Consider the following 56,094-nt stretch of genomic DNA (forward strand, 5'->3'; position numbering starts at 1 on the left):
TGGGCGCCGGCAACCCGGCCTACCTGCGCGAGGCCCGACCGGCCACCGAAACCGCCCCAGCGGTCGCGGCCCTGCTCGGTGCCGGCGCGAGCGTGCGCGGCATCGCCCAGACCGACGAGTTCGCGTACAGCATCGCGGGTGCCAACCCGCACTACGGAGCACCGCCCAATCCCGCGGTGCCCGGCGGTCTGCCCGGTGGCTCCTCGAGCGGACCAGCCTCCGCGGTCGCGCTCGGCCAGGCATCCATCGGTCTCGGCACTGACACGGCAGGCTCGATCCGAGTGCCGGCGTCGTACCAGGGGCTGTGGGGGCTGCGCACCACTCACGACTCGGTGCGCGACGAGGGCATCTGGCCTCTCGCGCCATCTTTCGACACCGTCGGCTGGCTGACTCGCGACGCCGCCACCCTGCGCCGCGTCGTCGAGGTCGCGCTGGGAACGATCGTCGTCGACCCGGGCGGCTTCGTCATCGACCCGACCCTGGTCGCTCTCGCCGAACCCTCGGTTCGCCTGGCGTTCACGGCCGCGATCGCGGGTTTCGAGATCGACGAGGTGTCGCTGGGCGACCCAGACGCGATGTTCGAGGCCTTCCGGGTGACTCAAGCGGCCGAAGCGTGGGATTCCGACGGCGGGTGGGTCACCGGACATCCGGATGCTGTCGGCCCCGTCACTCGCGAACGGTTCGCCTTCGCCGCCACCGTCACGCGCGAGCAGGAGGCCGAGGCCCGCGCCGCGCTCGCGATGCACCGTGAGCGGCTCGATCGCATCCTCGGAAACCGCGTGCTGCTCATCCCTTCAGCGTCATCGTCGGCTCCGTCGGTGCACGCCACGGCAGAGGAATTGGATGTCGTCCGCGGCGCGACTCTGCGGCTCACGGCGATCGCGGGGATCACCGGGAGGCCGGGGCTGTCGGTGCCGGTGTTGCAACTGCCCGAGCCGGTCGGGTTGTGCCTAGTCGGACCTCGGGGGAGTGATCTGGCACTGATCGACCTGGGCGCAGCTGGTCGGCTGAAGCTCAGGGTCGGCCCGACTGCGCGTTCACCCAGATAAAAAGATCGCTCGCATCGGTCTTGCAGGTCGCGGGATCCGGGAACGGAACGCCGAGAAACTGCAGATCAACCGACGCGGTGCTCTGCGAAGCCTTTCCTTTCCCTTCAGGAGAGTCGTCGAGCGGGATCGAGGTCGTATAGGCGATCGAGATCGGATGAGTTCCTTGCGGGTCGGGGAGGGAAAAGGTGCCGATGCCGGTGTAGTGGAAGTACCGCCCCCGCTGCACGTCGATGTTGATGATGCCCCCGCGCTGGAAGTGCACCTCGGCATCGGTATCGCTCACACTGATCGCCAAGGAGCTCGACGGATTGCCGTCGTTGTTGCAGTAAATTCCCATGACCTCGTGCCCGTCGAGTGTGCCGGTGACGAAGAAGTCGTCGTTGTCGAGATCATCGGCCAGCCAGGGGACGTTCTGGTACCGAGCGGTCCAACCGTCCGTCGTCGTCGGGGTTTCCGGCGGGAACGGGTCACCACCTCCGCCGCCACCCCCGTTGCCGTCGCCGTTGATCGTTCCGTCAGGCCCGGTGAGTCCGGTCGTCGTTGGGAAGGGGCTGGGTGAGACCGTGCAGCCCGCGAGAACGGCCGTCGCGGCAAGGAGTGCGAGAGCTGAGGTGAGGTTGACTCGAATCGACATGCTGCCCACGGTAGCGAAAGAGGGACGGGTGGTGGAATGCCTTGGCCGTGGCATCCTGATCTGATGATCCCCGGCCAGATCGATCCTCCCGCGCGGCTGCTGATGGGCCCCGGGCCGATCAACGCCGACCCGCGGGTCCTCCGTGCGATGTCAGCGCAGCTGGTCGGCCAGTATGACCCGGCGATGACCGGGTACATGGCCGAGACGCAGGAGCTGTTCCGCGGGGTATTCCAGACAAACAACGACGCCACCCTGGTCATCGATGGCACCGGCCGCGCGGGGATCGAAGCGGCCCTGGTCAGCCTGCTCGCACCGGGCGACAGAGTGCTCGTCCCCATCTTCGGACGCTTCGGCGACCTCCTCAAAGAGATCGCCGCACGCTGCGGCGCTGAGGTGCACGTCATCGAACGCGAGTGGGGCACCGTCTTCACCCCCGCCGAAATCGACGCGGCGCTGGCCGAGGTCAAGCCGAAGGTGCTCGCCATCGTGCACGGTGACACGAGCGCCACCGTCGCTCAGCCCCTCGACGACCTCGGCGGAATCGCCGACAAGCACGGCGCCCTGCTCTACGCCGACGTCACCGCGAGCCTCGGCGGAAACACCTTCCTCGCCGACGCGTGGGGGGTGGATGCCGCTACCGCCGGCTTGCAGAAGTGCCTCGCCGGCCCTGCGGGGTCGTCACCCATCACCCTCTCCGACCGGGCGGCCCAGGTCATCAACGCGCGCGAAGGTGCGGGGGCCGACATCCGCAGCAACTATTTCGACCTCGCGCAGATCCTCGATTACTGGGGGCCGAAGCGCCTCAACCACCACACCGAGGCGACGACGATGCTCTACGGCGCCCGCGAGTGCGCGCGCATCCTGGTCGAAGAGACGATGGAGAAAGCCGTCGAGCGCCACCGCATCCACGGCGCCGCGATGACCGCGGGACTCGTCGGCATGGGACTCCAGCTTTTCGGCGACCAGAGCGTGCGCATGAACAACGTGATCGGCGTCTACATCCCGGACGGTCTCGACGGCGAAGCCGCGCGCGCGACCCTGCTCGCCGACTACGGCATCGAGATCGGCACCTCGTTCGGCCCCCTGGCCGGCAAGGTGTGGCGCATCGGAGTGATGGGCTACAACGCCCGTCGGGATGCCGTGCTCACCACCCTCGCCGCCCTCGAGCAGTTGCTGCGTCGTGGCGGGGTCGCGGTGAAACAGGGCGCCGGAACGGATGCCGCCTTCGAGTCCTACGCGGCCGGGTGAGGTCGCATGATCGAGGTTCGCCCCGCGGTTCCTGACGACGCGGAACGTATCGCCGACATCCACGTCACCGGATGGCGCGAGACGTACGCCCACCTACTGCGCGCCGAATTTCTGGCTGCGCGCACCTCCGACCCCGCGCGGCACCGGGCGCGGATCGCAGGAGGCAGCCCGGTCTTCGTCGCCGAACTCGACGGCGAGGTCGTCGGGATGGCGTGCGCGGGTCCGTCGCAGGATGACGACCATCCCCGCGACCTGCAGCTCTGGTTCATCTACCAGTACGCCCGCGCCCACGGGTCGGGAACGGGGCAGGCGCTGCTCGACGCCGTGCTCGGCGACCGCCCGGCCTACCTCTGGGTCGCCGAAGGCAATCCGCGGGCGCGCGCCTTCTACGCCAGGAACGGTTTCGTGCCCGACGGCCAACGTAAGACCGAACCCAGCTGGGAGGATCTCGCAGAAATCCGGATGGTGCGCTGACTCGCCGCCCGCTGAGGCTCCATTCCCGTCCGTTTTCAGGAAGGTGTGGGGAAGGTGTCTAGAGATGTGGACCCTGATCGGCGACCCGGCCCAGTTTCTCCAGATCTTCCTGAAAAGGGAAAGCGCACGTCAGGGTTCGACGACGGTGATGCGTCGGATGTCGGGATCGGTGAAGACATCCCGTTCGTCGGTGCTGCGGGTCGAGAACTCGGTCACGATCGCGCCGTCGGGCCCGGCCTGAAACCAATGCTTCGTACCGGGCAGGATGGTGTGTTGATCCCCGGGTCGCAGCACGATCTGGTGCCAGGCGGTGTAGTGCTCCGGCCTCGGCGCGACCGCGAGCGGGTCGGGAGTCGCGGGTCCGTCGACGTAGAGCCACACCTCCCCGGCGCGCACGCGGAAGGTCTCCTCTTTGCCCAACTCTTCGTCCGCGCCGATGTGCCGATGTTCGGGGCAGGTCTGCCCAGGTCGCAACACCAACTCCTTGGCACACACGCGTTCCGTATTGACGTAGACAACAAGCTGCAGCCCGGTGCGTTCCAACTCACCCAACCCCAAGTCGGCCACCTCAATCTCACCCCGCTCGGCCGGAGTAAGCACAACGCCGGCGCGCGAAAGCGCCGCCGCCGTGTACTCGCGAGCTTCCTGGACTTCAGCGAAAGTCAGCACCTTCGCAGGTTACGCGACGGCGCAGGGTCGGCTGCGGATCGAATGCGCGGGTCGATCGGGGTAGGGGTCCCCGCTCTCTCGGCCCGCGCATTCGATCCGCAGCCGACCTGTCACAAGAAAGGATCAGTGGATGTGCGACGTCCGCTCGAGGAGTGCTTCGACCTCGTCGACTCCCAGTGGCATGGTGGCGCCGCCGATGGGGTTGGTCATGTCCAGGTGTACGTCGTCGACGAGGGCGGAAAGCATCCCGACCGCGTCGTCGACGATCTCGGTCGAGCGGGTCTCGGTGCCGTGCAACAGCCAGCGCGCGATCTCGAGCTCGGCGAGCAGTGAAGCCCGTTGACGCAGTTGCCGGTCGACGTTGCCTCGCGCGTGGGAGTACGACGCGAAGGCTGCGTCGGCGAGTTGGTCGAGGCCGGATCCGGCCAGCCACTGCAGATCAGCTGCGGGGTCGCCGACGCGAAGACCGTGCCAGCCCAGCATCCCGGTGACCTCGTCGCCGTTGGCGAGGAACGAGTCCGACGCGACGCCGCCGTTGACGACCGTGGGGGTAAATTGCCACATCATCGTTTCTTCGGTCGCGCGTTCCCAGCGGGCGAGCAGCCCGGCGGGAACGAGTCCGGTCGCGGCGGCGCGATCCATCAGGGTGACGACGGCGCGCAGCGTTTCGACAGGGCTGTGCGAGGGCAGGCCGGCGTCGATGACGAGGTTCGGGGGAAGCGAGTGGATGGCGGCGATCGCCGCGCCGATCGATGAGGCGAGTTCGAGGCTCATCGCGCTGAGCGACACCTTCGAGCCGTAGACGAACTCCGACACCACGGCCCGAGTGTCGCCGACCGGAACCTGGCCCGCGAACGTCGAAATCGCGAACGGCAGACGGGAGCGGGCACCTGCGCTGAGCGCCCGAAGTGCGACCAGGTCGGCCGACTGCTCCAACTCGGCGGCTGGCGAGCGCGGCACCCGGATGATCCAGTGGCGACCGTCGCGACCGGTCAGGATGGCGGCGTCGAATTCGCCGCCCGGGCTGCCGAACCCCTGGGTGTTGATCACGTCGAGACCTGCCACGGCCGACGTCGCGAGCGCCGCTAGAGTGAGTGGGGATCGGGTCATGCCCTCAGGGTAGGTCGGTGCCCACCCGACGCGGCGTATGCCACGCGTGTTTCAGCGGGAGGTCAGGTTTGTCCGACATCCCCGGATTCTCGCCGTTCTCGGCTCGCCTGCCTCTGTCGCGCGCGACCCTCGACCGCGATCACATGACGCGTGCTCGGGGGATCGATGCCCTGCTCGACGACTCCCGAACCCGCGCGATCGTGCTGCATGACGGCAAGGCCCTGATGGACGGGCCCGACCGCCTCGCGATCCTGCCGGCGAGTGCGGTGCCGCAGGCGGCTCTCGCGGTCTACCTCGGACGCACCGTCGCCGACGCTCCCGACCTGCCGCGCGACACCCCGTTCATCGCCGTCGCGGTCGACGCGCGCGCTGATATCGAAGCTCCGGATGGCGGGGAGTCCCAGTGGGGCGACCTGCGCCGAATCGGAGCCCGCCTCGACGAACGTGACGCCGGACTCTTCACGCAGGCGCTCGCCATCCTGAACTGGCACACCGCCTACGGTTTCTCGCCCGCGGGCGGCGCGGCAACCGTTCCGACGATGGCCGGCTGGGTGCGACGCGATGAGGATGCCGGACGAGACTTCTTTCCGAGAACCGACGCCGCGATCATCGTCGGCGTCGTCGACAACGACGACCGCATCCTGCTCGGCTCGAATGCGATGTGGGAGGCGAATCGCTTTTCGCTGCTCGCCGGGTTCGTCGAGCCGGGGGAGTCGCTGGAGGCTGCTGCCATCCGAGAGGTGTTCGAGGAGTCGGGCATCACGGTCGAAGACCCGCAGTACCTCGGCAGTCAGCCGTGGCCGTTCCCGGCGTCGCTGATGGTCGGCTTCATGGCGCGCGTTCCGGTCGGCGGCACCACGGTGGGCACACCGGACGGCGAAGAGATTCTCGCGGTGCGCTGGTTCACCCGCGACGAGATGGCGGCGGCGGTTGCGGCGAAAGAGGTGCTGCTGCCCGGCCCCACCTCGATCGCCCGCGCGATCATCGAGCACTGGTACGGCGCCGAGATCGACGACGGATCCCGCGCGTGAATGCACCCGTGGCCGACCCTCTCGCCGCGCTCGACGTCGACCAGCGTCGTGCCGCCGAAACGCTACTCGGCCCGGTGTGCATCCTCGCTGGCGCCGGAACGGGCAAGACCCGCGCGATCACGGCTCGAATCGCCCACGGCGTGCGCGAAGGCGTCTACACCTCGGGCAGCCTGTTGGCGCTGACGTTCACGACGAAGGCGGCGGGCGAACTGCGTCAACGGCTGCGGGCGCTCGACGCCAGCGGCGCGGTGGTGCGCACCTTCCACGCCGAAGCGCTCGCTCAGGTCGGCTACTTCTGGCCCGACCTGGTCGGCGGGGGAGCGCCCCGGTTGCTCGACAACAAAGCCCGCACGATCGGCGAAGCGGGCGACGCGGTGAACATCAAACTCGGCCGCACCGCGATTCGGGATGTCGCCAGCGAGATCGAATGGCGCAAGACATCCGAACTGAGCATCGAGCGGTACGCAATCGCGGCGCGCGACCGGCCTCTGCCGCGCGGACTCGACCCCGACGCCGTCGCCACGATTCAGCAGGAGTACGAGCGACTCAAAGACGAGCGTCGTCGTATCGACTTTGAAGACGTGCTGCTGCTGGCGTGCGGGATGCTCGACTCCGAAGCCATCGCACGCGAGCGGGTGCGTGCGCAGTACCGGTTTTTCGTCGTCGACGAGTACCAAGACGTCTCGCCACTGCAACATCGGCTGCTCACGCTGTGGCTCGGCCCGCGCACCGACCTCTGCGTCGTGGGCGACGCCAACCAGACGATCTACACGTTCGCCGGGGCCTCGAGCCGCTACCTGCTCAGCTTCGAGAGTGACCATCCCGGCGCCGAGGTCGTGCGACTCGAACGCAACTACCGCTCGGCACCACAGATTCTGGATGTCGCGAACCGCCTGATGCGCGGGCGCCCCGGTGCTCTCGAACTGCGCTCAGCCACGGTCAGTCGCGGAGTGTTCGCGGACCCGGTCGCCTACGACGACGATGGGGCGGAAGCATCCGCGATCGCCGACTCAATCGCCAGCCAACTCGCCGCCGGCACGCTGCCCGAGCAGATCGCGGTGCTCTACCGGGTGCACGAGCAGGCGGGCCCGATCGAGGAGGCGCTGGCTGCCCGCGGGATCGTCGTGCGGCTCCTCGGGGGCACGACCTTTTTCGAGATCCCGGCGGTGCGCAAACTCACGTCGGCGCTTGCCGTGCAGGCGCAGCGTTTTCCTGAAGACCCCGTGCGGCAGTTCGTCGCCGACACCGCCCGCGCCGCCGGGTGGACCGTCGATCGGTCCCACTCGCGACTGGGTCGGGATGACTGGGCCGGCCTCGACGCGATTGTGCGGTTCGCCGAATGCACTCCCGAAGACGTGAACCTCGCCCGGTTTGCCGCCGAGCTCGAGGAGCGCGAAACCGCGAAGGGTGAACTTCCGGTACGCGCCGTCGTGCTCGGCACCCTGCACAGTGCGAAAGGTCTCGAGTGGGAGTCGGTGCACCTCGCCGGGCTGACGGAAGGACTGCTGCCGGTCGTTTACGCGAAGTCGGCGGTCGCGATCGACGAAGAACGCCGGCTGCTCTACGTCGGCATCACGCGAGCGCGACTCCGACTGTCGCTGTCTTGGTCGCGGCGAGGTGCCCGCTCGGCGGAACGGCAACCCAGTCGGTTCCTTCAGGAACTGCGCACCAGCCGAAACTAACAGGCTACAATTAGCCGCTCCAATAAAATTCGCTCTGCCGATACCGTGCGCGAGTGACACCACGCTGGGTTCCCTCGAGTGAGAAGCACGGTGTTCCGCGCGAAGACCAGATTCACGCCATCCTTCACGCTACGTATTCGGCGGTGACGCACGACGAGGGTGATGGCGGGACAGTGGTCATATACATCGGACCGGCTCACTCCCAAACAGAACGCGAACTTGAGGTCTTAGTGAACATCCGTCCGGGTCTCGAAGCAGTCATCTTCCATGCGATGCAACTTGGGCCCCATTTCCGCACCTACCGCGAGGAGCATCCCGTTGGATGACGTCGACTACGAAGACCTTGCGCGGCGGATGACCGATCCTGCGATCTCACTTTCACCGCCGAGCACGGTCCTGACTGGTGAGGCCGCGGCCGCAGAAGGGCGCGCATTTCTGTTGCGCGAATACGGCAGTGAAGATGCCCTTGAACGAGCTCTTCGACCCGGTCGACCGCGAGTCGGGGATACCAGCGGCGCGTCGCCAACGGTTCGGGGACGCATCTCAAGTACTGACTTCGCGGCTTTCAAGCTTCTCGAGGAACGCACCGGCAAAAAGCAGAGCGAGCTGGTGCGCGAAGCCGTACACCTGCTGCTAGCCGAGCACCAGATTCGCGTCTGAGCCGGAAGGAACGGCAACCCAGTCGGTTCCTTCAGGAACTGCGCACCGGCAGTCGGGATGCCGCCCCCACCGCGTCACGCTGACCTCACCCTCCGCGCCGATCCGCCACGACAGCGCTGCCCCGGCCTCGCCCCCCGCTTCGCGCCCCAGCCGCGCCAGCACCCGCCGCACCAGAAACGCTGCCGCTTCCGAAACGGTCAAGTGATCGAGTTCACGCCCGGCACGCCCCCACAGTTGAGTCGCGATGGCCGGCCACGCCGCATCCGCGTCGGTGCGAGTCAACTGAACGCAATACAGGCACGGCCCCACCCCAGGTTGGACAAAAGGTCCCACCGTAACTGCCCGCTCACTCACGACCACGGGAACATGCACAACATCGCGGTTCAACCACGCAAAATGATCAACCGGCGACAACACCCAGTCAGCAACCAGCACGACCAGCGAAGCGTCGTCGGGCACCCCAAGAACTCCCGCCTCCGCAAGCAACCCAGCAATAGCCCGCGCCAACGCAGAATCACCCAGCACCGCCACCTTCGTCCGCTCACCGATGGAGACCGCCTTCTCGAGGGCAGGCTCAAGCGCCTTGAGCAGCTCGTCGGCAGCGTCCGGCTCCACTCCGGCCGAACGGGCCAGCATCGCGTAGCCCGTAGCCGATACTCCTGCCAACAAAGCAGCCAGGAGGCGATCTTCCCCCTCGGTCACCCCGTCAAGAACGACGACGGCCCGATCGCTCCCCAGCTGAACCGAAGTAGGCGACCGCCAAACAAGCGGAAGATCGGGCGAAATTCTGAGCACCATGAGACGAGGATGACGCCCCAACGCAACCGGCGCCCGATGTCATCCACAGCCGGATACGGATTCGGTTCGCGAGTCGATCGGGGTAGGGGTCCCCGCTCCTTCGGCTCGCGAATTGAATCCGTGTCCGGCGAGGAACGAATTACTCTTCGTGCGGCCGATCCCCCGAAGTGTCGCCAAGCAACTCTTCGAGCGCGCGATCAACATCGTCCGGCTCAGGTGTTCCGGCGGAGAGTCGCGCGATGAGAGACGCAGGCGAGTCGATGTCGGCGTCACCGGGGACGAGGTCGGGATGTGACCACAGGTCATCCCGCCCGTCGGCGCCGACCGCGTCGGTGACCGCCTGCCACATCGCCGCAGCTTCCCGAAGGCGTCGAGGCCGCAGTTCGAGTCCGACGAGGGTCGAGAATGCCGACTCGGCGGGACCGCCGGCCGCGCGGCGGCGTCGCACCGATTCGGCGATGGCGACGCTGCGGGGCAGGCGTGAGGTGGCGGCGGCGGTGACGACATCCACCCAACCTTCGATGAGGGCGAGCATCGTCTCAAGTCGGCCGAGGGCGGCGAGTTGGTCGTCGGTTTTGGGCGGGATGAGCGCGCCGCTGGTGACGGCATCCCGCAGCTGTTCGGGGTTCTGCGGGTCGAAATCGGCCGCGAGTTCTTGCAGACGGGCGGAGTCGATGTGGAGGCCTCGGGCGAAGTCGGTGATCTGGGTGAGCAGGTGCAGCCGCAGCCATTTCGCGTGACGGAACAGCCGGGCGTGCGCGAGTTCACGCACTGCGAGGTAGAGGCGGATCTCGTCGGCCGGGATGTCGAGGCCGCGTCCGAAGTCGTCGACGTTCTGCGGTACGAGGGCGGCTTGCCGGTTCTCACCGTCGAGCAGCGGGATGCCGACATCCCCACCCGACACGGCTTCGCCGGCCAGTTGCCCGACGACTTGACCAAGTTGCATCGCGAACAGGGTGCCGCCGATGTTGCGCATCAGTTTGCCGGCGCCGCCCATCATCGCGCCGAGTTCTTCGGGGGCATGCTCTTCGAGAACCTGGGTGAGCGCGTTTGCGATCGAGTTGGCGACTGGCTCGGCGAGTTGGATCCAGACCGGCAAGGTCGCTTCGGCCCAGCCCGCGCGGGTGAGCAGCACGGGTTCGACGGTGAGGGAGGAGATCGAGGTGGCCTCGTCGAGCCAGAGCGCTGCGACGTGGAGTGCCTGCTCCATCCCCGAGCGTTCGGCGGGGGTGCTCGGCACGGCCGACCGGGCGGCGAGTGCGCGGGCTTGCTCGGTGGCGAGACTCCAGTTGATGCCGTCGCCGGAGTTCTGTAGGGCCTGCTGCAGTTGACCGATCAGGCGCTGCACCATCTCGGGGTCGTCGGGGAGTCCCGCGGCGGCAGCGAGTTTGGCGGGGTCGAGTTCGGTGTTGCCGGCGAGGAACTCGCGCAGCATTTCGCGGAACTCCTCGGTTCCGTCGCCCTCGTCGCCTTCAGGGGCGGGCGTGTTCTCGGCCATGTTGACTACGCTAGCCCGAGCATCTTGGCTTGGACCGGCCAGCGCACTGCGCCGCCAGCGAACACGAAAGAAGAGTGCAGGTTTGTTCGAGTCCGACGCGCAGCCACCTGACGACTATCGCGTGGCGCGCACACCTTGGACCGTGTACCTCGGTTTCGTCCTTCTCGTGCTCGCCGTCGTGGGCATCGTGGTGTTCGCGACGTCTCCGGCTCCCTACGTCATTGAGAAGCCCGGCCCGGTGTTCAACACCCTCGGCCAGGTCGAGAATGCCAACGGCGATGAGGTGCCGCTGATCGACATCCCTCAAGAAACGACGTACCCGACGTCGGGAACACTCGATCTCCTGACGGTCTACCTCGACGGTTCGCCGCAGACGCCGGTGTCCTGGATCGACGTCGCTCTTGCCTGGTTCAACCCGAGTCGTTCGGTCGTTCCGCTCGATGCTGTGTTCCCTCCGGGGCAGACCGACGAGGAGGCGAACCAGGAAAGCGCCCAGCAGATGAACTCCTCACAACAGGATGCCGTCGCGGCCGCGCTGACCGAACTCGACATCCCCTACACGAGCACCCTCGCCGTCGCCCAGGTGATCGACGGCACCCCGGCGGATGGCGTGCTGAAGGCTGGCGACGAGCTGCTGTCGGCCGGTGGAGTCACCCTCGACAACGTCGACGACCTGCGCGCCCAACTCAAGGCTTCCGGCGTCGGGGTGCCGATTGAGCTGGGCATCCGCCGCGACGGTGTTGAGCAGACGGTGACCCTCTCGCCGCAGCCGTCCCCGCAAGACGGTTCTGCGACGATCGGCATCTATCCCGGCACAACCTACGAGTTTCCGATCGACGTGAACATCCAGCTCAACAACGTCGGCGGGCCCAGCGCCGGGATGATGTTTGCCCTCGGCATCTACGACAAGTTGACTCCCGGTGAGCTCACCGGTGGCGCAAAGATCGCCGGCACCGGCACGATCGACGGTTCGGGAACCGTGGGTCCGATTGGCGGCATCGTGCAGAAGATGTACGGCGCGAGCGCCGCCGGAGCCGAATGGTTCTTGGCCCCGGAGGAGAACTGCTCCGAGGTTGTTGGTCACATCCCCGGCGGCATCCAGGTCTTCTCGGTTTCGACTCTCGATGAGGCCGTTACCTCGGTTGAAGCGATCGCGAAGGGTGACACCTCGTCGCTCGCTACCTGCCATGCGGAGCCCGCACAGGGGTGACCTCGGCGGGCGGCCTTCAGCCGCGCGGCTTAGGATTGCTGCGATCTGAAGGAGCTGTGTTGTCTACCACTCGCCCCGCCGCTGCGGCCGCACCGCCCACCCGTAACCGCACCCGTGCTGCCGTCGCGATCGCGGCTGCGGTGGTCGCCGTGCTGGTGATCGGCTTCTTCGTTTTCTCCGGCTTCTACACCGACGTGCTGTGGTTCGACCAGCTCAACTTCCTCGAAGTACTGACCACTCAGTGGGCATCCTTCGCTGCGATGTTCGCCGTCGGTTTCGCCGCGATGGCACTCGTCGTCTGGGTCAGCATTGCGTTCGCCTACCGAGCGCGCCCGGTGTACGCGAAGTTGAACTCGCAGCTCGACCGCTACCAGCAGGTCATCGAGCCGCTGCGTCGGGTGGCGATGATCGGCATCCCGATCGTCCTCGGTCTTTTCATGGGCGTCTCGACCGCGACCCGGTGGCAGACGGTGCTGCAGTACATCCATCGCACGTCGTTCGGGCAGACCGACCCACAGTTCCACCTCGACGTCTCGTTCTACGTCTACGAGTTGCCGTTCTACCGCGGCATTTTGGCGTACGGATCGGCCGTCGTGTTGATCGCGGGCATCGCGGCGATCGCCACGGCCTACATCTACGGCGCCATCCAGATCAGCGGACGCGAGGTGCGGATCACGCGGCGCGCCCGCATCCAGCTCGCGATCACTGCGGCGATTTATCTCGTCATCCAGGCGATCAGTATCTGGTTCGACCAGTACGCGACGCTCACCGATCAGAAAGAACTGATCACCGGCGCCTCGTACGCCGATGTCTTCGCGACGATTCCCGGCCGTGCGATCCTGGCCGGTATCGCGGTGCTCGTCGCGATTCTGTTCCTCGTGACCTCGGTCATCGGTCGCTGGCGCCTGCCCCTGATCGGCACCGCGCTGCTGATCGTCTCCAGCCTCATCCTCGGCTCGATTTATCCGGCGATCATCGACCGCCTCCAGGTCGAACCGACCGCGGGCAAGCTCGAGGCTCCCTACATTCAGCGCAATATCGAGGCGACCCGCGCTGCCTACGGCGTTTCCGATGTCGACGCGCAGTCGTACAACGCCGTATCGACGGCCGAAGAGGGCGCGCTGCGTGCCGACGCGAACACGACGGCGAGCATCCGTATTCTCGACCCCGCCCTGGTGTCGAAGACCTTCGCGCAGCTCGAACGCGTCAGGCAGTACTACCAGTTCGCCCCGCACCTTGACGTCGATCGGTACAACATCGCTGGCAAGACCCAAGACACCGTCGTCGCCGTGCGCGAGCTGCTCCAAAACCCGGCAGACACCTGGTACAACAACACCCTCGTCTTCACCCACGGCTACGGACTGGTTGCGGCCTACGGCAACCAGCGGGACGCCCAGGGCCAGCCGGAGTTCCTCGAGTCAGGCATTCCCAGTTCGGGTCTGCTCGGCGACTTCGAGCCGCGGATCTATTTCGGTGAGAGCTCCCCGGAGTACTCGATCGTCGGCGCGGCGGCCGGCAGTGCGGGCGACAACGTCGAGATCGACTATCCGTCGACCTCGGGTACCAGTGACACCAACGCCCAGAAGACCACCTTCAGCGGCAACGGCGGGCCGAAACTCTCCGGACTATTCACTCGGCTGGCGTACGCCGTGAAGTTCCAGTCAGATCAGATCTTGTTCTCCCAGTACGTCACCGACGACTCACAGATCATGTACGAGCGCAACCCGATCGACCGCGTGCAGAAGGTCGCGCCTTACCTCACCCTCGACAGCGACGCTTACCCGGCTGTCGTCGATGGCCGGGTCGTCTGGATCGTCGACGGCTACACGACGACCGCGAACTACCCGTACTCGCACATCGAGTCTCTCTCGAGCGCGATCACCGACACCAACACCCCGGCGAAGGCTTACGCCACCGACGACATCAACTACATCCGCAACTCTGTCAAGGCGACGGTGGATGCCTACGACGGCAAGGTCACCCTGTACCAGTGGGACGACACTGACCCGGTGCTGAAGACCTGGATGGGTGTCTTCCCGGGAACCGTCAAGCCGAAGAGCGACATGAGCGCCGACCTGCTCGCGCACGTGCGCTACCCGGCAGATCTGTTCAAGGTGCAGCGCGCGATCGTCGCGACCTATCACGTGACAGACCCGATCGAGTTCTATTCGGGCACGGATGCCTGGACCACCCCCGACGACCCGGCAGCGGCATCCACTGCGCCTCAGCCGCCGTACTACTTGACGATGCAGCTTCCGGGCGACACCAAGCCGGCCTTCACGCTGTACTCGACCTACATCCCGCGCACCTCCGGCGACAGCCAGAACATCCTGACCGGCTACCTCGCGGTGAACTCCGACGTCGGCGAGAATTACGGAAAGCTCACCCTGCTCACCCTGCCGAAGGACAACACCGTGTCGGCGCCCGGGCAGGTGCAGAACCAGTTCAACACCGACACCGTGGTGGCGAATCAGCTCAACCTTCTCGAACAGGGCGGCAAGACCTCGGTCATCCGCGGAAACCTGTTGACGCTCCCGGTTGGCGGGGGCCTGCTCTACGTGCAACCGGTTTACGTGCAGTCGACCGGCTCGACGAGTTACCCGCTGCTGCGCAAGATTCTGGTGGCGTTCGGCGGCAAGATCGCCTTCGAGGACACCCTCAACGCGGCCCTCGACTCGATCTTCGGCGGTGACTCGGGAGCGGTTGCGGGCGACGGTGGCGTGACCCCGACCGATCCGACGACGCCGACAACGCCGACGACGCCGACCGATCCGACGGGAACGATCGACAAGGCCGCGCTGACCCAGGCCCTCGCGGACTACAAGACTGCACTCGACGCCCGCACCGCGGCCTACGCGATCAACGACCTGGTCGCCGCCGCCACCGCAGACGCCAAGATGCAGGATGCCGTCGAGCGCGCGATCAAGGCATCCGGAGGCTGATTCACCGTTAGCTCCCAGCGGTGCTAAGCTCGACCCTCGTGACGCGGGGTGGAGCAGCTCGGTAGCTCGCTGGGCTCATAACCCAGAGGTCGCAGGTTCAAATCCTGTCCCCGCAACAGACGAAATACCAGATCAGAAGCCGTTTCCGGAGAAATCCAGAGGCGGCTTCTGTCGTTCCAAGTCGGCCCCACGCCAGTTCTCGGCGGATTTACAAACCGACGATGCCCGCAATCCGTTCGCTGACTGACGCGAGAGCAAATTCGAACTCTTTGAGCTGGCCTGGGCTGAGACCGTTCGTTGCCGCGGCGATCATGGTGCGAAAGTCTTCGTGGATTTTTGCCATCACTTGGTCGCCATGGGGCGTCAACTGCAGGTAGAGGCTTCTGCGATCTTTCGGATGGTCGACTCGGTGCAGCAGGTTCACGGTGACGAGTCGTCCCGAAATCGCGGTGATCGCACCGGTCGTCATCCCGAGGTGATCAGCAAGATCCTTCGGAGTCACGCGAAGGTGCTCGGCGATATAGAACATCGTCCGGAGTTCGCTCGCTGACAGGCCGTGATCCTGTGCGATGAGCACTCGGTTGCGTTCAAGCGCGACCACGAAGCGAATGGCTACTGCGGGGAATCCATCCAGAACATGAGGTTCACCAAGTTCAGCCTCGGGATCGGTCGACATTCCAACAGGTTAATGCACATGACACGCCGAGGTCGTATAGTGAGAGTGTAAGTGAGCTAGTAAGTTACATACCTACTGGTGTAGATCTGAGACCTCAGAGTTCACGTGCGGTTGCGTATCCCCACCCAAAAGGAAAAGAACAATATGTCCAACATCGTAGAAATCGCCTCAAACGCCGGCACCTTCAAGACCCTCGTCGCCGCAGTCAGCGCCGCAGGGCTCGCCGACACGCTGGCAGGACCTGGTCCGTTCACGGTATTCGCGCCGACCGATGAGGCATTCGACGCGCTGCCCGACGGCACCGTTGCCGGACTGCTCCAAGACATCCCGGCGCTCACCAAGATCCTGACCTTCCATGTCGTCGCGGGAAAGGTGATGGCTGCCGATCTGTCTGATGGCCTTCAGGCCGACTCCCTCGAGGGCGGCAAGCTCACCTTCCACACGGACGGCGGCGTCACCGTCAACAACGCCACCGTCACGCAGGCGGACATCGAAGCCGATAACGGAGTCATCCACGTCATCGACTCAGTCCTGATGCCTGCCTAGTTCGCAGAATAGAAGCCGCTTTCAGAGAAATCTGAAGGCGGCTTCTGTCGTTTCGGGACAACGAGCATGTCTGAACTGTGGCGATAAGCCCCTCACGGACGGTGAGGATGTCGACGATGGCGGTTGCTCACGCGAGTTTCGCCTCGCCGGCCCGAGCCGCCGCCGTCGCGTCGACCCACCAGGTCAGGCTCTTGAGCACCTTGTCGAGGGACGCGCCCAGCGGCTCGAAGGCCTCGTCGACGGGGACGCCGTCGCGGATGGCGAAGTACTGCGGTCCCATCACATTGACGGAGTGCCGGATCGGCACCATGTCGAGCTCAATCACGACTTGCTTCAACTGCTCGATCGCGCGGCTGCCGCCGGCGTTGCCATAGCCGATGAATCCGATCGGCTTGTGCGCTAGCTCAATGAAGTAGTGGTCGAGAACGTTTTTGAGTGGGGCGGAATAGCCGTGGTTGAACTCGTGAGTGATGACGAGAAAGCCGTCTGCGGCGTCGAGCCGTTCGCCGAGACGACGTTCCGCCTCGGTCGCATATTCGCGGTGTGCCCAGGCGGGGGGAGTCGGCAAGTCGTAGTAGGGCAAGTCGAGATCGCGCACGTCGATCACGTCGAACTCGAACGCCGACTCGTTGAGTTTGGTCTGCAGCCAAGCCAACGGGTTGTCAGCGAATCGAGTGGAGCGAGTGCTGGCGACCAAGACGGCGATGCGGGACATGACGATTCCATTTCTGTGGAGGAGGGTGGACACTGACAGGGACCACTTCAGATAATGTAGCACTACCGTTCGTGTAGTACATTGGGGAGATGTCAGGCTCGACCGTCCCGCGCTGTGGTGACGCCGCCCTGAAGCTCGTCGCCGACTACTGGGTGCTGCGCATCATCGAAGAGCTCTACATCGCTGACAGCCCATTGCGTTTTGCCGCGCTGCAACGCGCGCTCGGAGATGTGAGCCCGGTCACTTTGACGGCACGATTGCGCAAGCTCCATGACCGCGAAATCATCACGCGCAGCGAGGGTGTCGACGGCAAAGCTTCGGTGTCATACGAGCTCAGCGAGCGCGGTCGAGCGATCTTGCCCGTCATCCAAGCGATCAGCGACTTTGCCGCGCCAAGCCACCCCTAGGCGGACCCGCCGTCGTTTTCTCAAGGCTGGTCCGGGCGAACGCCGCCCCGGCAAGGTCGTCTAAGACTTCAGGTCGTGAAGGGCTTTCAGGAGCTCCAACTGTTCGCGGCTGATCTTGATCAGCTCCTCGATTTCGGCTTTCGCGGCGACGTTCGTGTTGAAGTCGTGTTCCGCGAGAGCCGCGGCGATGGCATCCTGCCGCTTCGCTGAGATCAGCAGGATCGCGCCCTGCACCCCGGCGAGCATGCTGAGGAACAGGTTCAGCAGGATGAACGGGTAAGCGTCCCAATGGAAGGGGAGGCTGTTCAGCACTGCCCAGATGATCATGAAGACGAAGAAGCCGCCGACGAAGAACCAACTACCCATGCTGTTGCGGAGGCGGTCGGCGGCTCGGTCGCCGAGGGTCAGTCTGTCGGTGACTTCTTTGTGCCAGTTGGTGAGCGGTCGGCCTCGACGCGGTCGGTCGGTAGTGGGGGAAGTTTCCATGGCGAGATCATCCCGCCGGATGTGCGGGGAAGCCTGCAGGCCACGGGATTTCCTCAGAAGATTCCTGGGAAGTCAACCCCGGTCGCGGGGGTGCCGCCGGTCCGTACGGTGGGAAGAGTTGCCCCAATCACGGGGCCAGAAAGTAGGCTGAAATGAGTATCGGAACAGGCGTCGTTCTCTTCGTGATCGGTGCGATTCTGACGTTCGCCGTCAACCTCGAGAACAGTGTTGTCAACCTCGACCTCGTCGGATACATCCTGATGGGTGCCGGGCTGGTGGTCTTCGTCATCGGACTTGTTTTGCTCTTCCGCCGCCGTCAGGCCATCACGACCGCACGCACCGGCACCGACTCGGTCACCGGCGAGCGCGTCGAGCAGCGGATCACCGAGGTCGACGACCGCGTGCAGTAGCCCGCGAAACTCAGCTGCGGCGAAACTTCAGCTGTGACGAAACTCGCGGGGGAGCATCCCGAACTCTCGGTGGAAAGCGCGCGTGAAGGTCGTCGGGTCGGCAAACCCCGATCGTTCGGCAACCTGTGCGATCGACGGCATCGGGTCGGCGAGCAACTCTGCCGCCCGACGCAACCGAAGGCGGCGCAGGTGCTCTCCCGGGGTTTCGCTGAGCGGCTCGAACAACTCGTAGAGAAAGCGCCGCGAGACGAAATGTGCCTCGGCAATCTGCGCGACATCCAGCTCGGGTGAGCGCAGATTGCCGCGGATGAACGAGCGCACCGTGGCGAGTAGTCCGCCGCGCGTCGTCGGCATGACTCGTGTTCCCGAGACGGATGAGCGGATCATCGTGCCCGCCAGATCGCGAACAGTTTGGGCGAACCCGGCATCTGCACCGGGTGTCGGGCTGCGGCGGGTCTCGGCGATCGTCTCGAACAGCACTTCGGTCGCTGCGCCCGGCGCGACCAGCAACTGCTCGCACGACCGCTCGACCACATCCAGCGGGATGCCCAGGGCGCGCTTCGAGACCTGCACCAGAACCTGGCGCTGCCGCGGTTTGGTGTAGTCGAGTTGGTAGGAGCGATCGGTCGCATAGGTCGTGACCGAACCGGCCCTGACCCGCACGCCACGACCGTCCTGGCGCACGACACCGGAGCCGCCGAGGGTGAGGGTGATGTGGATATCGTCAGCGTTCGCGTGGGCCGCCTGTCGGGCGGTGCGGTCGACCGCGATTCCGCTCGTCGTGAGGTGGTTGATCGAGGTCGAATCGTCGAGACGCTCGTGCTCGATGTGGCCGCTGAAGTCGGCTTCGAACGAGACGCAGGTGAGGGGAACGAAGGCGTCGCTCGTCACGAGCTCCCACTCGTCTGCGCTCAGAGCGTCGGCGACCTGCATTCCCGCACGATACGCCGGTCGTGCACGCTGTGCTGTTCATGCACAAAATGCCGACCAGCCTCCCCTGCGCCGGACGTAACCTCAGAGCACCCGTACACACGAAGGAGTGAGTCGATGACTGACGTTCAGACCCAAGCACCGGTAAAGACCGGCCTCTACATCGGCGGCACAGCCCGCGACACCGCGGAAACGACGGCGATCGCTGACCCGGGCAAGAAGGGCACGATCGTTGGGCACGCTGCGGCCGCATCCACGCAGGATGTCGCGGACGCCGTTGCCGCCGCGAAGGCTGCCTTCCCGGCCTGGTCGGCCTTGACCCCGCAGGAGCGTGCCGCGCAGATGGCTGCCGCGATCGACGGTGTGGCTGCGTTCCGCGATGAGGATGCCGCCATCCTGTCGCAGGAGAACGGCAAGGTGCGCTTTGAAGCATGGGTCGATGCTCTCGTCTTCGAGATCCGCTGGGGCCTCGCGCTCTCGCTCGCCGATCAGGTGGCGGAAAGCCACGTGCTCGAGCCGATCCCGGGCGCGATCGCGACTCGCACGACCGTGCGGCACCAGGCGCTCGGAGTCGTCACCGTGATCGTGCCGTTCAACTGGCCGATCGCCATCCTCGGTGCCGCTGTTCCTCACGCGCTCCTCGCAGGCAATGCCGTGATCGTGAAGCCCCCGCTGACGGCTCCGCTCGCGACGGCGCGGTTCATCCAGCGCATCGCGGAGAAGTTGCCCGCCGGCGTGCTGAATGTCGTGACGGGTGCAGACGCCAACATGACCGCGCTCATCCAGAACGAAGATGTCGCCAAGGTCTGCTTCACCGGCTCGGTCGGCGGTGGCAAGCGCATGATGGAGATGGCGTCGAAGACGCTGACCCGCGTGACGCTCGAGCTCGGCGGAAACGACGCAGCGGTGATCCTCGAAGACGCGATCATCGACGACACTCACCTCGACCGTCTCTACGCGGCGATCTACGACACCACCGGGCAGATCTGCATGAACGCCAAGCGCGTGTACGTGCACCGGTCGCGCATGGATGAGGTCGTCGACGGACTGTCGGCCCGGCTTGAGAAGGCGAAGCTCGGCTACGGCCTCGACGCCGACACGACGATGGGCCCGCTGCACTCGCCGGTCCAGAAGGCGTTCGTCGACGAGCTGATCGAAGAGGCGAAGGCCGCGGGCGCTGACGTGCGCGAGTTCGGCGAACTGCCCGGCGGCGACCTCGCTGGCGGCAACTTCGTGCGCCCGACCCTCGTCGTGAACGCTGACCCGAACCTGCGTGTCGTGACGTTCGAGCAGTTCGGCCCCGTCATCCCGATCATGCCGTTCGACACCGAGGCCGAAGCGGTCACGATGGCCAACGACACCTGGGGCGGGCTGTGTGGCTCGGTCTGGACCGCGAGCCCCGAAGCCGCCGACCGCGTCGGCACGCAGCTCGTCTGCGGCTACGTCTGGGTCAACGACCACGGCGCTCCCCGCCTCGACTTGCGCGCTCCCTTCGGCGGGCGGAAGCAGTCCGGCATGGGCCGCGAGCAGGGCATCGAGGGGGTGCGCGCGTTCCAGGACTCGCACTCGATCTCACACCTCGACGCCGCGGTGCTCGCCGGGATGGCGCACTGATCGCATCCTGATAGCGAGGGCCCGGGCAGTCACTGCTCGGGCCCTTTCTTCGCCGACAGACACCCGAGCCACCTATGCTCGCGGGATGGTCGAACAGCGCTCAGAGCGTCAGGGAGTGCGCCGAGCCGAGACGCGGATGCGGATCACGACCGCCGCGAACGAACTCTTCATGCGCAACGGCTACGTCGAGACCACGATCGAAGAAATCAGCGAGGCGGCCGATGTCGCAGTTCGCACGATCTACCTGCACTTCGGGTCGAAGGCGGCGATCCTGCTTGAGTTCCACGATTCCTGGGTCGACGCTTTCACCGACCGCATCCTCGATCGACCGTTCGACGAGCCGATCGCCGACACCATGATCGCGGCGTTGGGCGAGATGCGCGACGAGGGGTGGCGGGATGACCTCTCTCCCGCTGACGTGGAGGGACCCCATCCGATCATCGAGTTCATCGGCGGTGGGCACGGCGATATCGCCGGCCACCTGATGCAGACCTGGGTGCGGGCACAGGAGCGGATGGCGAAGTCGTTTCGCGAGCGCGGCAACTTTCCGGAGGCGTCGCTTGAACCGCGCATCAGGTCATGCGCGGTCTTCGCCGCCTGGCTCACCACGATTTTGGTCTTTCGGGATGTATTTGATGGCAGTTCGACCTCGACGCTGAGCTCTCACCAGGTCGGGACGGCGGCAATCCGCGCGTTCGGCGCCGGGGTGCGCTGAGCGGTTTCGGCGGAACGACTCGTCGGCCGGCGGAACGACTCGTGGGCCCGACGCGTACCCTGAGGCCATGACGAGCCACCCGACGGCGATTGCGGTGGCGCAGTTCGCGCCCGGCGCCGACGAGGCGGTCAATCTCGACACGATCCGTTCGCTGGCTGAGGATGCGGCATCCCGCGGCGCGCTCCTCGTGGTCTTCCCGGAATATTCGTCGTACTTCACGCCCGGTCTCGGCGCCGACTGGGTCGACCACGCGCAGTCGTTGCACGGTCCGTTTGTGCGAGCGCTCGCCGAGATCGCGGCGGAGCTCGGCATCCATCTCGTCGCCGGAATGATCGAACTCGTTCCGGGCCAAGACCTCACCTCGGGTCAGCCGGAGCGGGTCGCAAACACCGTGGTCGCGGTCAACGCACACGGCGAGGTCGTCGCGCACTACCGCAAGATTCACCTCTACGACGCGTTCGGGACGCGCGAGAGCGACCGCATCGTCGCCGGACCGATCTGGGCGCCGGAGGCTGCCCCGACCTTTGCGTTCGGCGGCTTCACCGTCGGCTTGCAGACCTGTTACGACATCAGGTTCCCCGAGGTCACCAGACGCCTGGTGGATGCCGGGGCCGACCTCGTCGTGCTGCCCAGTGAGTGGGCGCGCGGCCCGCTGAAAGAGCACCACTGGCGCACCCTCGTCACCGCGCGCGCGATCGAGAACACGATCTACCTTGCCGCCGCCGACCACGCCCCGCCGGTTGGGGCGGGCAACAGCATGGTCGTGGATCCGATGGGGGTCGAACTGGTCACCATCGGTGAGTCGACGGATGTCGCGGTCGCCTGGATCTCACCCGAGCGAGTCGCCGAAGTACGTCACCTCAACCCGGCGCTTCAGTTGCGTCGGTTCACGGTCGAACCGCGCTGAGCCATTCGTTTAAGTCGGATCTTTGCGGTTGACCAAGCTCATCGCGAACTCGACGTAGGCAGCCTTGCCGGGGGAGGTATCCGTCGCGTCCGTGTCGGCGCCCCGCTCAAGAAGCACCAGGAGACCTTCGCTCACCAGGTCGAGTTCAGAGTTCGGTGCGGTGAGTGCGGCCCCGGCACTGACCGCGCTGAGCAGTGCGGAGAGTTGGTGGGGGTCGACATCCCGACGCACCATGCCGACATCCTGCATGCGCTCGATGAAGCTGGCTCGCAGCCTGAACTCGGGAATGTAGGAGAACCCGTGAGTGGCGCGCATGATCGTGTTCAGGCCGTCGCGATCCATCAGATAGAGGGCTCGAGCGAGCGGCCGTTCGTACACGGCGGTCAGGGTGTAGCGGTAGATCTGCGAGAGAAACCCGCCGCGCGGATCGCGATCGATGTTGTCGATGATGACGGCCCACATCCCGCCGAACTCACGGTTGAGCATCGCGACCAACAGATCTTCAAGCGAGCCGAATTCGGCCAAGACGTCATCGTCGTCGAGACCAAGTTCAGACGCTATCCGCGAGATCGAAACGGCGTCGAACCCGTCTTCGGTGATCAGCCGACAGGCAGTGTCGAGCAGGACATCCGACTGCAACTGGGGCACGCGCTGATCCTCTCCCGTGGGCGTTTAACTCTACGGCCAGGGGTTGGACGCGCGTGCACAGACAGGGCGGTCCCCAGGTCGCGACCGCCGGGCGCGGGAACGCCAGCTGTGGATATCTCGGGATTCAGAGCCGCAGGCTGGATACCGTAGGAGCCATGCGAACAGTGGTCGGGGCGTTCGCCCTCGTCGGACTCCTTGCCCTCACGGGGTGCATCGACTCCCACCCGATCCCGACCCTTCCGCCGACACCCTCCGCCACGCCGATCTTCGCCTCCGATGAGGATGCCCTCGCGGCGGCAGAGGATGCGTATCGGGCTTACCAAGAAGCGTCAACCCTGATCGTCAATGAGGGGGGCGTTGATCCGGAGCGCATAGCGCCCTACGTGACTGAGGCTCACCTCGAGGGCGAGCTGGAGGGTTTCGGCTTTTATAGCGATCGGGGATATCGCTCCGAGGGCGCGGCGTCGTTCGACTCCATGTCGATTCAACAACTTCAGCAGGATGCGAACTTGACGCTCGTCGTGGTGTATCTCTGCGTAGACGTCACAAACGTGCGCGTCTTTGACCAGTCCGATGTTGACGTCACTCCAGCGAGTCGGCCAGATAGAGTCCCGCTCGAAGTGAGCTTTGAAGCGACGAGGCCCGGTCATCTTCTCGTGAGCGAGAGTTCGCAATGGTCTGGCACAGACTTCTGCTAGCGGCCTCTGCCGTGGTCGCCCTGGCTTTGCCGACGGCGTCCGCGGCCGCCGCAGAGCAAGAAAACTGCTACGACTCGTCGGCATACTTTGGTTGCGAAGACGTCACGGGGGCGATCGACGGCGACCACGTCGACCTGACCGGCACGGGTAAGACCCCGGGCCGGGGGCACGGTGGACCGTCATCGTCGTCGCCATCCACTCCGCCGCAGCCGGCCGATTGCCTGCCGTGCCCGCGGGACACCTACACAATTTCGGCACCCGTCACGATTGCCGACATCGCCGCCTTCCGCCCCGCGCCTGGTCGGCAGTTGATGGAACCCGACGGCTGGACCATCGCCGGCCGCGAGACGAACTTCTACGCCATCGTCGGCATCCAGATCGTGAACGGCCAGCTGCTCGGCCAATCCGCCGACGTGCGCTTCACCCCGATCTCGTATCACTGGGCTTACGGCGACGGTCAGGCCGCGACGAAGAGCACGAAGGGCGGCACCTGGGCATCCCAACGCGTCGCCGAGTTCGACCCGACCCCGACATCCCACGTGTACGAAACGCTCGGCGACTACACGATCACCCTGTCGATCACATTTCGTGCCGAGTATCGCTACGCCGGCGGGGCGTGGATTCCGGTGATCGGCACTTTGACTTTGCGCGCGAACGACCTTCAGATTCGGGTGGGATCGGCCAAGACGGTGCTCGTCGACCACGACTGCATCCAAAATCCGGGCGGTCCTGGATGCTGACAGCGCCACGGAGAACCTGCGGGTAGGCTCCCAGCGCGTCCACAAGGCGCTCATAGGATGCGGCGAGATGCTGGCTCCGCCGAAAGGAGCACTCGATGTCCGAGTCACAACCAGAGTCACATCCCGAAACTGCCCCCAGCGCCACGCCCTCTACGGCGCTCGAGGCTCCTTATTCGCACCTACCGGCGGCTACGCCTCCGAGCGCGACGCCGAAGCAGCGCTCCACCGTCGGCCCGATCATTGCCGCACTCGCGGTCGGTGCACTCGTAGGTGGCGCGTCAGGCGCTGGAGTCGCCGTCTGGGCCGTCTCGAGCAGCGGTACCGCGACGCAGTCGGGAACCATGACTCCCCAGACAGTCACGATCGACAACACCCACGACCTGACCGCGGTAAACGCTGTCGCGGCCAAAGCTTCGCCGTCGGTGGTGACCATTTCGGTCACCGCATCGTCTGAAGGCGGAACCGGCTCCGGCGTCGTCTTGAGTGCCGACGGGTACGTTCTCACCAACAATCACGTTGTCACCCTCGACGGCGCCTCAAGTACTGGCACGATCGAAGTCACGACCGCCGACGGCCACATCTACAAAGCCACCATCGTCGGCACCGACCCGATCGTGGACCTTGCGGTGATCAAACTCACCGACGCGAGCGGCCTCACGCCGATGGAGTTCGGCGATCCCGAATCCTTGAAGGTCGGCGACCAGGTCATTGCGATTGGTGCGCCGCTGGGCCTCTCGAACACCGTCACCGACGGAATCGTGAGCGCGCTCGACCGCAGCATTAGCATCGCCTCGTCGGCGGTACCGAGCGACGGATCGCCGACCGACAGCGGTAGCTCACCGTTCAACTTCGGCTTCCCGGGCGGAACGAGCTCCTCATCGAGTTCCAGCATTTCGCTGCCGGTCATCCAGACGGACGCCGCCATCAACCCCGGCAACTCGGGCGGCGCCCTGCTGAGCGACCAAGGGAAACTGGTGGGAATCAACGTGGCGATCGCCAGCACCGGAAGCGCGTCAGCATCCACTCAGTCCGGCTCGATCGGTGTCGGCTTCGCCATCCCGTCCGACCTCGCAAAGCGGGTCGCGGATGAGATTATCGCCACCGGCAGCGCCACTCACGGTCTCCTCGGAGCGACCGTGCGTGACGCGACGAGCGCCGACGGATCGCTTCTCGGGGCAGTCATCGACTCGGTCACGGCCGATTCGGCGGCGGCGAATGCGGGCATCAAAGCGGGCGACGTCGTCACCGAATTCAACGGAGCACCGATCGCCAACCGCACTGACATCACCGCCGCGGTTCGGGCGCTCGCCGGTGGGGCGAGCGCGAAACTCACCTACGTGCGTGGCGGTTCACCTCAGACCGTGACGGTCACCCTCGGAACCTTCCACTAACCCTCGGGCGCCTCCCGAGCCTCGATTGTGGGATCGGTCGATGGGTTGCGGTCTTGGTCGTCGTGCGGCCGATGTTTAGCCCGTCGGCGGCGGGCCGTCACGACGATCGCCCGACGGCGGCGGCGGTGGCGAGGAGGGGAGCATCGGGTAGTTCGCCCGGCCACGTGGCAGCTTCTCGACGTTCCGCGGCTTCGGTGTTTTTGGCGCCCGCGCGGGTTTCAGAGCCTTGGCCGCCTTCGGCTCCTTGACCGCCTTCGGCGCCTTCGGCACCTTAACCGCTTTGGGCCCGGCGTCGAGCGTGAGCGGGAAGGTTTCGGGGGCGGGCGGGAACGCCGTGCGAGCCGAGTTCACGACCCGACGCCCCAGGAGATGGTTGCCGCTGCCGCCGACCACGGCGCCGATGCCGAACGGGATCATGCGACCGACGACCGAGCCACCCTGGCTCACGGCGAACTTCTTGAGGAACGTCTTCTGAATCTGTTCGGCGATGGGCCCGAGCACGGCGCGCGGCATGCTCTTGGTGACGAGTTCACCCCAGTAGACGTTGCGCGAGGTTCCGCGGCCGACGGCCTGACCGGCGAACTGGGTGAGAAGTTCGCGCCCGCCGTTGCCGAGCATCATCGTCATCACGAGGGTGCGGGCACGCTCGGGGTCGTCGACGGCGATCCCGTGCAGTTCGGTCACCGACTGTGCGAACAGGGCGCTCGCTTCGAGGAACCCTGCGGTTTCGACACCCGAGAGCACCAGGGATGCGCCGACGCCGACCGCCGGGATCGCCGCACTCGCGCCAACCAGGGCGCCACCGGTGGTAACCGCAGTCAGGTAGCGACGCTCGAGGATCGCGATGATCTGCGCCGGGGTGGCGTTCGGGCGGCTGGTGCGGATGCTGCGGATGTGCGCAAGCACAACGGGGCGCTGCACCGAGAGCACCTTGTCGAAACTCCGCATCACGGCGGGATGCATCCGGTCGTCGGTGCGCTTCTGAAGGTCGTCAGCCATTCTCCACACCGTAATCGGCCTGGTACCCGGCCACCACAGCAAGTGGGGTAACCGTCATTGATACGGTGGTGCCGTGGATCCCGATCGCGACCCCCCGTCATCGGGTCGAAGTGGTCCTGGCGGGCGCTCATCAGCCGCGCGTCCGGGTGATGCCCGTCGAGGATCAGGATCCGTGGCGACTCGCACTTCGGTCGTTCCGCCGACCGCCCCAGTCGCCGCGAAGGCAGAGGTCGCGCGCATCCCGAAGCCGTCGAAGGTGGTCGACCGGGCCCCTCGCCAGTCGACGCAGCCGGGGCTCGCATCCGGGGTTGCCCTCTCGGTGCACAACCTCACCAAGCGCTTCGGCAGCGTCACTGCTGTCGACTCGGTCGATCTGGAGATTCCGGCGGGCACGTTTTACGGATTCGTGGGACCCAACGGCGCAGGCAAGACCACGACCCTGTCGATGATCACCGGGCTGCTGCGCCCCGACCACGGTGTCGTCAAGATTCACGGGGTGGACGTCTGGCGCAACCCCGCCGTCGCGAAACGGGCGCTCGGCATCCTTCCCGACCAGTTGCGACTGTTCGACCGGCTGACCGGGGCCGAGTTTTTGCACCACGCCGGAGCGCTTCGCGGCCTGGACCGTGAGACCATCGCGCACCGTGTCGATGACCTGTCGGCCGCCTTCGGGCTGCGGCACTCGCTGGAACGTTTCGTGTCCGACTACTCCGCGGGCATGGTGAAGAAGATTGCAATCGCGGCAGCGATGATCCACTCACCCCGGCTGCTGGTGCTCGACGAGCCGTTCGAGTCGGTCGACCCGGTGTCTGCGGCAGCCATGATCGGCATCCTCGAGAAGTACACGGCGGCAGGCGGCACGGTGTTGCTGTCGAGCCACTCGATGGGGCTCATCGAACGCACCTGCGACTCGGTCGCGATCATCGCTGCGGGCCGGATGCTGGCGGCCGGTCCGATTGCGGACGTGCTGGACGGCGAGTCGCTCGAGACTCGATTCGTGGAACTGGCCGGCGGCGCGACCGCGGTGGAGGGCATGGAGTGGTTGCAGAGCTTCTCCGACTAAAGGCACGGCTGCTGTTCAACGCGCTGCGCGAAACGAACAGCGCCATCTGGACCGTCATTGGCCTCCTCCTCGCAGGCCTCGGCATCGTGGGCCTGTGGGCTGGGGCGCGAGCTGCCGTGGCCCTCGACGACGTCACCCGCGGGCGCGTCGTCGTGATCGTGAGTGTGATGCTTGCCCTCGGTGCATTCGTGGTGCCGCTGGTCGTCACGCGGGCTTCGTCACTTGACCCACGTGCGCTGACGCTGTTCGGGATGCGCACCTCGGGTATCGCGGGAGCCGTACTGCTCACGACCTTGGTCGGCCCCGCGCTGTTGTTGGTGCCCATCGCGATCGCACCGCTCTTTCTCTGGACCGGGCTCGCCGCCGGCTCGGCGACCCTTGCCATCCCGCTCATCGTCGTCGAAGGCATCTTTGCCGCCCGACTCGGTGTGGTCGTCGGGTCGGCGCTGCGACGGCATCCGGCAGCGAGCGTGCTCGTTCGGGTGGTCGCCGCAGTGTTGCTGGTTGCCGGGTTCGTGCTTCTCGTCGCTCAGCTCGCGCCGGTGATCGCCGAGCGACTTCCGGGTTCGTGGTGGCAGGTCTCGCTGACGGTCGTGCTCGCTCTGGCACCCCTGCGCGACCCCCGGATCTCGGCGGCACTCGACAGTTCCCCGATCGGTGCCCTCTGGCGCGCACCCCTGCACCAATCAGAAGGGCGCGCCGATCTGGCCCAGCAAGACTTCGGGATTGGGGTGCTGATGATCGCCGTGCTCGCCGCCGTCTGGTTCGCGACCCTCGCCCACGCGCTGCGCCCGACCCGTCGCATCCGGCGTGAGCGCGCCGCTCGGGTGCCCGGCCGTTTCCGTGCGCTGCCCTCAACTCCGCTGGGCGCAGTTGCTGCGCGCAGCTTCATCTACTGGGCACGCGATCCCCGGTACCGGGTCGCCTTCGTCGTGGTGCCGGTGGTTCCGGTGGTGGCCCTCCTCGCGATGTACATCGGCGGCATCCCGTGGGGCATTTCCGTGTTGGTGCCGCTGCCGCTCGTCGTGCTGCTGCTCACCTGGTCGACCTTGCACAACGATGTCGCCCTCGACTCGACAGCGGTGTGGGCGCATCTGGCTGCGCAGACCCGCGGCGTCCACGACCGCATCGGGCGGATGCTGCCGACTCTCGCGATCGGCGCACCGCTCGTCATCCTCGGTACCGCGCTCACCGCGTGGGCGGGCGGAAATCCCCTCCTAGCACCCGCGATTCTCGGAATGTCGGTCGCCGTGCTGCTGGGCGGCATCGGGGTGTCGAGTCTGTTTTCGGCGCGTTTCCCATACCCGGCGACTCGGCCTGGCGATGATGCGTTCTTGCAGCCGCAGGTGCCGGGAGTTTCCGGCGGGGGTGTTCAGGTCGGGTCGCTGCTGCTCATCCTCTTGGTCGCGGCCCCGTCGATCACCGCGTGCGTGTTTTTCCTCACCGGGGTGCCCGGCCCGTGGAATTGGATCTCGCTTCTGGCCGGCGCGGCTGCCGGACTGCTCATGATGGTCGTCGGCATCCAAGTCGGGGGGGCGACGTTCGATCGACGCGCACCTGAGTTGTTGGAGTTCGCTACGCAACACTGAGGCTTGTGGGGCTGAGCCGTGCACGCCTGGGTCTGCGGCCGTACCCTGGGATCATGGCCGACCAGGATCGCGGACCCGACACTGTCGGGGGAGGAACCGACACCCTCGACCGGGAGCTCGAAAAACTCCTCGAGGACGCTCAGCTCGAAGACGGTGATCACGACCGCTTCGCGCACTACGTGCAGAAGGAGAAGATCCTCCAGTCCGCGGTCTCGGGCAAGCCGGTCATCGCCCTGTGCGGCAAGAAGTGGATCCCGGGGCGCGATCCCGAGAAGTTCCCGGTCTGCCCCGACTGCAAGAAGGTCTACGAGCGCCTGAAGGGCTGAGCCCTTCCCCTCGGTCCTTCCCCTTGGGTTCCGCGGCTTTCCCCGGTCGCCGCAGGCTTCGCGCTCGCCGCAGGCTTCGCGCGCGCCGATGGCTTCGCGCGCGTCAATCGGTCCACCCCAGGGTCTCATCCGGACCGAAATCCACCCCCGAGTCGCGTGGCGTCTGAGTCGGCCGTCCACCTCTTCAGAATCGGCGGATGGAGCTAGGCAATTCGTTCACCGTTCGTCACGCGAGAGCGGCCGGTTTCGGGTCGGGCGCATTGCGCTCCCCACGGCTAGCGGCCCCCTTTCATGGCGTGCGGTCACGCGTCGAGCCGGTCGACGTCGTCGGGTGGTGTCGGGCGTATTCCGCGAAAATGCGACCGGATGCGGCCTTCGCTTCACTGACGGCGGCGCAACTATGGGGAGCGCCGGTGCCGGCGGCGGCGATGAGGGTCGGCGTCGATGTGGTCACACCGCATGACACAGCGCGCGTCCTCGGACGCGGCGTTCGCGGCACCCAATATGCCGACGGTACCGTCGAGATCGTCGATCACGAGGGATTCCGCATCCTGTCTCCGGCAAGTACGTGGGTCGATCTCGTCGGTGTCCTCGATTTCGCAGACTTGGTCGCGGTCGGCGACTTCTTCGTCACGCCGCCGTTTGGGCGAACCGACGCCCGGGCCACTCGCGAGGAGCTGGCCCGTGCACTTGCACTCTGTCGGAGAGTCGGTGCCCCACGCCTTCGCGCGGCTCTCGACATCGTGCGGGTCGGTCCCCTGTCACGACCGGAGTCTCACGTTCGCGTACTTGCCGTGAGCGCGGGCCTCCCCGAGCCCGTGCCGAATCTGCGCGTATCGCCCCTGCTCATGTTCGACCTGGCCTGGCCAGGCTGCCGCCTGGGACTCGACTACCAGGGTGCCGGCCATCGCTCGGCGACCCAATACGCACGAGACCTTGGTCGCGTCGAACTCGCCCGGCGCGAAGGGTGGGAACTCGTGCAGATCGCCAAAGCTGACCTCTACGAGCATCCGTTCGACCTCGTTGGGCGGCTCAGGAGTCGGCTAGTAGACCGGGGCGCCACGGTGAGAGTCGTTCAAGCGTCGAAAGTGGTACTTCCGCGACCTTGAGGTGGACCGATTGGCGCGCGCGAACGCAGGAACGCGAACGCAGGAACGCGAACGCGAACGCGCGCGGCAGGTCAGATGTAAACGGTCGGGATGACGGCGTCGCCCCGCGAGAGACCGAACGCTGAGAGAGGCAACTCCGCGATCGCGGCGGCGTGGTGTTTGCGCGCCACCGCGACCCCACCCGCGCCCAACCATTTCGGGTCGGTCACGCCATCCGTGATCAGGTCGACGAGCAGCCCGCGTCCCGGTTTGGGCAGAGTTTCCGGTTCTTCGACGTAGATCGTTTCTTCGACGGCGACGCCCTTCGCGAGGGATCGCACCGCAACCTTGCGGCCGGCGACGGTGACTTTTCCATCCGACCGCTTGCCCACGGGAATCCACGATCCCGACGCCGACTGATGCGCGACCAACTTGTAGACCATGCCGGATGCTGGCGATCCTGAGCCGGTGACGAGCGAGGTTCCGACTCCGTAGGAATCCACCGGCGCCGCACGCAGGGCCGCGAGCGTGTACTCGTCGAGGTCGTTGGTAACCGTTATCCGCGTCGAACGAGCGCCGAGGGCGTCGAGTTGTGCGCGAGCCTGGGCGACTACCACCGGCAGGTCGCCCGAGTCGATGCGGATCGCGCCCAGCGACGTGCCGGCGACCCGGACCGCCGTCGAGATTCCCTCCTCGATGTCGTAGGTATCGACGAGCAGAGTCGTACCCGTTCCCATCGCCTCAACCTGTGCGCGAAACGCTTCCTCTTCGGAGTCGTGCAGCAGGGTGAAGGCGTGGGCGGCGGTTCCCATCGTCGGGATTCCCCAGGTGCGCCCGGCCTCGAGGTTTGAGGTTGCCGAGAATCCGGCGATGTAGGCAGCCCGCGCCGCGGCGACGGCCGAGTGTTCACCCGTCCGCCGCGACCCCATCTCGGCGAGCGGTCGGCCGTCGGCGGCGGCGACCATGCGCGCGGCCGCAGAGGCAACCGCCGAGTCGTAGTTCAGGATGCTGAGCGCGAGCGTCTCGAGCATGACCGCTTCGGCGAAGGTGCCCTCAACGACCAAGATCGGTGATCCGGGAAAGTACACCTCGCCTTCCCGATAGCCGGAGATCGACCCCGCGAAGGAGTACGAGGCGAGCCAGTCGAGAGCCTCAGCCGAGACGACCTTGTTGGAGCGCAGCCAGGCGAGCTCGGCATCCCCGAATCGGAAGTTTGCGATCTCTTCGAGCAGGCGACCCACGCCCGCGACGACGCCGAAGCGACGTCCGGTTGGCAGCCGACGAGCGAACAGTTCGAACACGCAGCGCCGCGACGCAAGGTCGTCGCGCATTGCGGCATCGATCATCGTCAGCTCGTAGCGGTCGGTGAGGAGCGCGCTGGTCATCCTGAAAGCTTATCGGCGGCCCCACTCGGCGGCCCGCTCAGCGGCGGCTGGGCGACTAACTTGGGATCGTGAAGGTGAGTACGGATGCGCCGATCGGCGTCTTCGACAGCGGGGTCGGCGGGCTCACCGTCGCGCGCGCGATTCTCGATCAGTTGCCGCAGGAGCAGGTGCTCTACGTCGGTGACACGAAGCACTCGCCGTACGGTCCCAAGCCGATCGCCGAGGTGCGGGCGTATGCGCTCGAAGTCCTCGACGACCTCGTCGCTCAAGGAGTTAAGGCTCTCGTCATCGCGTGTAACACCGCGAGCGCGGCGATGCTTCGGGATGCCCGCGAGCGTTACGAGGTCGGGGGCGGCATCCCGGTCATCGAGGTCATCCAACCGGCGGTGCGCGCCGCCGTTCGAGCGACGCGCAACGGTCGAGTCGGCGTCATCGGAACTGTGGGCACCATCCAGTCCCGCGCCTACGACGACGCCTTCGCCGCCGCCGACGTCGCGTTGTTCACTCGCGCCTGCCCGCGATTCGTCGAGTTCGTCGAGGCCGGAGTCACGAGCAGTCCCGAGTTGTTCGAGGCGTGCGAGGAGTACCTGACCCCCCTCAAAGACGCGGGCATCGACACCCTCGTGCTCGGCTGCACCCACTACCCGCTGATGTCGGCCGCCATCCAGTACGTGATGGGATCCGAGGTGCGGCTCGTGTCGAGTGCCGAGGAGACGGCGGCGGACGTCTACCGCACCCTGGTCTCGCACGGCATCCAGCGCACGTCGCTCACCCCGCCCCGTCACCAGTTCGAGTGCACGGGAGAGGATCGGGATGCTTTCCAAGCGCTCGCGGCACGATTCCTCGGCCCCGAAGTTCACCGAGTCGAGACCTTCGAAACGGCCAGTATTCCGATCCAGCAGAGCATCCCTATTCAGCACAGCCCCATTCAGACGCACAGCCAAGGAGCACGATGACCGACGCGACCCGAGCCGACGGTAGAACACCCGACCAGTTGCGCGAGGTCACGATCGAACGCGGCTGGAGCAAGCAGGCCGAAGGCAGCGCGCTGATCTCGTTCGGCAACACCAAGGTGCTGTGCACGGCGTCGTTTACGAACGGCGTTCCGCGTTGGCTGACCGGCAAAGGCAAGGGCTGGGTCACCGCGGAGTACGCGATGCTGCCGCGCGCCACCAACGACCGCAACGACCGGGAGTCGGTCAAGGGCAAGATCGGTGGCCGTACGCACGAGATCTCCCGGCTGATCGGCCGGTCGCTGCGGCCGATCATCGACATGAAGGCAGTCGGCGAGAACACCATCGTCATCGACTGCGACGTTCTGCAGGCCGACGGCGGAACCCGCACTGCCGCGATCACCGGCGCCTACATCGCGCTGCACGACGCCGTCGAGTGGGGTCGCGAGAAGGGCTTCATCGGCAAGAACGCGAAGGTTCTGATCGACTCGGTGGCCGCAATCAGTGTCGGCATCATCGACGGCACTCCGATGCTTGACCTTCAGTACACCGAAGACGTGCGCGCCGAGACCGACATGAACGTCGTTGTCACCGGCCGCGGACTGTTCGTCGAGGTGCAGGGAACGGCCGAGGGTGCGCCGTTTGACAAACGCGAATTGGATGCTCTGCTTGAGCTCGCACTCGGCGGCACGGCGACCCTCGCCGAAGCGCAGAAGGCAGCCCTCGCGTCGTGACGACCTTTGTGTTGGCAACTCACAACGCCCACAAGGTGGTCGAGTTGCGGCGGATCCTCGGCGACCTTCTCGGGCCGCACGAACTGATCGCCTACGACGGTCCTGAGCCGATCGAAGACGGCGACACCTTCGAGGCCAACGCCCTGATCAAGGCGCGCGCGGCCCACGCACATACCGGGCTCCCGGCGCTCGCCGACGATTCCGGCATCTCGGTGGATGCGCTCGGGGGCGCCCCTGGCATCCATTCCGCTCGTTATGCCCTTCTGTCGGGGGCAGCAGAGCGCCGGGACGATGGCGACAACTTGGCGCTGCTGCTGACGAACCTCGAGGGGGTGGATGATCGCGCCGCCCAGTTCGTCTGCGCGGCGGCTCTGGTCGACACTGACGGTGAGTACGTCGTGCGCGGGGAATGGCCGGGAAGTGTGCTGACCGCCGCAGCGGGGGAGGGCGGCTTCGGCTACGACCCGATCTTCTTACCCGACGGCGAAACCCGCAGTGCTGCGCAGCTGAGCCCTGCCGAGAAGGATGCCGCGAGCCACCGCGCCCGCGCGTTCATCGCTCTGACGACCGAGTTGCGTCGCCGCTACGGCTGACCTCCGTCAGACGTCGACCTTGAAGCTGAGTTCCACGTCGCTCGCGGGGATTCCGCGCATCCCCCAGTTTTCGCGCGAGATCTCATGGATGACGACGCTGATGTGGTCGCTCGGGATTCCGAGCATCTCGAGCCGTTCCGCAATCTCGCGGTAGAGGGCGCGTTTGGCATCGACTGAGCGGCCCGCGAAGCACTCGATCGTGATCAGGGTGTAACGGTCGGGTTGTGTGAGCTCGGGGGAGACGGCGAAGCGTTCCGGGTCATACTCGATGAGTCGCACGCCGCGGTCGCCGGGCGGGATGCGAAAAGCAGCCACCATCGCAGCGTGCACGCTGTCGAGCAGCGCGGTCACCTCGCTCGACGAGTAGGGGCGGCGAACCTCGACCAGGATTTTCGGCATGGGGTGATTCTGGCGCAGCACCGACCACAGCACCGACCGGCGACGGCGCTGACCGACCAGAATGGATGCCGTGGGTCACGATCACGAGCACGGCACCTCGACGAGGGCCCGACTTTCGATCGCGCTCGGCATCATTGCGGGGGTGCTGCTGCTCGAGGTGGCGGGCGCGTGGTTGTCGGGGTCGCTGGCGCTACTCGCCGATGCCGGGCACATGGCGAGCGACGCGATCGGGCTCGTCGTCGCCTTGGTCGCGAGTGTTGTGGCGGCGCGCCCGGCGACCGATCGGCACACTTTCGGGTTCCGCCGCGTCGAAGTGCTGGGTGCCCTCGCCAACGGCGTCCTGCTGACCGTCGTCGCCGTTATCGTCGCGGTCGAGGCGATCCGGCGGCTGACCTCCACTGTCGAGGCGCACCCGCAGCCCGTCCCGCTGCTCGTGGTCGCCAGTGTCGGCCTGGCCGCGAACGTCGTCGCCCTCCTGGTGTTGCGGGGCGGCGACAAGACTTCGCTCAACCTTCGGGGCGCGATGCTCGAAGTTTTCGGCGACGTACTCGGTTCGATCGCCGCGATCGTGGCTGGCGTGGTGCTGCTCACGACCGGGTTCGTCGCGGCGGATGCCATCGCATCCCTCGCCATTGCGGCGCTCATCGTGCCGCGCGCTGCGCTGCTGCTTCGGGATGTCGTGCGCGTGCTGACCGAGTCCGCGCCACGTGAGACCGATGTCGCTCTGATCCGAACCCACCTGCTCGAAACGCCCGGAGTTGTCGCCGTGCACGACGTTCACGTCTGGGCGATCACCTCGGGGGCACCGGTGTTCAGCGCGCACGTCGAGTGCGACGCCGCGGTCTTCGAATCGGGCCGCACCGGCGAGATGCTCGACGCGCTCGGCGCGTGCCTGCATGAGCACTTCGATGTCGAGCATTCGACGTTCCAACTCGAGCCCGCCGGACACTCCGAGAGCGAGGATCCGGCTCATCGCTGAGGTGCCGGTGGCCGCGACGGCACCGCCCTCACGCCGCTCGCTCCTGCCACTGCTCGGCCCGGCGATGGTCGCTGGCGTCGCGTACCTCGACCCGGGCAACGTCGCCAGCAACATGTCGGCGGGCGCGAAATACGGCTACCTGTTGGTGTGGGTGGTCATCCTCGGCAATGCGATGGCCTGGCTCATCCAGTACCTGTCGGCCAAACTCGGCGTCTCGACCGGCGACAGCCTGCCCGGCCTGCTTGGCAAGCGGTTCCGCACGCGGGGCGCCCGGTACGCGTACTGGATCCAGGCCGAACTCGTCGCGATGGCAACCGACGTGGCCGAAGTACTGGGGGGAGCGATCGCGCTTCAGCTCCTGTTCAACCTGCCGCTTCTCGTCGGCGGAATCATCACCGGCGTCGTCTCGATGCTGCTTCTGCTGTTGCACAGCCGCCGGGGGTCGAAGCCGTTCGAGCGGGTCATCACGGGGCTGGTCGTGATCATCGCCGTAGGATTCTGCGCCGGCATCCTGTTCGCCCCCCTCGACGGTGGTGCGGCGGTCGCCGGGCTGGTGCCGCGCTTCGAAGGGTCGGGGTCGGTGCTGCTTGCGGCATCCATTCTCGGCGCGACGGTGATGCCACACGCGATCTACGCGCACTCCGCGTTGACCCGGGACCGGTTCGGGTTCGTGCCCGAAGGCCCGGCACGACGGCTCGTGCTGCGAGCGACCCGGGTCGACGTGACCATCGCCCTCCTGATCGCCGGAACCGTCAACGTCGTCATCCTGCTGCTTGCCGCCTCGACGCTTCAGGGTGAGGCGGGCACCACGACCCTCGAGGGTGCGCACGCCGCGATCGGAGCCGCCCTCGGACCCGTCGTCGCTACCTTGTTCGCGGTCGGGCTTCTGGCATCCGGTCTCGCGTCGACCTCGGTCGGTGCCTACGCGGGTGCCGAGATCATGCGGGGGCTGCTGCACATTTCGGTGCCGCTCGTGGTGCGTCGGATCATCACGCTCATCCCGGCGCTCGCGATCCTGGTGATCGGCGTCGACCCGACCCTCGCGCTGGTGCTCAGCCAGGTGGTGCTGTCGTTCGGCATCCCGTTTGCGCTCATCCCGCTCGTGCGGCTGACGTCGCGTCGCGATCTGCTCGGTGAGTCGACGAACCGCTGGTGGACGACGGTGTTGGCGGTGATCGCAGCGGTGTTGCTGATCGCGTTGAATATCACCCTGCTCGTGTTGGTCACGACCGGAGTCTGATACCTACGTGTTCGTCGGGTCTCCGTCGAACACGTGCGCGACGGCCTCATCGTCGGTGAGTGGCACGCCGCCCGCCGCCCGCTCGCGGCGAGCCTTCATGTTCAGCCGGATGCCATGGATCACGGTCGGAACCACCGCGCAGGCGACGGCGAACAGCAGGAACAGGTCGATGTACTCGGTCACGAAGTCGGCGAGCGGCGTCACGTAGCCGAGGAAGTACCCGGCCAGGGTGAGTCCGGTGCCCCAAAGGATCGCGCCCATGGCGTTGAAGAGCGAGTAGCGGCGGTAGTTCATGTGACCGACGCCAGCGGCGACCGGGGCGAAGGTGCGCACGATCGGTACGAAGCGAGCCGCGACGATCGCGAGCAGGCCGAACCGGTCGAAGAACTTGTTGGTGCGAACGACATTCTCTTTCGAGAACAGCCCGCTCTCTTTCTGCTCGAAGATGCGCGGCCCCGCCTTGTGGCCGATCAGGTAGCCGACTTCACCGCCGGCGAAGGCCGCAAACGAGATCCCCAGGCAGACCAGCCAGATCGGCAACAGGATGCCGGTCCCCTTCTCGGCACCGGTGAAGGTGAGAAGTCCCGAGATGATGAGCAACGTGTCACCCGGGAGGATGAAACCGATCAGCAGACCGGTCTCGGCGAAGATGATGATGCAGACCACCAGCACCGCCCACGGACCCGCCGCATTGATAATCGCGGCCGGGTCAAGCCACGGAATGAGGCCCGCAGGAACTGCTGCCAGCAGAGAAAGCACGGTGCTCCAGTCGTCGGTCGCATCGCGATCGGCGGATACGTTCCGCTCAGCGTACCTGTCCTCCGCTGGGCAGAGTTGGGGATCGGGTCTTGGCCCCTCGGACCACACAGAATGGCTGTTGACCCCTGTGAGCGTGGAGAGCGTGAGCACGTGGAGCGGCCTAAGTCCGATCCAAAAGTTCGCAGGGCCGCTCCAAAACTTGGACCGGGATCCTTCGCTGAGATCAGGGACTGTACGCTGCGGCGACCAGACGCCCGCGATCGGATAGCACTAGACCATCGACCGGCACCTGCGCGGAGGCAGTGGACGCAGAGCTCTGCTCTCAGGTTCCCCTTTGGGCGGTCATTCGGAGCGCGCCGCCCTGACGAGCAAGGCGACAACAATCCCCACGACGAGCAACGTCAGCGCTATGCCCGGCAGGATTGCGAGCATTAAATGCGGGCCGAAGTCCGCGATGCTCGGGCCGTCGAAGTCTGTCATGGGACCACTCCGGTGTGGGCGCTGAGTCCGATTGATTGAAATTCGAATCTACGTCTCAGCAGAGCGAGCGGTCAAGCCGGCAAGAGGCAGAGAGCGCAGGGGATTCGAGTGTGGGTCCCAAGCCATTTGAGCTGCTGCTAGCGCAGACTTTCCCAACCTTCTGTCAACGGGGTCGAACGGCGTGGTGGTCTCGAAAGGGCCGCAGAGCGCGTCAGCCTCAGGTCCTCTCAGCGATCTCGAGCGAGGACGGCTGGGCTTCGTCGGGTTGCGAAATAGGCGACAAACCAGAACCCGACCAAAGATGTCAGGCCAGTGACCCATGGCCACAACAACGTGGTCAGCGGCATGGTGGGTACCACGAGGAGAGCGATCACGCAGCCGAACGATCCAAATGCAACCGTGACGCCAGCCAAGAGTGCCTGCTCGGCTGCGAGAAGTATCACCAAGTCACGCCGGCTCGTCCCTGAAAGCCGATAAGCGGCCAGTTCGCTGCTGCGCATCGATAACAGTGCGCCGCCAAGGATGAGTCCCAGTAGCCCGAAGCCGAGCGGGACCCATCTTGTTGGCCTACTTCCAAATGCCTGCAAGATGTCGAAGGTTTCGTTGACATAGGGAGTGACGGCAATGTCGCCGCCATCAGTACGCAGCTGGGCCGAAATCAGGGCCGCTTGCCTCGTCACCGACTCGGAATCGCCCAGTTCGATCACGCACTGACGCGTCCAAGTCGTCGTGAATGGGACCCGGACCGCCACTGCTGAATTCAAGCCGAAAGCTTCGGGCTGGGGCTGGCCCACACGAGCAGTCAACACTTCCCCCTCGACCACGAGGGTGATGTCGCCGGGCGCTAGGCCGAGGCTCGACCCCACCACTGCCGCCACATGATCGAGTTCCGGAAGGAGCGAGGGGCTAACCCCGACGAGAGGAACCCTTGGTCCCAATTGAGTGACGTTGGTTGAATCCAACGCGACGACAGCGCCAGCACGCTCGACCGCCAGGAGCTCGGATGTCGCCTCACAGGATGCAATTGAGATCTCTGCGGGGCTCGCCGGATCAGTGGCCTGAGCGATCAGGACGTTCCGTCCCCTGAGGTCGAGCGATTCAATGTTGCGTGACAGCGTGTGCCAATCACTGGCGGAAGTGAGCGCAAGTCCAAGTCCCAAAAGAATGGAGACTGCTATGGCGATCGATTGACGAGATCGCCATAGCAGCGCGTTGCGACGGGCCTCATCGAAGATCGCACCGGTTCTCCAACGACCGTTCACGTCAAGTTCCGAAGGTCAATCACGTGGTCTGCTACCGTCCGCAGGACGTCGTCGTGAGTCGCGACCACCACCGTCGCAAACCGCGTTAGATCGCGAAGGAGCGATGAAACAAGACGAACGTTTTCGACATCCAGACCGGCGCTCGGCTCATCGGCAAGAATGATCGACCTGCTGCTGACCAGGCCTCTTGCCATCGCAAGACGCTGAAGCTCACCGCCTGAAAGAGTCCCGGCCTTCACGCTTCCTCTCTGCGCCAATCCGACAAGTTGAAGGGCGGCAAGGCTACGTTCATTGGCCTCCGTGCGAGCCAAGCCATTGGCAAGGGCCGCGATCGCGACGTTATCGAGTACTGAGCGAAGTGGCAGCGAATTCGCGCCCTGCGGAAGCCAGATCGCCTCGCGAGAGGATGGAGGACTTCTTCGACCTTCCTCAACGAGGGCAATCCGACCAATCGTTGGCTGATCAAAGCCGGCGAGAGCGGCCAGTAGAGAGGTTTTGCCCGATCCAGACGGGCCAACCAGTGCCGTCAGCTGGCGCTCCGGTATTCGCCCAGAGAGGCCCGAGAAGATCACCCGGTCGCCATATGAAATGCCGACGTCGTCGAGCTCTATCCACACAGGTCCAGTACCTTGCGGTCGAGTTCAGAGACACGCAATTGAACGTTACGGCCGACGAGCGAGCGATCCACGTACGCGACACCAACTTCGGTGCTCGGGATGACGTCTTCGATCCGCACGGGCAGGTAGGTTCCGGCGTCGACTTGGAAGACACACAAGGCGCCGCTAGGAGACGAGTAGACAGCGGTGGTTGGGACTGTCCCAACCCGGATCGGAGCGGCGAGCGCTAGAGAGAGGCCGCTCGCCTTGCCCGAGTCGTCCAAGACGATCGAGCCGTCAGCGATCCGATCTCTTATGAATGCTGACAGGGCGGCCTGGTCTTTGTCGTCCAAATGAACTGACTTCAACTCGAGGCTATCGTTACCAACGACGAGACTCGTAGCGGCGTCCTCGAATTGATCGAGCCGGGCGGAACCGTCAGCAGTGCGCAACGTCACGCTCCGCACCTCCCGTGCTAGGTCAAAGATTCCGGCCGACGCCGTAACGACATCGCCCACCGAAACACGCACTGATGTGATGACAGCGGTCGGCGGCACGTAGGCCACGTATTCCGGCCCAAATGTGCTGCCGGCCGGTGCACCGAGGCTCAAACGAAGGGCGCGCACTGCAGCGAGAGTTTGACGGTCGAAGGTGTCAGATTCCACCGCCACCTCCATACCGCGCGCCGCCAGCAGACCGTGAAGGGTCACGACATCCGGCCCGTGATCGCCGAGCTTGAGCTCCCGGTAGAGCGGCGAGCCGCCGACTTCGGCGATGATTTGAGTCCCGTCGATCGTCACGAGCGTCGTTGCTTGAGAGACCGACCCCGAAGCGAGCTCGGACACCCCTGTAATTGTCCCTGAAACCGGAGAGGCCACGCTTCTCGTGGGACCGAGTCCAACAGACGCGACGATGTCAACGCGGAGATCCCGACTGCGTTCCCCGACTACGACTGTCGGCGGTCCCTTCGCCGGCGCGACTGCGGCCTCGTCGCCAGCGAAAGCTAAGGGAACGACGATCGCGAACGCGATCGCGGGCGTGATCCAAAGGAAAGATGGCACAAGCCATGGCGGCGGGTTCAATGACGGACGGGACCTAGGACTAACGTCACGTTTTACCCGCGTCATTTCCCCGCGAGGCACGCTTCCGGATCTTTGCCGATTTCGATCAAACGTTGCTTCATTTCTTCGACCGTACCAACAAACGAGTCGCCAGCGAGATATAAGCAGGTCGAAAGTCTGGTCGCGATCGTCGGATGCGCAATCTGCCAAGCGACATCGATCGCGTAGAACTCAAGGTTGTAGCAGCGGTCATACAGCCCCGAGTCAACTGCTTCTTGAGGAACGCCGTAGTAATGAGTGTCCTCTTCCATGGGCTGGTCGAGCAATGGGATGCCGCCAGCGTCCATGCATGCGGCGAAGCGACGGTAGCCGGCGTCATAATCATCGCGAGAGACGACGCCATCGGACAGTGCGGCGATCACGTCAGGAGACGACGAGGCGATTGCCTGATCAGAAACTTGTTGAGCATTCGATGGCACCGTTGGCGAGGAAGTGCAACTCGCAAGGGTAACCGCGCCGATGAGAGCGACCAACGCAAGGATGGCCGCTCTCATCATTGAGCTTGGTGTCACGTGTTGAAGGATGACACGTAACCCGTGGCAGCACCGGTCACGGTGTGTCGACCGCCTTCGCCACGATTCCCACCGGCGTAGCCCGGGACGGAAGCAACAGCGCTGTAAAGGCCGTACGTTGTGGAGGAGTAGATCAAGCTGCCGCCGGTGAACACGCGGTATTGCGACGCAGCGCCGACATTGCCACATGTCGAGGCGGCCTTGGCGGACGAGGCCTGGGACATCGTCGAGTTTCCGGTGAAGAGAACGCCCGATGCGCACAGTCCGGCCGCGTTTCCGAGGGCGTTCGCGGGAGCACCGACAAAGACAACACCGGCGAGCGCGACCGCAGCCGCGAGAGCCCCGAGCTTCACTCCCTTTCGGGCGTGCAAAGACAATTGGGATTTCATCCTGATCCTTTCGCGCAACCGCATTGGATGCGACTTGTTCGCAAGGTACACCTTAAATCGGGACCCAAATAGTCCGCACAAATGGGGACGCCGATCACCTCGCAGTCGGTCCCGTCGGGCGACATCCGAGTGGGTGCAATCGGCTTGCCAAAGATGATCGCGACAAGAGCACGCTCTCCGCGATGAGCATCGCCCCGATCGTGGCGGCACCCATGATCCGCCGTTCACGACGCCCGGAGATATCCCTTGGTGCGGAAGGTGGGACTCGAACCCACACGCCTTTCGGCACAGGATCCTAAATCCTGCGTGTCTACCATTTCACCACTCCCGCGCACGGCAATTCTACGGACGCGGGTACGGTCGAACCGATGGATCCTCTCGATTCGCTGACCGAGATCGCGTACCTGCTCGAGCGGGAGCGGTCGGCTCGCTACAAGTCGAAAGCCTTCCGCACGGCCGCCGCGGCGATCGCCGAACTCGACCCCGCCATCCTGAATGATCCGCTGCGGCTCAAGAACGTGGCGGGCATCGGCGATTCGACGTACAAGGTCATCCAGCAGTCGCTCGCCGGCGAGGTGCCCGACTATCTCGCGAACCTTCGGTCAGTGAACGGGCCCGCCGAGAGCGAGCTCAGGAAGCAACTCAGGGGCGACTTGCACGCGCACAGCGAGTGGTCGGACGGACTCACCTCGATCGACCTGATGGTCGCGGCGGCGCTGAAACTCGGGCACGAGTACCTCGCGCTGACCGACCACTCCCCGCGGCTCACGATCGCACGCGGGCTCTCGGCCGAGCGGCTCGAAGAGCAACTCGTGATCGTAGAGAAGTTCCACGACCACGGATTCACGCTGCTGAAGGGCATCGAGGTTGACATCAACGAAGACGGCACCCTCGATCAGACCCCCGAGATGCTCGACAAGCTGGATGTCGTCGTCGCCAGCGTGCATTCGAAACTGAAGTCCGACCCGCGTGAGATGACGAAGCGGATGCTCTCCGCCATCCGTGATCCGCACACCGACGTGCTCGGCCACATGACCGGCCGTCTGGTCGAAGGGTCTCGTGGCACTCGGCCGGGTTCGACGTTTGACGCCGCCGCGATCTTTGCCGAGTGCGCTGAGCGCCGCGTGGCCGTTGAGATCAATTCGCGGCCTGAGCGTCAGGATCCGCCCGACGAGTTGATCGCGATGGCGCTCGAGGCGGGGTGCCTGTTCTCGATCGACTCCGACGCGCACGCACCGGGGCAACTCTCGCTGCTCGACTACGGCGCCGAGCGTGCCGAACGCGCCGGCGTGCCTGCCGAACGAATCGTCACGACCTGGCCACTCGACGACCTTCTGGAGTGGACCGGGCGTTGAAGGAGAAGTGAAGTCGAAGGGCATTCTCACTTTCGTCGGGTAGCTTCCGGTCTGAGCAAACTGGAGGATCATTCGTGATTTGTTCCGCTGAGGCCAGCCGATGAAGCGCCAGGCACAGGCGCCTGTCCGGGTTCGTGACAGAGCCGCTGTGCTCGCGTTGCTCGCGACCTGCTTACTCATCCCTCTCACCGCGTGTGGTCCGGCTCCCGCAGATTCGAGCGAGACGGCAAGCTCGGACGTGCCCCATTTCGAGGGGCCTTGGGCTTCTGAGTTCCACGATTACTACGTCTCGGCTAGATCGGACTTCGAGCGCGATGCGCTTCGAGATGGGGAGATCTCGGACCAGGAGTACGCAGAGATGACGACGCGCATGGGCGATTGCCTGAAAGCGCAGGGAATAGAGTTCAGCGGCTTTACTCAAGGCGGCGGGTATGAAATCCAATTCGCCCCGTGGATGGGTTCAGACCGAGCCAATCAGTTGACGAACGATTGCTCCCAAAGCAGCGGTGAATGGAGCATCGGAGCCTTACATCAGTTCATGAAAGTGAATCCCAACAACCCAATGGGGGGTCTCCCCGGCTAGTCCGTCGCAACGAGGTGGTCCCCGAGCGCATCGTCATGACCTGGCCGTTGGACCGCCTTTTGGAGTGGACGGCGCGTTAAGGGTGCGCTGGGCGCTGAGTGCCGCGGCCTGCTGCGTGAGGGCAGGTCCGAGCAGAACTTGCCACACCCACATCGCCGCGGTTTCGGCGGGCGGTCGCGGGTCGCGTGCAACCCAGACTTGAATGACGGCGAGCACAGAACCGGCAAGTCCCGCGGCGAGAACGTCGTGGGGGATGCCGTCAGCCAGCGGAACGGGGGCACCGTCGATGCCGCTCCGGGCGATGACCTCGATGCGCGAGCGGAGGCGGTCGACCGCGACGCCCGATCCGTGGGCGGCGAACATCCGGCGGTAGACGTCAGCGTTCTCCTCGATGTGCTTGAGATAGTGCACGAGGACCGCGGGCGGGGCGACGGTGAGCTCGAACGGCATGGGGAGGTCGGCACCGGCCTCCTCCGCAGCGGCGTCGATCGCGTCGGCGAGCAGAGTGTCTTTGTCGGCATAGTGCTGGTAGAAGCTGCTGCGGTTCACTCCGGCGCGCTCCGTGATGTCGGCGACCGAGATCGCGTCAAGTTCGCGCTCACGGGCCAATGCGAAGAGGGCTTCCTCCAGGCTCTGCCGCGTCCTCGCGATTCTCGGATCAACCACATTCCGATTGTGGCAGCAACGGGCGTTTGCGCGCGCACTCTGCGTTAACTGATAGTTCGCCGACAGTTGTCCTTTATCCAACACGTGTCGGATAGCCTGATGTTCGGCCCAAAGAAGTGCCATCCCGCACGGAACTCTTCGAAAGGCACCTCGTGGCTCGTCTGCTCTCCCGGCTCGGCCGATTCTCGGCTCGTCGCCCCTGGCTGGTCGTCATCGCCTGGATCGTGCTGCTCGGTGGAGCCGGCGGCGGCTACCTGATCAGCGGCGGTCAGCTCGCGACCGGGTTCAGCATCCCGAACACCGCGACGCAGCAGGTCACTGACAAACTCACCACCGAGCTGGATGGCGTGGGGGGCGCGGTCGGAACTGTCGTCTTCCAGACGCAGAACGGCGCGGCACTCACCGCCGACCAGCAGACCGCGATCTCGTCCCTTCTCACTCGGGTCGGCAACCTCAACGGGGTCGGCTCGACAGTCGACCCGTTTGCCACCGAGCTGCACCGCGCCGACCAGACGCAGCAGCTCGCCGATGCCTCAACTCAACTCGACGTCGCCCGTGCCCAGCTCACCAAGGGTCAGGCCTTCATGGACGCCGCCGCCTACCAAACCGCCCTGGCCAAGCTCGACGCCAAGCAGGAGCAGGTCGACCTCGGCCAGCAGTTGTTGAACTACTCGAGCGAGATTCGCATGGTGTCGACCGACGGCAGCACCGCCGCCGCGACAGTGCTCTTCACCGACACCCTGTTCACCCTCAGCCCTGACATCAAGAATGCTGTCGCGGCCCAACTCGATAGCGCCGCCATCTCAGGTGTGACCATCGACTACTCGAGTGAGATCGCGAACTCTCTTGACGGCATCCTCGGTGTCGGCGAAGTGACCGGCGTGCTGATCGCCGCGATCGTGCTCGTCGTACTGCTCGGCTCGCTGCTTCCCGCCGTGCTGCCTCTCATCTCGTCGCTCGTCGGAGTCGGAGTCGGAGTTGCCGGGTCGCTCTCGTTCTCGGGCGTCGTCGACATGGCCTCGGTTACCCCGGTTCTCGGCGTGATGCTCGGCCTTGCGGTCGGCATCGACTACGCGCTGTTCATCATCAATCGGCATCGACGGCAGCTGAAGTCGGGCGCGGACCTCAAGGACTCCATCGCACTGGCGAACGGCACCGCCGGCAACGCCGTCGTGTTCGCCGGCGCGACAGTTCTGATCGCACTGCTTGCTCTCAACATCACCGGCATCCCGTTCCTGGGTGTGATGGGAACCGTCGGTGCCGTCTGCGTCGCCGTCGCCGTGCTGGTCGCGATCACCCTCACTCCCGCGTTGCTCTCGCTGGTCGGCATGCGAGTGCTGCCCAAGCGCGCTCGCGCGAAGCTGAACAACCCCGATCACGTGCCCTCGGTTCCGAAGGCGATGCCGACCTGGCGTGCGATCGTGTCGGCGCTCGCGGTCGTCGGCATCCTGTTGGTCGCCGCCATCCCGGCGCTCTCGATGCGACTCGGGTTGCCTGACGGTTCGTCAGAGGCGACAGCCTCCACCCAGTACCGCACCTACACGACCATCGCCCAGCAGTTCGGGGCGGGTCGCAACGGCACCCTCGTCGTCACCGCCGAACCGGCCACCGCCGTCGACGCGACCGACAGTGTCGCCGTCATGCGCATGCAGGCTCAGATCGAGTCGGTACTGATGCAGCAGAGGGATGTCGTCGCTGTCGCCCCGGTCGGCGTCTCGACCGACGGTTCACTCCTCGCCTTCCAGGTGGTGCCCGCCGACGGCCCGACCAGCGTTTCGACCGAGACCCTGGTCGCCGATCTGCGCGCCCTGTCGCCGGTCGACACCATCGCAAACGGTGCGGCCCTGATCGGCGTCGCCGGCCAGGCCAGCGGCAACATCGACATGTCGAAGATCATCGCCGACGCGATGCCGCTCTACCTCGCGGTCGTGATCGGACTGTCGATCCTGATCATGATCGTCGTGTTCCGGTCGCTGCTCGTGCCGCTGATCGCGACCGGTGGGTTCCTGCTATCGCTGTTCGCCGCCCTGGGTGCGGTCACCGCGATTTTCCAGTGGGGATGGTTCGGCCAGATCTTCGGCGTGCACGACCCGGGACCGGTGATGAACTTCCTGCCGATCATCCTGACCGGTGTGTTGTTCGGCCTCGCGATGGACTACCAGTTGTTCATCGGATCCGGCATCCGCGAGGCGTACGTGCACGGGGTGCCCGCGCGCGCCGCCGTCACCGCGGGTGTGCGGGGGGCGCGGTCGGTGATCATCGCAGCGGCGATCATCATGGTGTCGGTCTTCGGCGGATTCATCTTCAGCGACCTGGCGATGATTCGACCCCTCGGGTTCGGCATGGCGATCGGCGTGCTGTTCGACGCCTTCCTGGTGCGGCTCGTGCTGATGCCTGCCCTGCTGCACCTGCTCGGCCGGGCCGCATGGTGGCTGCCGAAGTGGCTCAACCGCATCCTGCCCAATGTGGATGTCGAGGGCGCCTCGCTCGTGCGACACAAGCTGCCGACCGGGTCGACCCACGCCGTTCCGCTTGGCGGGCGCCGCAGCGGTGGGTCGGCGACCTCGCCGCTCCCCGCGCGGCGACCGTAGCTCCGCGAAGTCGGTAGTTCCGCGAGTCCGTGGTGTGGCGTAAAAAGGTCGCATGGCCGACCACACCATCAAGGCGCTGACGCTCGACACCTGGGACGCCTACGCGGCCCTCATCGAGAAGCACAACGGCGTGTGGGGTGGATGCTGGTGCAGCTACTTCCACGCAGACACCGAGGCTGCCCCCAAGAAGGAGCTCGGCGGCCATGACTTCAAGAAGCGGATGGTTGAGATGGGCATCGCGCACGCGGCTCTCGTCTTCGAGGGTGAGACCGCGATCGGCTGGGCGGAATACGGTTCACCGGTCGAACTGCCCAACATCTACCACCGCAAGGAACGGGATGCCTCGGGCATCGACCCGGCGACCTACCGCATCACCTGCTTCTTCGTCGATCGCGATCACCGGCGCGCGGGCGTCGCGTACGAGGCACTGCAGGGGGCGCTTGACCTCATCGCCGCGGCAGGCGGGGGAGTCGTGGAGAGCTACCCGAACACCCTCGTGGAGGGAAAGAAGACGTCGTCGTCGTTCCTGCACAACGGCACCCGCGAGATGTTCGAGAAGGCTGGGTTCGACTACATCCGCCCGCTCGGGTTGCGCAAGAACGTCGTGCGCAAGGTCATTCCGGCTGCCTGAGCTGGAACCGGAGCTCAGAGCCGCCCGTAGTCCATGACGACCGGGCACTCGAACACTCGCGGGGCGCTGCGGCCGACGGTACGCATGTAGGCGAGAACGACCCTGTATGCCTCGACCAGAGTCGTCTCCGTGTAGGCGATGCCGTCGCGGGCGCAGGTTTCGCGCACGATCTTGCGCGCGGCGGCTAGCTGCGGGCGAGCCATGCTCGGAAACAGGTGGTGCTCGATCTGGTAGTTGAGCCCGCCCATGAGTGCCGTCATCGGCATCCCGCCGCGGATGTTGCGTGAGCTGAGAACCTGCTTGCGCAGGAAGTCGGGCTTGGCATCGATCGTGAACATCGTCATGCCGATGTGGTTCGGCGCGAACGACAGGCCCATGTAGAGGCCGAAGACCGCGAGTTGCACGCCGAGGAAGGCGAACGCCATCCCGAGCGGTAGCACCAGGAAGATCGGAGTGACGACAACCACCATGCGCACGACGAGCAGCACGATCTCGAGCGAACGGTTGTCGACCTTGCCCTTGCCAAAGGCGTGAAGGAACGACTTCACGTGCAGGTTGATGCCTTCGAACGCGAGCAGCGGAAAGAACAGCTTCGACTGGTGACGGGTGATGAAGGCGCGTACTCCGCGGGCGGAGGCGGCGTCGACATCCACGAACGACACGGTGTCAATGTCGAGGTCGGGATCTTTGCCGACGACGTTCGGGTTGCCGTGGTGGCGGGTGTGCTTGTTCATCCACCAGGAGTACGAGAGGCCGACGAGGCCTGACGCGACAGCCCGGCCGACGCGGTCGTTGGCCTTACCCGAGGTGAAGACCTGGCGGTGGGATGCCTCATGCCCCAGGAACGCGAACTGCGTGAAGATCACGCCGAGGGCTCCCGCGATCAGCAACTGGAACCACGAGTTACCGAGCAGCACGAACCCGGCGATCGCGCCGCCGAGAGCGAGCACCAGGGTGGTCAGCAGGCTCAGGTAGAAGACCTGGCTGCGGCGCAGAAGTCCCGCTTCTTTCACCCGGTTCAGCAGCGGGGCGAACCCGCTCGGGGCCCCGGTGCGGGGCGTCGTGGTGCGGAAGGTGCCAGCGGCGGAAGCGAGAGACAAGAGGCCTCGGGATCGTCGGGTACGACTTCTCAGTCGGCGGGCGAGCGGGACGCTCCAGATACGGCGAACCTACCCGCTCATCCTGTGCGCACGATGTAGCTGGGGTGAGTATTCGCCGTCGTGAGCGCTAGCGTGAAGTAAAGAACGAGGAGGTTCTCATGACTGACGTCACCAATTCGCCCCGTACGTCCCGTCTGCACACGCTCGCCGTAGTGCTCAGCTCGCTGGTGATCGGCTTTCCGCTGATCGTCGGCCGACTGGTCGAGGCAGTGCTCGACACGCTCAACCCCGACAAGGTGGATGTCGCCCAGCCACTGGCCTACCTGAGCCAGATTCTCGGGTTCGGCTTCGGCTCGCTCGGAGTGCTGCTGGTCGTCATCGTGGTCGTGCTCGTCGTGCTCTATCGCCGTGGTCGCTCGTTCGCTGCGATCCGACTGCCGTTCATCGTGCTCGTCGTGCAGATCCTCGTCGGCGTCGCGACGCTGCTGCTCTCGGGGCTCACGAACAAGTAGCGCGCGATCTGAAGCTAGGTGGTCGCGACCTTCAGCGCCGCCGCGAAGTCTTTGGCTCGGGACAGGTCGGCGACGAGCGGCTCGACGACCTGTTCGCGCACGACATCCCCGACCGAAGTGAGCAGTCGCCGCCGCGCGCGCCGCCGTCGTGATGCGGCGGTGAGCGCGGCGAGCACTCCGCCGAGAAGACCCAGCAGGATGCCGACGAGCACAGCGCCCACGATCAGCAGGGTCGGAACCGCCCACCCCTCGACCTCCGGAACCTCCGGGGCGGGAAATCCGAATCGGGGCAGGAAGGCCGCCGCGAGCAGCCAACCGATCCCGACCAGGGCCGTCACGATGGCGGCCCACTGCACGATCGAGAACAGAACCCACCACCAGGAGCCACGCGCAGGGAGCGAGGTGCGTGCGATCGCGTGGTCGAGGGAGTCGGGAAGAGTCGTGAGCGCGCCCTCCGCCTGGGTGCGGAGTCCGCTGCGCCACTGCTCGGTGAGGCCGACCGCGGCCGCGTCGGCGAAAGCCCGCACCGCGAGCGAGGCCTTCGCGCGCGCAGCCGCACTCTGGGGCGGCAGGCTTGTGCGATGGACCGCGGGGTCGTGTCCGGTGCCTTTCGAAGGCTTGGTGCGCGCGGCACCGAGTCCCAGGCGGGCGAGTGGGTCGGCCCGAAAACGCGAGATCCAAGAGATGAGCGGCCACCCGGTGGCTTGAGCTGACCGCTTGCGGTACGAGCCCGCGACCGCGCGCGCGACGACGTCGACGCCTGCAGCAACCCCGACCTCCTCGATGAGAACGCTGATCGCGCGGGCGTCGGGCCGGCGTGCGGAACCAGGGTCCGGCATCCGGTCGGCCAGTGCGGCGATGTCGGCCGCGAGCCGTGCGTCGCGCGCACTGCGTGCCGCCGCGAGGTCGCCGATGGCGGTGCGCAGTGCGTCGACTCCGGCGCCGGTGCGCGCGCTTACCGGGATCACCTTCGCCTTCGCGATGCCGTCCCGGTGAACGATCTGCTTCAACGACGCGACGACCTTCGGCACATCGGCGGCCGCCAGAAGGTCGGTTTGGTTGAGCACGATGAGCGTCACCTCGGCGTGCCGAGCGTGCGGGGTGATGAACTGCGCGTGCAGCACATCGTCCGCGTATTTCTGCGGGTCAACCACCCAAATCAGTGCGTCGACCTGCGCTGCCAGTCGCTCGGCCTCGTCGCGGTTGCGGCTCTCGACCGAGTCGAAGTCGGGCAGATCGAGCAACACGAGTTGCTGCGCGCGGGGGTCGAGGGGCGTGCCCTGCGTGATGCGATCCCGCACCTCGAGCCAGTCGAGCAGGTCGACGGCTCCCTCCGGATCCCAGGTCACCGCGAGTGCCTCGGAGGTCGTCGGTCGCCGTACATGCGTGCGCGCAACATCGGCACCGACCAGCGCGTTCACGAGGCTCGACTTGCCCGAGCCGGTGGCACCGAAGACCCCGACGACGGTGGAGCCGGGCGATCGCTCCCGTCGCGCCGAGGCCCGTTCGAGCAGCGCGTCGGTCTGCGCCGCGAGCGCCGGCGGGATGCGGCCCTCGCCCGCCGTGCTCAGGGTGCGCAGAGCGGTGAGCCGGTCGTCGAGTGAGACGCTCACGTCGCTTCGCTCACGAGGCAACCGTTCACGAGGCAACCGTTCACGATGCAACCCCGGCGCGCTGCACGTCTTCGAGGAGCGCCTGAGACTCGCGCCGCAGCACGTCGGGGGTCGCCCCGAAGCGCATCGGTTCGAGCGCCGCGGCGACGCGCTCCCGCTCGGTGTCGAACAGGGCGCGCACTCGATCGCTGAGATCGCGACGCGCTTCGGTGGCGAGCTGCCGCACGGCGTCTTCACCGAAGATGGTTTCCAGCAGTTTCTGCCCGAGCACCGCTGACCCGCCCGCGATCAGCAGTTCGCCGCCCGTGAGTCCAGCGGTCGAGGCGAAGACCACGATCATCAGCGCAACCGTGACGACGTTGAGTCCGATCGAAATCACCCGGGCGCGCACGCGCTTCGCGCCAGCCTTATCCCGCACGAGCTGCAGCACCGCACCTTGCCAGTCGCGCACCGACACCGCCGCGCTATCGGAGAAGGCGGGGCTCTCCGACGCGAGTTCCGGATGGCCCGCGGCGAGGTCGCGGCCGGCGGCGCTGCGCTGAAGGCCCGCCCAGGTAGAAGCCGCCGCACGTCCACCCTGGTCGACGATCACGGCGTGCAGGCCGCTCTCGATCTGCATCTCGACGTCGATGACCGGATTCGGGCGGCCCAACACCCACGCGGTCACGGTGTCGCGGGCGCGCGAGAACCACGACTCCACTTTGCGGAAGAAGTCGGATGTTCCGACGAAGTCTTGCCAGCGAGCGAGAACTTCGCCGCGCAGCAGGGCACCGTCGCTCGTTGCCGCTTCGACGGCCTCGATCGCCTTCTCGTAGTCGGCGGCGGCGATCGCATCGGCACCGACGATCCAGTCCAGTTGCGCTTGCCGGGCTTCGGCGATGAGCGCGACTCGGCGATCGAGGTCGATGATCGTGCCGCCGAGGGTGCGGGCCGCGATCCGAGTGCGCTCGACCCGGTTGCCGGCGATCTCGGTGAGCCACTTCAGCGGCTCGGCGACGGCGGGGGCCGGCAGCATCCCGAGCTCGTCGAGAGGCTGTTCGTCGATCACGAAGATGGGCGCGTCAGCCAAGCCGCGGGTGGCGAGCATTGAGGTGAGGTCGGGCAGCACATCTTCGGCTGCTCCCGGGGGCACGCGATTGAGCACCACACCGACGGTGACCGACCGTTCTGCAGCATCCTCGAGCAGCCGCCACGGCACCGCGTCGGCGTACCGATTCGCGGTCGTGACGAAGAGCCAGAGGTCGGCCGCGGCGAGCAACTGGCCGGCCAGCGCGCGGTTCTCATCGGCCACCGAGTCGATGTCGGGCGCGTCGATGATCGCGAGCGACGCCGGAACCCGCTCGTGCGGCAGCACCATCAACTCGTTGATGCGAGACACAGCCGGCGTATCTCCCGCGGCCGACGCGTGGGTGCCCGAGGCGCTGATCGTGCCGCGTACGCGGGCAAGCCCGGGCAGGATGCGCGTCGACGCGAACCACTGGGCGTCACCCGGCGCGTGTACCAGAATCGGCTGCCGAGTCGTCGGCCGAATCACCCCGACCCGCGTGATGGGTGTGCCGATCAGGGCGTTCACGATCGTCGACTTGCCCGAGCCGGTGGACCCGCCGACGACCGCGAGGAGCGGGGCATCGAGGTCGGCAAGACGCGGGCGGATGTAGTCGTCGATCTGCCGCACCGCCGCGGCCGCGGACTCCCGGTGCTCGGCTGCGCCATCGAGGGGCAACTGAAGCCCCGGGTCGGCGAGGGATGCCCGCAGGCGTTCGAGTGACACGATCGCGGTCGCTGCGGTGTCGGTCACTCGTCTAGCTTGGCGGTCGGCGTCGGCAATAGCGACCTCGCCAGGCGGCTATGGGGCGCGACCTGTGGAGAACGTCGGCTGGCGGATGGCGGCCTTTCCCAGAATGGCGGGGTGACCGCAGCCCTCGACCTCATCACCGACAAGGTGCGCGAGCGCGTGCGGCGCGAGGGCGTCGATGTCGCCACCGACACCGAACTGGTCGACCGGTATGTGCGGGATGCGGTGCGCAGCTACTCCGAGCACGCACTCGGCGGGTCGGCGCCGCTCCTCGCCGACGAGGCCGCAGTCTCGCGTCAAGTGATCGCGGCGGTCACCGGACTCGGTCTGCTTCAGCCTCTGCTCGATGATCCGAGTGTCGAAGAGATTTGGATCAACGACCCGTCTCGCATCTTCATCGCCCGTGACGGGGTGTCGGAACGCATCCATCTCGACCTCGATGAAGCCGACGTGCGCGACCTGGTCGAGCGGATGCTGCGGTCGACCGGGCGACGCGTGGATTTGAGCTCGCCATTTGTTGACGCCTCGCTTCCCGACGGCACGCGGCTGCATGTCGCCATCCCCGACATCACGCGCAGCAACTGGGCGGTCAACATCCGCAAGTTCCGCTCGGGCATGCGCAACCTGACCGAACTCGTGCGGCTGGGGTCGCTCACACCACAGGCCGCGGAGTTTCTGCACGCCGCCGTCTGGGCCGGGCTGAACATCCTGGTGTCAGGGGCCACCCAATCGGGTAAGACGACGATGCTCGGGGCATTGCTCGGGTCGGCCCGGCCTGAGGAGCGGATCGTCACGGTCGAGGAGACCTTCGAACTCGCGGTCTCGGCGCCCGACTGGGTGGCGATGCAGTGTCGCCAGTCGTCGTTGGAGGGTACCGGCGAGGTGTCGCTGCGCAGGTTGGTGAAAGAGGCACTGAGGATGCGCCCCGACCGACTCGTGGTGGGCGAGGTGCGCGAAGCCGAGTCTCTCGACCTGTTGATTGCGCTCAACTCGGGCCTCCCGGGGATGTGTTCCCTCCATGCCAACTCGGCCTCGGATGCCCTGCGAAAGTTGTGCACCCTCCCGTTGCTCGCCGGCCGCAACATCGACGCCTCCTTCGTCGTGCCGACGGTTGCCCACTCGATCGACCTCGTCGTACATGCGGAACTCGACCGCACCGGCCATCGGCACGTGGTCGAAATCGTCGCCCCGACCGGTCGGGTGGTCGACGCCGGGATCGAATCCACTCGACTGTTCGAACGGCGCGGAGCCGACCTCGTCGCGACGGGTGACCTGCCGGTGCAGCGCGAGAAACTCACGCGTGCGGGAGTCGACCCCGCCGCCTACCTGCGGGGATCGCGATGATCCTCGTCGTCGGGTTGCTCCTCGGCGCTGGTGTGTTGCTCGTCGTCTCTCCGTGGTTGTGGCCTGCGCCTGCGACCCGAGTTACGCGGCCGCAGCTGCTGGATGGATTGCGGGTTCGGTTGGCGCAGGCCGGGCTCGGCAGGGTCGCAGTCGGCGTTCCGATCGCGGTGAGTGTGCTCGTGGGCCTCGCGCTCGGAGCAGTCGTGCTCGCCGTGGCTCCGGTGCCGGCTCTGGCACTCGGTGCGGCGGCGGTGGGTGCGTCGATCCCTCTCGCGGTGCTCGGGGTGCGGGCTCGCGCGCTGCGAAAGGCGACCCGTCTCGCCTGGCCGGACCTCGTCGATCACCTGGTGGCCGGCATCCGGGCGGGTGTTCCCCTTGCGGAAGCTGTCGGGGCGCTCGCCGAAGTTGGCCCGGTCGAGACGCGGGCCGCGTTTCGTGCCTTCGAGCGGCGGGCGCTCGGGTCGGGCAACCTCGCCACTGCTCTCGACGGGCTGAAGGCTGACCTCGCGGATCCGGTGGCCGACCGCATCGTCGAGACCCTCAAGATGGCGCGCGAGGTCGGCGGCTCGGAGTTGCCGTCGATCTTGAGGGCGTTGGCGACGTCGCTGCGGGCCGATCTGGCGCTGCGGTCCGAGGTGGAGGCGCGGCAGTCGTGGGTGCGCGGTGCGGCCCGCCTCGGTGTCGTCGCGCCGTGGGTGGTGTTGCTGCTGCTGGCATCCCGACCCGAGGCCGCCGCCGCGTACAACACGCCAGCCGGTCTCGCACTGTTGGCGATCGGACTCGCGCTGACACTCGTCGCCTACCGGATCATGATCGCGCTCGGACGACTCCCCGAAGAGCGCAGGTGGTTCGCGTGACCCCGCTTCTCGCCCTCGCGGTGCCGGTCGGCATCCTGATGGGTCTCGGACTGTGGACGCTGCTTGCGCTCGTTCCGCGAGTCGGGGCGACGCGGCTCGCCTCACGGGTTGCCCCCTACGTCGCAGACGTCTCGCCCGAGGCGCGAGAGTTCCTCGACCGGCGACCGGCCGAACCCCTGCCGTTCGTCGGCGGTTTGCTGGCACCCTCGGTGCGGTCGGTCGGTCGCGGTCTCGCAGCGGCCTTCGGGGACGACGACTCGGTCGAGCGGCGGCTGCGGCAAGCCGGATGGATGCTCACAGTCGAGGCGTTGCGCGGGCGGCAGTTGCTGTTCGGCGCGGCGGGTGCTGCCGTCGGCATCCTGACATCGGTGGGCGTCGCGCGATCTGTTGCCGTCTCGCCGATTCTGCTCGGGGCGATCGTGGTGGTCGGCGTCGCTATCGGGGTGCTCGCGCCCGACCAGTTGCTCTCGCGGGCCGCGCGAGCCCGTCGCGATCGGATCGCGGCCGAGCTGCCGACAGTGCTCGAATTTCTGACCCTGTCGCTCTCGGCGGGAGAGGCGGTGCTGGATGCCCTGCGCCGGGTCTCGCGGGCGGGGAGCGGCGACCTCGCGCACGAACTCTCGACCGTGGTCGCGCAGGTCAACGCCGGCGTCGCGCTCGCGGATGCGCTGAACCGCTGTGCCGACGAGATC

59 protein-coding genes and 2 tRNA genes (1 of these 61 only partly in view) are annotated in these 56,094 nt (G+C 66.1%); 36 read left to right on the forward strand and 25 right to left on the reverse strand.

Annotation, left to right across the window (positions count from 1 at the left end):
• The coding region (locus ABIR17_RS11460) for an amidase family protein (RefSeq protein WP_348004530.1) at positions 1-1,049 on the forward strand (1,049 nt) is incomplete at its 5' end.
• Here ABIR17_RS11460 and ABIR17_RS11465 read toward each other — a convergent pair.
• The gene (locus ABIR17_RS11465; protein ID WP_348004531.1) at positions 1,015-1,683 is read right to left on the reverse strand and encodes a hypothetical protein; all 669 of its coding nucleotides are present in this window, start codon (positions 1,681-1,683) and stop codon (positions 1,015-1,017) included. The two genes, ABIR17_RS11460 and ABIR17_RS11465, sit on opposite strands and share 35 nt — an antisense overlap.
• Before the next feature lie 63 nt (positions 1,684-1,746).
• On the opposite strand from ABIR17_RS11465, the gene ABIR17_RS11470 reads away from it, so the two are divergent.
• Both ABIR17_RS11470 and ABIR17_RS11475 read left to right on the forward strand, forming a co-directional pair.
• Complete coding sequence (locus ABIR17_RS11470; protein WP_348004532.1) at positions 1,747-2,931, forward strand: alanine--glyoxylate aminotransferase family protein; 1,185 nt, start codon at positions 1,747-1,749, stop codon at positions 2,929-2,931.
• A gap of 6 nt (positions 2,932-2,937) precedes the next feature.
• Positions 2,938-3,405 (forward strand): GNAT family N-acetyltransferase, encoded by a 468-nt coding sequence (locus ABIR17_RS11475; RefSeq protein WP_348004533.1) that lies wholly within the window; start codon positions 2,938-2,940, stop codon positions 3,403-3,405.
• Positions 3,406-3,534: 129 nt separating this feature from the next.
• Here the strand turns inward: ABIR17_RS11475 and ABIR17_RS11480 are convergent, their stop codons facing one another.
• Both ABIR17_RS11480 and ABIR17_RS11485 read right to left on the reverse strand, forming a co-directional pair.
• Entirely contained in the window at positions 3,535-4,074 is a 540-nt protein-coding gene (locus ABIR17_RS11480; RefSeq protein WP_348004534.1) for a D-lyxose/D-mannose family sugar isomerase, read from the reverse strand.
• Between the two features lie 123 nt (positions 4,075-4,197).
• Positions 4,198-5,184, reverse strand: coding sequence for a phosphotransferase (locus ABIR17_RS11485; RefSeq protein ID WP_348004535.1), 987 nt, complete (start codon positions 5,182-5,184; stop codon positions 4,198-4,200).
• Positions 5,185-5,252: 68 nt separating this feature from the next.
• Here ABIR17_RS11485 and nudC point away from each other — a divergent pair, with 68 nt between their 5' ends.
• From nudC to ABIR17_RS11505, 4 genes are read left to right on the forward strand one after another with little or no spacing between them, the layout of a single operon-like run.
• Positions 5,253-6,215, forward strand: a complete 963-nt coding sequence (gene nudC, locus ABIR17_RS11490) for an NAD(+) diphosphatase (protein ID WP_348004536.1) — start codon at positions 5,253-5,255, stop codon at positions 6,213-6,215.
• An 8-nt stretch (positions 6,216-6,223) separates the two neighbouring features.
• A complete protein-coding gene (locus ABIR17_RS11495) occupies positions 6,224-7,897 on the forward strand; it encodes an ATP-dependent helicase (protein ID WP_348004537.1) in 1,674 nt (557 codons plus the stop codon).
• A 53-nt stretch (positions 7,898-7,950) separates the two neighbouring features.
• A complete protein-coding gene (locus tag ABIR17_RS11500) occupies positions 7,951-8,223 on the forward strand; it encodes a hypothetical protein (RefSeq protein ID WP_348004538.1) in 273 nt (90 codons plus the stop codon).
• A complete protein-coding gene (locus tag ABIR17_RS11505; RefSeq protein ID WP_348004539.1) occupies positions 8,216-8,557 on the forward strand; it encodes a ribbon-helix-helix domain-containing protein in 342 nt (113 codons plus the stop codon). Before ABIR17_RS11500 ends, ABIR17_RS11505 begins: the two co-directional genes overlap by 8 nt.
• Here the strand turns inward: ABIR17_RS11505 and ABIR17_RS11510 are convergent.
• Both ABIR17_RS11510 and ABIR17_RS11515 read right to left on the reverse strand, forming a co-directional pair.
• Positions 8,531-9,259, reverse strand: a complete 729-nt coding sequence (locus ABIR17_RS11510; RefSeq protein WP_348004540.1) for a hypothetical protein — start codon at positions 9,257-9,259, stop codon at positions 8,531-8,533. The two genes, ABIR17_RS11505 and ABIR17_RS11510, sit on opposite strands and share 27 nt — an antisense overlap.
• A gap of 235 nt (positions 9,260-9,494) precedes the next feature.
• A complete protein-coding gene (locus ABIR17_RS11515) occupies positions 9,495-10,853 on the reverse strand; it encodes a zinc-dependent metalloprotease (RefSeq protein WP_348004541.1) in 1,359 nt (452 codons plus the stop codon).
• Positions 10,854-10,935: 82 nt separating this feature from the next.
• On the opposite strand from ABIR17_RS11515, the gene ABIR17_RS11520 reads away from it, so the two are divergent.
• The 3 genes from ABIR17_RS11520 (at position 10,936) to ABIR17_RS11530 (ending at position 15,121) form a co-directional block, all read left to right on the forward strand.
• Entirely contained in the window at positions 10,936-12,063 is a 1,128-nt protein-coding gene (locus tag ABIR17_RS11520) for a PDZ domain-containing protein (protein WP_348004542.1), read from the forward strand.
• A gap of 59 nt (positions 12,064-12,122) precedes the next feature.
• A complete protein-coding gene (locus ABIR17_RS11525) occupies positions 12,123-15,005 on the forward strand; it encodes a UPF0182 family protein (RefSeq protein WP_348004543.1) in 2,883 nt (960 codons plus the stop codon).
• A 42-nt stretch (positions 15,006-15,047) separates the two neighbouring features.
• Positions 15,048-15,121: transfer RNA gene (locus ABIR17_RS11530), tRNA-Met, on the forward strand.
• 92 nt (positions 15,122-15,213) lie between these two features.
• Here ABIR17_RS11530 and ABIR17_RS11535 read toward each other — a convergent pair.
• Positions 15,214-15,681 carry a MarR family transcriptional regulator gene (locus ABIR17_RS11535; protein ID WP_348004544.1) on the reverse strand — a complete coding sequence of 156 codons (468 nt, stop codon included), beginning with the start codon at positions 15,679-15,681 and terminating at the stop codon, positions 15,214-15,216.
• A gap of 144 nt (positions 15,682-15,825) precedes the next feature.
• On the opposite strand from ABIR17_RS11535, the gene ABIR17_RS11540 reads away from it, so the two are divergent.
• On the forward strand, positions 15,826-16,227 hold the full coding sequence (locus ABIR17_RS11540) for a fasciclin domain-containing protein (protein WP_348004545.1): 402 nt from the start codon (positions 15,826-15,828) through the stop codon (positions 16,225-16,227).
• Between the two features lie 127 nt (positions 16,228-16,354).
• Here the strand turns inward: ABIR17_RS11540 and ABIR17_RS11545 are convergent, their stop codons facing one another.
• On the reverse strand, positions 16,355-16,942 hold the full coding sequence (locus ABIR17_RS11545; RefSeq protein ID WP_348004546.1) for an NAD(P)H-dependent oxidoreductase: 588 nt from the start codon (positions 16,940-16,942) through the stop codon (positions 16,355-16,357).
• Positions 16,943-17,031: 89 nt separating this feature from the next.
• Between ABIR17_RS11545 and ABIR17_RS11550 the strand changes: the two genes are divergently transcribed.
• Positions 17,032-17,349, forward strand: a complete 318-nt coding sequence (locus tag ABIR17_RS11550; protein ID WP_348004547.1) for a helix-turn-helix domain-containing protein — start codon at positions 17,032-17,034, stop codon at positions 17,347-17,349.
• 60 nt (positions 17,350-17,409) lie between these two features.
• On the opposite strand, the gene ABIR17_RS11555 is transcribed toward ABIR17_RS11550, so the two are convergent.
• Positions 17,410-17,835 carry a DUF1003 domain-containing protein gene (locus tag ABIR17_RS11555; protein WP_348004548.1) on the reverse strand — a complete coding sequence of 142 codons (426 nt, stop codon included), beginning with the start codon at positions 17,833-17,835 and terminating at the stop codon, positions 17,410-17,412.
• 152 nt (positions 17,836-17,987) lie between these two features.
• Between ABIR17_RS11555 and ABIR17_RS11560 the strand changes: the two genes are divergently transcribed.
• The gene (locus ABIR17_RS11560; RefSeq protein WP_348004549.1) at positions 17,988-18,245 is read left to right on the forward strand and encodes a DUF6458 family protein; all 258 of its coding nucleotides are present in this window, start codon (positions 17,988-17,990) and stop codon (positions 18,243-18,245) included.
• A gap of 27 nt (positions 18,246-18,272) precedes the next feature.
• Here the strand turns inward: ABIR17_RS11560 and ABIR17_RS11565 are convergent, their stop codons facing one another.
• The gene (locus ABIR17_RS11565; protein WP_348004550.1) at positions 18,273-19,178 is read right to left on the reverse strand and encodes a helix-turn-helix domain-containing protein; all 906 of its coding nucleotides are present in this window, start codon (positions 19,176-19,178) and stop codon (positions 18,273-18,275) included.
• Between the two features lie 114 nt (positions 19,179-19,292).
• On the opposite strand from ABIR17_RS11565, the gene ABIR17_RS11570 reads away from it, so the two are divergent.
• The 3 genes from ABIR17_RS11570 (at position 19,293) to ABIR17_RS11580 (ending at position 22,411) form a co-directional block, all read left to right on the forward strand.
• Positions 19,293-20,789 carry an aldehyde dehydrogenase family protein gene (locus ABIR17_RS11570; protein WP_348004551.1) on the forward strand — a complete coding sequence of 499 codons (1,497 nt, stop codon included), beginning with the start codon at positions 19,293-19,295 and terminating at the stop codon, positions 20,787-20,789.
• Between the two features lie 85 nt (positions 20,790-20,874).
• On the forward strand, positions 20,875-21,504 hold the full coding sequence (locus ABIR17_RS11575) for a TetR/AcrR family transcriptional regulator (RefSeq protein ID WP_348004552.1): 630 nt from the start codon (positions 20,875-20,877) through the stop codon (positions 21,502-21,504).
• A gap of 67 nt (positions 21,505-21,571) precedes the next feature.
• Entirely contained in the window at positions 21,572-22,411 is an 840-nt protein-coding gene (locus tag ABIR17_RS11580; protein WP_348004553.1) for a carbon-nitrogen hydrolase family protein, read from the forward strand.
• Positions 22,412-22,420: 9 nt separating this feature from the next.
• Here ABIR17_RS11580 and ABIR17_RS11585 read toward each other — a convergent pair whose 3' ends face one another.
• On the reverse strand, positions 22,421-23,059 hold the full coding sequence (locus ABIR17_RS11585; protein WP_348004554.1) for a helix-turn-helix domain-containing protein: 639 nt from the start codon (positions 23,057-23,059) through the stop codon (positions 22,421-22,423).
• A 155-nt stretch (positions 23,060-23,214) separates the two neighbouring features.
• Between ABIR17_RS11585 and ABIR17_RS11590 the strand changes: the two genes are divergently transcribed.
• The 3 genes from ABIR17_RS11590 (at position 23,215) to ABIR17_RS11600 (ending at position 25,888) form a co-directional block, all read left to right on the forward strand.
• Entirely contained in the window at positions 23,215-23,757 is a 543-nt protein-coding gene (locus tag ABIR17_RS11590; RefSeq protein ID WP_348004555.1) for a hypothetical protein, read from the forward strand.
• Between the two features lie 11 nt (positions 23,758-23,768).
• Positions 23,769-24,497, forward strand: coding sequence for a hypothetical protein (locus ABIR17_RS11595; RefSeq protein ID WP_348004556.1), 729 nt, complete (start codon positions 23,769-23,771; stop codon positions 24,495-24,497).
• Between the two features lie 95 nt (positions 24,498-24,592).
• Positions 24,593-25,888 carry a trypsin-like peptidase domain-containing protein gene (locus ABIR17_RS11600; RefSeq protein WP_348004557.1) on the forward strand — a complete coding sequence of 432 codons (1,296 nt, stop codon included), beginning with the start codon at positions 24,593-24,595 and terminating at the stop codon, positions 25,886-25,888.
• Between the two features lie 75 nt (positions 25,889-25,963).
• On the opposite strand, the gene ABIR17_RS11605 is transcribed toward ABIR17_RS11600, so the two are convergent.
• Positions 25,964-26,887: a hypothetical protein gene (locus ABIR17_RS11605; protein ID WP_348004558.1), complete on the reverse strand. Its 924-nt coding sequence runs from the start codon at positions 26,885-26,887 to the stop codon at positions 25,964-25,966.
• Positions 26,888-27,143: 256 nt separating this feature from the next.
• On the opposite strand from ABIR17_RS11605, the gene ABIR17_RS11610 reads away from it, so the two are divergent.
• The 4 genes from ABIR17_RS11610 to ABIR17_RS11625 all read left to right on the forward strand — a co-directional run bounded on the left by ABIR17_RS11610 (position 27,144) and on the right by ABIR17_RS11625 (position 30,974).
• Entirely contained in the window at positions 27,144-27,950 is an 807-nt protein-coding gene (locus ABIR17_RS11610; RefSeq protein WP_348004800.1) for an ABC transporter ATP-binding protein, read from the forward strand.
• Positions 27,926-29,539, forward strand: coding sequence for a hypothetical protein (locus tag ABIR17_RS11615; protein WP_348004559.1), 1,614 nt, complete (start codon positions 27,926-27,928; stop codon positions 29,537-29,539). The genes ABIR17_RS11610 and ABIR17_RS11615 overlap by 25 nt, the downstream gene beginning before the upstream one ends.
• Before the next feature lie 53 nt (positions 29,540-29,592).
• On the forward strand, positions 29,593-29,865 hold the full coding sequence (locus tag ABIR17_RS11620) for a DUF3039 domain-containing protein (RefSeq protein WP_348004560.1): 273 nt from the start codon (positions 29,593-29,595) through the stop codon (positions 29,863-29,865).
• A 296-nt stretch (positions 29,866-30,161) separates the two neighbouring features.
• Entirely contained in the window at positions 30,162-30,974 is an 813-nt protein-coding gene (locus ABIR17_RS11625; RefSeq protein ID WP_348004561.1) for a hypothetical protein, read from the forward strand.
• A gap of 71 nt (positions 30,975-31,045) precedes the next feature.
• Here the strand turns inward: ABIR17_RS11625 and ABIR17_RS11630 are convergent, their stop codons facing one another.
• Positions 31,046-32,338, reverse strand: coding sequence for a nicotinate phosphoribosyltransferase (locus tag ABIR17_RS11630; protein WP_348004562.1), 1,293 nt, complete (start codon positions 32,336-32,338; stop codon positions 31,046-31,048).
• A gap of 68 nt (positions 32,339-32,406) precedes the next feature.
• Here ABIR17_RS11630 and murI point away from each other — a divergent pair, with 68 nt between their 5' ends.
• The 3 genes from murI to rdgB are packed head-to-tail and all read left to right on the forward strand — an operon-like array spanning position 32,407 to position 34,618.
• Complete coding sequence (murI, locus tag ABIR17_RS11635) at positions 32,407-33,294, forward strand: glutamate racemase (RefSeq protein WP_348004563.1); 888 nt, start codon at positions 32,407-32,409, stop codon at positions 33,292-33,294.
• On the forward strand, positions 33,291-34,025 hold the full coding sequence (gene rph / locus ABIR17_RS11640) for a ribonuclease PH (protein WP_348004564.1): 735 nt from the start codon (positions 33,291-33,293) through the stop codon (positions 34,023-34,025). The genes murI and rph overlap by 4 nt, the downstream gene beginning before the upstream one ends.
• The gene (rdgB, locus tag ABIR17_RS11645) at positions 34,022-34,618 is read left to right on the forward strand and encodes an RdgB/HAM1 family non-canonical purine NTP pyrophosphatase (protein ID WP_348004565.1); all 597 of its coding nucleotides are present in this window, start codon (positions 34,022-34,024) and stop codon (positions 34,616-34,618) included. The genes rph and rdgB overlap by 4 nt, the downstream gene beginning before the upstream one ends.
• Positions 34,619-34,624: 6 nt before the next feature.
• On the opposite strand, the gene ABIR17_RS11650 is transcribed toward rdgB, so the two are convergent.
• The gene (locus ABIR17_RS11650) at positions 34,625-35,017 is read right to left on the reverse strand and encodes a tautomerase family protein (protein ID WP_348004566.1); all 393 of its coding nucleotides are present in this window, start codon (positions 35,015-35,017) and stop codon (positions 34,625-34,627) included.
• Between the two features lie 61 nt (positions 35,018-35,078).
• Between ABIR17_RS11650 and ABIR17_RS11655 the strand changes: the two genes are divergently transcribed.
• Both ABIR17_RS11655 and ABIR17_RS11660 read left to right on the forward strand, forming a co-directional pair.
• Complete coding sequence (locus ABIR17_RS11655; RefSeq protein WP_348004567.1) at positions 35,079-35,996, forward strand: cation diffusion facilitator family transporter; 918 nt, start codon at positions 35,079-35,081, stop codon at positions 35,994-35,996.
• A 1-nt stretch (position 35,997) separates the two neighbouring features.
• Entirely contained in the window at positions 35,998-37,236 is a 1,239-nt protein-coding gene (locus ABIR17_RS11660) for an Nramp family divalent metal transporter (protein ID WP_348004568.1), read from the forward strand.
• A gap of 3 nt (positions 37,237-37,239) precedes the next feature.
• Here the strand turns inward: ABIR17_RS11660 and ABIR17_RS11665 are convergent, their stop codons facing one another.
• The 8 genes from ABIR17_RS11665 to ABIR17_RS11700 all read right to left on the reverse strand — a co-directional run bounded on the left by ABIR17_RS11665 (position 37,240) and on the right by ABIR17_RS11700 (position 42,686).
• On the reverse strand, positions 37,240-37,995 hold the full coding sequence (locus ABIR17_RS11665; protein WP_348004569.1) for a VTT domain-containing protein: 756 nt from the start codon (positions 37,993-37,995) through the stop codon (positions 37,240-37,242).
• Between the two features lie 342 nt (positions 37,996-38,337).
• Entirely contained in the window at positions 38,338-38,475 is a 138-nt protein-coding gene (locus ABIR17_RS11670) for a hypothetical protein (RefSeq protein ID WP_348004570.1), read from the reverse strand.
• 227 nt (positions 38,476-38,702) lie between these two features.
• On the reverse strand, positions 38,703-39,737 hold the full coding sequence (locus ABIR17_RS11675; protein WP_348004571.1) for a hypothetical protein: 1,035 nt from the start codon (positions 39,735-39,737) through the stop codon (positions 38,703-38,705).
• Complete coding sequence (locus tag ABIR17_RS11680) at positions 39,734-40,354, reverse strand: ATP-binding cassette domain-containing protein (RefSeq protein ID WP_348004572.1); 621 nt, start codon at positions 40,352-40,354, stop codon at positions 39,734-39,736. Before ABIR17_RS11680 ends, ABIR17_RS11675 begins: the two co-directional genes overlap by 4 nt.
• Positions 40,345-41,178, reverse strand: coding sequence for a hypothetical protein (locus ABIR17_RS11685; RefSeq protein ID WP_348004573.1), 834 nt, complete (start codon positions 41,176-41,178; stop codon positions 40,345-40,347). The genes ABIR17_RS11680 and ABIR17_RS11685 overlap by 10 nt, the downstream gene beginning before the upstream one ends.
• Before the next feature lie 278 nt (positions 41,179-41,456).
• A complete protein-coding gene (locus ABIR17_RS11690) occupies positions 41,457-41,948 on the reverse strand; it encodes a hypothetical protein (RefSeq protein ID WP_348004574.1) in 492 nt (163 codons plus the stop codon).
• Positions 41,949-41,962: 14 nt separating this feature from the next.
• Positions 41,963-42,355 (reverse strand): hypothetical protein, encoded by a 393-nt coding sequence (locus tag ABIR17_RS11695; RefSeq protein ID WP_348004575.1) that lies wholly within the window; start codon positions 42,353-42,355, stop codon positions 41,963-41,965.
• 247 nt (positions 42,356-42,602) lie between these two features.
• A tRNA-Leu gene (locus ABIR17_RS11700) sits at positions 42,603-42,686 on the reverse strand.
• Between the two features lie 37 nt (positions 42,687-42,723).
• On the opposite strand from ABIR17_RS11700, the gene ABIR17_RS11705 reads away from it, so the two are divergent.
• Positions 42,724-43,710 (forward strand): PHP domain-containing protein, encoded by a 987-nt coding sequence (locus tag ABIR17_RS11705; RefSeq protein WP_348004576.1) that lies wholly within the window; start codon positions 42,724-42,726, stop codon positions 43,708-43,710.
• A gap of 238 nt (positions 43,711-43,948) precedes the next feature.
• A complete protein-coding gene (locus tag ABIR17_RS11710) occupies positions 43,949-44,293 on the forward strand; it encodes a hypothetical protein (protein WP_348004577.1) in 345 nt (114 codons plus the stop codon).
• A gap of 33 nt (positions 44,294-44,326) precedes the next feature.
• Here the strand turns inward: ABIR17_RS11710 and ABIR17_RS11715 are convergent, their stop codons facing one another.
• Positions 44,327-44,959: a TetR/AcrR family transcriptional regulator gene (locus tag ABIR17_RS11715; RefSeq protein ID WP_348004578.1), complete on the reverse strand. Its 633-nt coding sequence runs from the start codon at positions 44,957-44,959 to the stop codon at positions 44,327-44,329.
• A gap of 152 nt (positions 44,960-45,111) precedes the next feature.
• Here ABIR17_RS11715 and ABIR17_RS11720 point away from each other — a divergent pair, with 152 nt between their 5' ends.
• Positions 45,112-47,550 (forward strand): MMPL family transporter, encoded by a 2,439-nt coding sequence (locus ABIR17_RS11720; RefSeq protein WP_348004579.1) that lies wholly within the window; start codon positions 45,112-45,114, stop codon positions 47,548-47,550.
• Between the two features lie 52 nt (positions 47,551-47,602).
• A complete protein-coding gene (locus tag ABIR17_RS11725; RefSeq protein ID WP_348004580.1) occupies positions 47,603-48,181 on the forward strand; it encodes a GNAT family N-acetyltransferase in 579 nt (192 codons plus the stop codon).
• A gap of 14 nt (positions 48,182-48,195) precedes the next feature.
• Here ABIR17_RS11725 and ABIR17_RS11730 read toward each other — a convergent pair whose 3' ends face one another.
• A complete protein-coding gene (locus tag ABIR17_RS11730; RefSeq protein WP_348004581.1) occupies positions 48,196-49,281 on the reverse strand; it encodes an acyl-CoA desaturase in 1,086 nt (361 codons plus the stop codon).
• A 158-nt stretch (positions 49,282-49,439) separates the two neighbouring features.
• On the opposite strand from ABIR17_RS11730, the gene ABIR17_RS11735 reads away from it, so the two are divergent.
• On the forward strand, positions 49,440-49,793 hold the full coding sequence (locus tag ABIR17_RS11735; protein WP_348004582.1) for a hypothetical protein: 354 nt from the start codon (positions 49,440-49,442) through the stop codon (positions 49,791-49,793).
• Between the two features lie 14 nt (positions 49,794-49,807).
• Here the strand turns inward: ABIR17_RS11735 and ABIR17_RS11740 are convergent, their stop codons facing one another.
• Entirely contained in the window at positions 49,808-51,406 is a 1,599-nt protein-coding gene (locus ABIR17_RS11740) for a GTPase (RefSeq protein ID WP_348004583.1), read from the reverse strand.
• A 40-nt stretch (positions 51,407-51,446) separates the two neighbouring features.
• Positions 51,447-53,204, reverse strand: coding sequence for a dynamin family protein (locus ABIR17_RS11745; protein WP_348004584.1), 1,758 nt, complete (start codon positions 53,202-53,204; stop codon positions 51,447-51,449).
• Between the two features lie 111 nt (positions 53,205-53,315).
• Between ABIR17_RS11745 and ABIR17_RS11750 the strand changes: the two genes are divergently transcribed.
• The 3 genes in view from ABIR17_RS11750 to ABIR17_RS11760 are tightly spaced (each overlapping or abutting the next) and all read left to right on the forward strand, a layout consistent with a single transcriptional unit that may run on beyond the window.
• Positions 53,316-54,545: an ATPase, T2SS/T4P/T4SS family gene (locus tag ABIR17_RS11750; RefSeq protein WP_348004585.1), complete on the forward strand. Its 1,230-nt coding sequence runs from the start codon at positions 53,316-53,318 to the stop codon at positions 54,543-54,545.
• Positions 54,542-55,402: a type II secretion system F family protein gene (locus ABIR17_RS11755; RefSeq protein ID WP_348004586.1), complete on the forward strand. Its 861-nt coding sequence runs from the start codon at positions 54,542-54,544 to the stop codon at positions 55,400-55,402. Before ABIR17_RS11750 ends, ABIR17_RS11755 begins: the two co-directional genes overlap by 4 nt.
• On the forward strand, positions 55,399-56,094 hold the 5' portion of the coding sequence (locus ABIR17_RS11760; protein ID WP_348004587.1) for a type II secretion system F family protein. 243 nt of this gene lie beyond the right edge of the window; only the first 696 of its 939 coding nucleotides appear in the window; the start codon lies at positions 55,399-55,401; its stop codon lies beyond the right edge, outside the window. Before ABIR17_RS11755 ends, ABIR17_RS11760 begins: the two co-directional genes overlap by 4 nt.

The organism is Pseudolysinimonas sp., from assembly GCF_039912695.1.
Classification (GTDB): domain Bacteria; phylum Actinomycetota; class Actinomycetes; order Actinomycetales; family Microbacteriaceae; genus Pseudolysinimonas_A.

Excerpts from the sequence above, each read along its gene's own strand:
- ABIR17_RS11465 (WP_348004531.1), bottom strand. The coding sequence starts at position 1,683 with ATGTCGATTCGAGTCAACCTCACCTCAGCTCTCGCACTCCTTGCCGCG.
- ABIR17_RS11470 (WP_348004532.1), top strand. The coding sequence starts at position 1,747 with ATGATCCCCGGCCAGATCGATCCTCCCGCGCGGCTGCTGATGGGCCCC.
- ABIR17_RS11475 (WP_348004533.1), top strand. The coding sequence starts at position 2,938 with ATGATCGAGGTTCGCCCCGCGGTTCCTGACGACGCGGAACGTATCGCC.
- ABIR17_RS11485 (WP_348004535.1), bottom strand. The coding sequence starts at position 5,184 with ATGACCCGATCCCCACTCACTCTAGCGGCGCTCGCGACGTCGGCCGTG.
- ABIR17_RS11515 (WP_348004541.1), bottom strand. The coding sequence starts at position 10,853 with ATGGCCGAGAACACGCCCGCCCCTGAAGGCGACGAGGGCGACGGAACC.
- ABIR17_RS11535 (WP_348004544.1), bottom strand. The coding sequence starts at position 15,681 with ATGTCGACCGATCCCGAGGCTGAACTTGGTGAACCTCATGTTCTGGAT.
- ABIR17_RS11540 (WP_348004545.1), top strand. The coding sequence starts at position 15,826 with ATGTCCAACATCGTAGAAATCGCCTCAAACGCCGGCACCTTCAAGACC.
- ABIR17_RS11545 (WP_348004546.1), bottom strand. The coding sequence starts at position 16,942 with ATGTCCCGCATCGCCGTCTTGGTCGCCAGCACTCGCTCCACTCGATTC.
- ABIR17_RS11550 (WP_348004547.1), top strand. The coding sequence starts at position 17,032 with ATGTCAGGCTCGACCGTCCCGCGCTGTGGTGACGCCGCCCTGAAGCTC.
- ABIR17_RS11555 (WP_348004548.1), bottom strand. The coding sequence starts at position 17,835 with ATGGAAACTTCCCCCACTACCGACCGACCGCGTCGAGGCCGACCGCTC.
- ABIR17_RS11560 (WP_348004549.1), top strand. The coding sequence starts at position 17,988 with ATGAGTATCGGAACAGGCGTCGTTCTCTTCGTGATCGGTGCGATTCTG.
- ABIR17_RS11565 (WP_348004550.1), bottom strand. The coding sequence starts at position 19,178 with ATGCAGGTCGCCGACGCTCTGAGCGCAGACGAGTGGGAGCTCGTGACG.
- ABIR17_RS11570 (WP_348004551.1), top strand. The coding sequence starts at position 19,293 with ATGACTGACGTTCAGACCCAAGCACCGGTAAAGACCGGCCTCTACATC.
- ABIR17_RS11575 (WP_348004552.1), top strand. The coding sequence starts at position 20,875 with ATGGTCGAACAGCGCTCAGAGCGTCAGGGAGTGCGCCGAGCCGAGACG.
- ABIR17_RS11580 (WP_348004553.1), top strand. The coding sequence starts at position 21,572 with ATGACGAGCCACCCGACGGCGATTGCGGTGGCGCAGTTCGCGCCCGGC.
- ABIR17_RS11590 (WP_348004555.1), top strand. The coding sequence starts at position 23,215 with ATGCGAACAGTGGTCGGGGCGTTCGCCCTCGTCGGACTCCTTGCCCTC.
- ABIR17_RS11600 (WP_348004557.1), top strand. The coding sequence starts at position 24,593 with ATGTCCGAGTCACAACCAGAGTCACATCCCGAAACTGCCCCCAGCGCC.
- ABIR17_RS11605 (WP_348004558.1), bottom strand. The coding sequence starts at position 26,887 with ATGGCTGACGACCTTCAGAAGCGCACCGACGACCGGATGCATCCCGCC.
- ABIR17_RS11620 (WP_348004560.1), top strand. The coding sequence starts at position 29,593 with ATGGCCGACCAGGATCGCGGACCCGACACTGTCGGGGGAGGAACCGAC.
- ABIR17_RS11630 (WP_348004562.1), bottom strand. The coding sequence starts at position 32,338 with ATGACCAGCGCGCTCCTCACCGACCGCTACGAGCTGACGATGATCGAT.
- rph (WP_348004564.1), top strand. The coding sequence starts at position 33,291 with ATGACCGACGCGACCCGAGCCGACGGTAGAACACCCGACCAGTTGCGC.
- ABIR17_RS11650 (WP_348004566.1), bottom strand. The coding sequence starts at position 35,017 with ATGCCGAAAATCCTGGTCGAGGTTCGCCGCCCCTACTCGTCGAGCGAG.
- ABIR17_RS11655 (WP_348004567.1), top strand. The coding sequence starts at position 35,079 with ATGGATGCCGTGGGTCACGATCACGAGCACGGCACCTCGACGAGGGCC.
- ABIR17_RS11670 (WP_348004570.1), bottom strand. The coding sequence starts at position 38,475 with ATGACAGACTTCGACGGCCCGAGCATCGCGGACTTCGGCCCGCATTTA.
- ABIR17_RS11690 (WP_348004574.1), bottom strand. The coding sequence starts at position 41,948 with ATGAGAGCGGCCATCCTTGCGTTGGTCGCTCTCATCGGCGCGGTTACC.
- ABIR17_RS11695 (WP_348004575.1), bottom strand. The coding sequence starts at position 42,355 with ATGAAATCCCAATTGTCTTTGCACGCCCGAAAGGGAGTGAAGCTCGGG.
- ABIR17_RS11705 (WP_348004576.1), top strand. The coding sequence starts at position 42,724 with ATGGATCCTCTCGATTCGCTGACCGAGATCGCGTACCTGCTCGAGCGG.
- ABIR17_RS11725 (WP_348004580.1), top strand. The coding sequence starts at position 47,603 with ATGGCCGACCACACCATCAAGGCGCTGACGCTCGACACCTGGGACGCC.
- ABIR17_RS11735 (WP_348004582.1), top strand. The coding sequence starts at position 49,440 with ATGACTGACGTCACCAATTCGCCCCGTACGTCCCGTCTGCACACGCTC.
- ABIR17_RS11755 (WP_348004586.1), top strand. The coding sequence starts at position 54,542 with ATGATCCTCGTCGTCGGGTTGCTCCTCGGCGCTGGTGTGTTGCTCGTC.